The organism is Micromonospora sp. NPDC051300 (genome assembly GCF_044455315.1).
In the GTDB taxonomy this organism is placed as follows: domain Bacteria; phylum Actinomycetota; class Actinomycetes; order Mycobacteriales; family Micromonosporaceae; genus Micromonospora; species Micromonospora robiginosa.
In genome coordinates this window covers 228,843-286,513 of record NZ_JBITEP010000005.1, presented here as the reverse complement: position 1 = coordinate 286,513, position 57,671 = coordinate 228,843, and the positions used below count along the sequence as shown (strand labels likewise).

General features: G+C 73.9%; 49 protein-coding genes and 1 pseudogene (2 of these 50 cut by a window edge). 27 read left to right on the top strand and 23 right to left on the bottom strand.

All coding sequences use genetic code 11. From position 1 onward, the window contains the following. The 4 genes from ACIA5A_RS08510 to ACIA5A_RS08495 all read right to left on the bottom strand — a co-directional run. On the bottom strand, window positions 1–218 hold the beginning of the coding sequence (locus tag ACIA5A_RS08510; protein ID WP_396758124.1) for a LuxR C-terminal-related transcriptional regulator. The gene continues 379 nt to the left of window position 1, outside the view; only the first 218 of its 597 coding nucleotides appear in the window; it begins with the start codon at window positions 216–218; its stop codon lies beyond the left edge, outside the window. Window positions 219–259: 41 nt separating this feature from the next. After that, window positions 260–1,501 carry a sensor histidine kinase gene (locus ACIA5A_RS08505; RefSeq protein WP_396758106.1) on the bottom strand — a complete coding sequence of 414 codons (1,242 nt, stop codon included), beginning with the start codon at window positions 1,499–1,501 and terminating at the stop codon, window positions 260–262. Window positions 1,502–1,589: 88 nt separating this feature from the next. Beyond that, window positions 1,590–2,099: an NUDIX hydrolase gene (locus tag ACIA5A_RS08500; protein ID WP_396758099.1), complete on the bottom strand. Its 510-nt coding sequence runs from the start codon at window positions 2,097–2,099 to the stop codon at window positions 1,590–1,592. A gap of 73 nt (window positions 2,100–2,172) precedes the next feature. Further along, window positions 2,173–3,351 (bottom strand): MFS transporter, encoded by a 1,179-nt coding sequence (locus tag ACIA5A_RS08495; protein ID WP_396758096.1) that lies wholly within the window; start codon window positions 3,349–3,351, stop codon window positions 2,173–2,175. A gap of 275 nt (window positions 3,352–3,626) precedes the next feature. Between ACIA5A_RS08495 and ACIA5A_RS08490 the strand changes: the two genes are divergently transcribed. Together ACIA5A_RS08490 and ACIA5A_RS08485 are read left to right on the top strand one after the other, a co-directional pair. Then, entirely contained in the window at window positions 3,627–4,799 is a 1,173-nt protein-coding gene (locus ACIA5A_RS08490; protein ID WP_396758093.1) for a hypothetical protein, read from the top strand. Between the two features lie 320 nt (window positions 4,800–5,119). Then, window positions 5,120–5,707 carry a pyridoxamine 5'-phosphate oxidase family protein gene (locus tag ACIA5A_RS08485; protein ID WP_396758090.1) on the top strand — a complete coding sequence of 196 codons (588 nt, stop codon included), beginning with the start codon at window positions 5,120–5,122 and terminating at the stop codon, window positions 5,705–5,707. Between the two features lie 8 nt (window positions 5,708–5,715). Here the strand turns inward: ACIA5A_RS08485 and ACIA5A_RS08480 are convergent, their stop codons facing one another. Beyond that, on the bottom strand, window positions 5,716–7,197 hold the full coding sequence (locus ACIA5A_RS08480; RefSeq protein WP_396758087.1) for a peptide MFS transporter: 1,482 nt from the start codon (window positions 7,195–7,197) through the stop codon (window positions 5,716–5,718). 197 nt (window positions 7,198–7,394) lie between these two features. Here ACIA5A_RS08480 and ACIA5A_RS08475 point away from each other — a divergent pair, with 197 nt between their 5' ends. Continuing rightward, window positions 7,395–7,736 carry an RNA polymerase-binding protein RbpA gene (locus ACIA5A_RS08475; protein WP_007070998.1) on the top strand — a complete coding sequence of 114 codons (342 nt, stop codon included), beginning with the start codon at window positions 7,395–7,397 and terminating at the stop codon, window positions 7,734–7,736. A 70-nt stretch (window positions 7,737–7,806) separates the two neighbouring features. Here the strand turns inward: ACIA5A_RS08475 and ACIA5A_RS08470 are convergent, their stop codons facing one another. The 9 genes from ACIA5A_RS08470 to ACIA5A_RS08430 all read right to left on the bottom strand — a co-directional run bounded on the left by ACIA5A_RS08470 (window position 7,807) and on the right by ACIA5A_RS08430 (window position 17,990). Further along, complete coding sequence (locus ACIA5A_RS08470) at window positions 7,807–8,331, bottom strand: FxsA family protein (protein WP_396758084.1); 525 nt, start codon at window positions 8,329–8,331, stop codon at window positions 7,807–7,809. A 55-nt stretch (window positions 8,332–8,386) separates the two neighbouring features. Next, a complete protein-coding gene (locus ACIA5A_RS08465) occupies window positions 8,387–9,163 on the bottom strand; it encodes a polyprenol monophosphomannose synthase (RefSeq protein ID WP_396758081.1) in 777 nt (258 codons plus the stop codon). Window positions 9,164–9,185: 22 nt separating this feature from the next. Further along, window positions 9,186–10,793 carry an apolipoprotein N-acyltransferase gene (gene lnt / locus ACIA5A_RS08460; RefSeq protein ID WP_396758078.1) on the bottom strand — a complete coding sequence of 536 codons (1,608 nt, stop codon included), beginning with the start codon at window positions 10,791–10,793 and terminating at the stop codon, window positions 9,186–9,188. 472 nt (window positions 10,794–11,265) lie between these two features. Further along, window positions 11,266–12,600, bottom strand: coding sequence for a glutamate mutase L (locus ACIA5A_RS08455; protein WP_396758075.1), 1,335 nt, complete (start codon window positions 12,598–12,600; stop codon window positions 11,266–11,268). 58 nt (window positions 12,601–12,658) lie between these two features. Beyond that, window positions 12,659–13,057, bottom strand: a complete 399-nt coding sequence (locus tag ACIA5A_RS08450) for a hotdog domain-containing protein (protein WP_396758072.1) — start codon at window positions 13,055–13,057, stop codon at window positions 12,659–12,661. Further along, complete coding sequence (locus ACIA5A_RS08445) at window positions 13,054–13,809, bottom strand: OAM dimerization domain-containing protein (RefSeq protein WP_396758070.1); 756 nt, start codon at window positions 13,807–13,809, stop codon at window positions 13,054–13,056. The genes ACIA5A_RS08450 and ACIA5A_RS08445 overlap by 4 nt, the downstream gene beginning before the upstream one ends. After that, on the bottom strand, window positions 13,809–15,368 hold the full coding sequence (locus ACIA5A_RS08440) for a lysine 5,6-aminomutase subunit alpha (protein WP_396758067.1): 1,560 nt from the start codon (window positions 15,366–15,368) through the stop codon (window positions 13,809–13,811). Before ACIA5A_RS08440 ends, ACIA5A_RS08445 begins: the two co-directional genes overlap by 1 nt. Continuing rightward, complete coding sequence (locus ACIA5A_RS08435; protein ID WP_396758064.1) at window positions 15,365–16,936, bottom strand: amidohydrolase; 1,572 nt, start codon at window positions 16,934–16,936, stop codon at window positions 15,365–15,367. The genes ACIA5A_RS08440 and ACIA5A_RS08435 overlap by 4 nt, the downstream gene beginning before the upstream one ends. 4 nt (window positions 16,937–16,940) lie before the next feature. Then, the gene (locus ACIA5A_RS08430; protein ID WP_396758121.1) at window positions 16,941–17,990 is read right to left on the bottom strand and encodes a zinc-binding alcohol dehydrogenase; all 1,050 of its coding nucleotides are present in this window, start codon (window positions 17,988–17,990) and stop codon (window positions 16,941–16,943) included. A gap of 154 nt (window positions 17,991–18,144) precedes the next feature. Between ACIA5A_RS08430 and ACIA5A_RS08425 the strand changes: the two genes are divergently transcribed. Next, window positions 18,145–19,551, top strand: coding sequence for a KamA family radical SAM protein (locus tag ACIA5A_RS08425; protein ID WP_396758061.1), 1,407 nt, complete (start codon window positions 18,145–18,147; stop codon window positions 19,549–19,551). 60 nt (window positions 19,552–19,611) lie between these two features. Here ACIA5A_RS08425 and ACIA5A_RS08420 read toward each other — a convergent pair whose 3' ends face one another. Continuing rightward, window positions 19,612–19,806: a CsbD family protein gene (locus ACIA5A_RS08420; protein WP_396758058.1), complete on the bottom strand. Its 195-nt coding sequence runs from the start codon at window positions 19,804–19,806 to the stop codon at window positions 19,612–19,614. Window positions 19,807–19,984: 178 nt separating this feature from the next. Between ACIA5A_RS08420 and ACIA5A_RS08415 the strand changes: the two genes are divergently transcribed. Continuing rightward, complete coding sequence (locus tag ACIA5A_RS08415; protein WP_396758055.1) at window positions 19,985–20,596, top strand: histidine phosphatase family protein; 612 nt, start codon at window positions 19,985–19,987, stop codon at window positions 20,594–20,596. Here ACIA5A_RS08415 and ACIA5A_RS08410 read toward each other — a convergent pair. Genes ACIA5A_RS08410 through ACIA5A_RS08400 form a run of 3 tightly spaced genes read right to left on the bottom strand, consistent with a single transcriptional unit; the run spans window position 20,526 to window position 22,459 of the window. Then, window positions 20,526–21,032 (bottom strand): Lrp/AsnC family transcriptional regulator, encoded by a 507-nt coding sequence (locus ACIA5A_RS08410; RefSeq protein ID WP_396758052.1) that lies wholly within the window; start codon window positions 21,030–21,032, stop codon window positions 20,526–20,528. The two genes, ACIA5A_RS08415 and ACIA5A_RS08410, sit on opposite strands and share 71 nt — an antisense overlap. Before the next feature lie 59 nt (window positions 21,033–21,091). After that, window positions 21,092–21,307: a DUF433 domain-containing protein gene (locus tag ACIA5A_RS08405; RefSeq protein WP_354869524.1), complete on the bottom strand. Its 216-nt coding sequence runs from the start codon at window positions 21,305–21,307 to the stop codon at window positions 21,092–21,094. A 9-nt stretch (window positions 21,308–21,316) separates the two neighbouring features. Continuing rightward, the gene (locus ACIA5A_RS08400; protein ID WP_396758048.1) at window positions 21,317–22,459 is read right to left on the bottom strand and encodes an acyl-CoA dehydrogenase family protein; all 1,143 of its coding nucleotides are present in this window, start codon (window positions 22,457–22,459) and stop codon (window positions 21,317–21,319) included. A gap of 317 nt (window positions 22,460–22,776) precedes the next feature. Here ACIA5A_RS08400 and ACIA5A_RS08395 point away from each other — a divergent pair, with 317 nt between their 5' ends. The 4 genes and pseudogenes from ACIA5A_RS08395 (at window position 22,777) to fxsT (ending at window position 29,224) form a co-directional block, all read left to right on the top strand. Then, window positions 22,777–24,261: a hypothetical protein gene (locus tag ACIA5A_RS08395; RefSeq protein ID WP_396758045.1), complete on the top strand. Its 1,485-nt coding sequence runs from the start codon at window positions 22,777–22,779 to the stop codon at window positions 24,259–24,261. Next, window positions 24,258–25,274, top strand: coding sequence for a MoxR family ATPase (locus ACIA5A_RS08390; RefSeq protein ID WP_396758042.1), 1,017 nt, complete (start codon window positions 24,258–24,260; stop codon window positions 25,272–25,274). Before ACIA5A_RS08395 ends, ACIA5A_RS08390 begins: the two co-directional genes overlap by 4 nt. Beyond that, a pseudogene (locus tag ACIA5A_RS08385) lies at window positions 25,172–26,350 on the top strand (SAV_2336 N-terminal domain-related protein); the annotation flags it as partial. The gene ACIA5A_RS08390 and the pseudogene ACIA5A_RS08385, both read left to right, overlap by 103 nt. A 162-nt stretch (window positions 26,351–26,512) precedes the next feature. Continuing rightward, window positions 26,513–29,224 carry an FxSxx-COOH system tetratricopeptide repeat protein gene (gene fxsT / locus ACIA5A_RS08380; RefSeq protein WP_396758118.1) on the top strand — a complete coding sequence of 904 codons (2,712 nt, stop codon included), beginning with the start codon at window positions 26,513–26,515 and terminating at the stop codon, window positions 29,222–29,224. Between the two features lie 48 nt (window positions 29,225–29,272). Here fxsT and ACIA5A_RS08375 read toward each other — a convergent pair whose 3' ends face one another. Beyond that, window positions 29,273–31,117 carry an HEXXH motif domain-containing protein gene (locus ACIA5A_RS08375; RefSeq protein WP_396758039.1) on the bottom strand — a complete coding sequence of 615 codons (1,845 nt, stop codon included), beginning with the start codon at window positions 31,115–31,117 and terminating at the stop codon, window positions 29,273–29,275. Window positions 31,118–31,142: 25 nt separating this feature from the next. Beyond that, the gene (locus ACIA5A_RS08370) at window positions 31,143–31,322 is read right to left on the bottom strand and encodes a hypothetical protein (protein ID WP_393513671.1); all 180 of its coding nucleotides are present in this window, start codon (window positions 31,320–31,322) and stop codon (window positions 31,143–31,145) included. A gap of 119 nt (window positions 31,323–31,441) precedes the next feature. Between ACIA5A_RS08370 and ACIA5A_RS08365 the strand changes: the two genes are divergently transcribed. From ACIA5A_RS08365 to ACIA5A_RS08340, 6 genes are all read left to right on the top strand, one after another. Further along, the gene (locus ACIA5A_RS08365) at window positions 31,442–32,467 is read left to right on the top strand and encodes an esterase/lipase family protein (protein ID WP_396758036.1); all 1,026 of its coding nucleotides are present in this window, start codon (window positions 31,442–31,444) and stop codon (window positions 32,465–32,467) included. A gap of 161 nt (window positions 32,468–32,628) precedes the next feature. After that, entirely contained in the window at window positions 32,629–33,099 is a 471-nt protein-coding gene (locus ACIA5A_RS08360; RefSeq protein WP_396758115.1) for a hypothetical protein, read from the top strand. Next, window positions 33,099–34,649 (top strand): hypothetical protein, encoded by a 1,551-nt coding sequence (locus ACIA5A_RS08355; RefSeq protein WP_396758033.1) that lies wholly within the window; start codon window positions 33,099–33,101, stop codon window positions 34,647–34,649. The genes ACIA5A_RS08360 and ACIA5A_RS08355 overlap by 1 nt, the downstream gene beginning before the upstream one ends. Next, complete coding sequence (locus ACIA5A_RS08350) at window positions 34,646–35,971, top strand: VWA domain-containing protein (RefSeq protein WP_396758030.1); 1,326 nt, start codon at window positions 34,646–34,648, stop codon at window positions 35,969–35,971. Before ACIA5A_RS08355 ends, ACIA5A_RS08350 begins: the two co-directional genes overlap by 4 nt. A 13-nt stretch (window positions 35,972–35,984) precedes the next feature. After that, window positions 35,985–37,097, top strand: coding sequence for an AAA family ATPase (locus tag ACIA5A_RS08345; protein ID WP_396758028.1), 1,113 nt, complete (start codon window positions 35,985–35,987; stop codon window positions 37,095–37,097). Further along, window positions 37,094–39,919 carry a hypothetical protein gene (locus ACIA5A_RS08340; RefSeq protein WP_396758025.1) on the top strand — a complete coding sequence of 942 codons (2,826 nt, stop codon included), beginning with the start codon at window positions 37,094–37,096 and terminating at the stop codon, window positions 39,917–39,919. The genes ACIA5A_RS08345 and ACIA5A_RS08340 overlap by 4 nt, the downstream gene beginning before the upstream one ends. On the opposite strand, the gene ACIA5A_RS08335 is transcribed toward ACIA5A_RS08340, so the two are convergent. Beyond that, complete coding sequence (locus ACIA5A_RS08335; RefSeq protein WP_396758022.1) at window positions 39,906–40,238, bottom strand: cupin domain-containing protein; 333 nt, start codon at window positions 40,236–40,238, stop codon at window positions 39,906–39,908. The genes ACIA5A_RS08340 and ACIA5A_RS08335 overlap by 14 nt on opposite strands. Before the next feature lie 102 nt (window positions 40,239–40,340). Here ACIA5A_RS08335 and ACIA5A_RS08330 point away from each other — a divergent pair, with 102 nt between their 5' ends. The 10 genes from ACIA5A_RS08330 (at window position 40,341) to ACIA5A_RS08285 (ending at window position 52,644) form a co-directional block, all read left to right on the top strand. Next, entirely contained in the window at window positions 40,341–40,721 is a 381-nt protein-coding gene (locus ACIA5A_RS08330; RefSeq protein ID WP_396758019.1) for a YccF domain-containing protein, read from the top strand. Between the two features lie 411 nt (window positions 40,722–41,132). Beyond that, window positions 41,133–41,921, top strand: coding sequence for an FkbM family methyltransferase (locus ACIA5A_RS08325; RefSeq protein ID WP_396758016.1), 789 nt, complete (start codon window positions 41,133–41,135; stop codon window positions 41,919–41,921). Window positions 41,922–42,146: 225 nt separating this feature from the next. Continuing rightward, a complete protein-coding gene (locus ACIA5A_RS08320) occupies window positions 42,147–43,148 on the top strand; it encodes a LacI family DNA-binding transcriptional regulator (protein ID WP_396758014.1) in 1,002 nt (333 codons plus the stop codon). Window positions 43,149–43,270: 122 nt separating this feature from the next. Continuing rightward, the gene (locus ACIA5A_RS08315; RefSeq protein ID WP_396758011.1) at window positions 43,271–44,950 is read left to right on the top strand and encodes an ABC transporter substrate-binding protein; all 1,680 of its coding nucleotides are present in this window, start codon (window positions 43,271–43,273) and stop codon (window positions 44,948–44,950) included. 88 nt (window positions 44,951–45,038) lie between these two features. Next, window positions 45,039–46,166: an ABC transporter ATP-binding protein gene (locus ACIA5A_RS08310; protein WP_396758008.1), complete on the top strand. Its 1,128-nt coding sequence runs from the start codon at window positions 45,039–45,041 to the stop codon at window positions 46,164–46,166. Then, a complete protein-coding gene (locus ACIA5A_RS08305) occupies window positions 46,163–47,140 on the top strand; it encodes an ABC transporter permease (protein WP_181568320.1) in 978 nt (325 codons plus the stop codon). Before ACIA5A_RS08310 ends, ACIA5A_RS08305 begins: the two co-directional genes overlap by 4 nt. 3 nt (window positions 47,141–47,143) lie before the next feature. Next, the gene (locus tag ACIA5A_RS08300) at window positions 47,144–48,184 is read left to right on the top strand and encodes an ABC transporter permease (RefSeq protein WP_396758004.1); all 1,041 of its coding nucleotides are present in this window, start codon (window positions 47,144–47,146) and stop codon (window positions 48,182–48,184) included. Continuing rightward, a complete protein-coding gene (locus tag ACIA5A_RS08295) occupies window positions 48,181–49,188 on the top strand; it encodes an ABC transporter ATP-binding protein (protein ID WP_396758001.1) in 1,008 nt (335 codons plus the stop codon). The genes ACIA5A_RS08300 and ACIA5A_RS08295 overlap by 4 nt, the downstream gene beginning before the upstream one ends. A 34-nt stretch (window positions 49,189–49,222) precedes the next feature. Then, on the top strand, window positions 49,223–50,632 hold the full coding sequence (locus ACIA5A_RS08290) for a GH1 family beta-glucosidase (RefSeq protein WP_396757998.1): 1,410 nt from the start codon (window positions 49,223–49,225) through the stop codon (window positions 50,630–50,632). 128 nt (window positions 50,633–50,760) lie between these two features. After that, window positions 50,761–52,644 (top strand): lectin, encoded by a 1,884-nt coding sequence (locus tag ACIA5A_RS08285; RefSeq protein ID WP_396757995.1) that lies wholly within the window; start codon window positions 50,761–50,763, stop codon window positions 52,642–52,644. A gap of 21 nt (window positions 52,645–52,665) precedes the next feature. Here the strand turns inward: ACIA5A_RS08285 and ACIA5A_RS08280 are convergent, their stop codons facing one another. After that, window positions 52,666–53,907: an ROK family protein gene (locus ACIA5A_RS08280; RefSeq protein WP_396757992.1), complete on the bottom strand. Its 1,242-nt coding sequence runs from the start codon at window positions 53,905–53,907 to the stop codon at window positions 52,666–52,668. Window positions 53,908–54,025: 118 nt separating this feature from the next. Between ACIA5A_RS08280 and ACIA5A_RS08275 the strand changes: the two genes are divergently transcribed. Further along, on the top strand, window positions 54,026–55,384 hold the full coding sequence (locus tag ACIA5A_RS08275) for a glycosyl hydrolase family 18 protein (RefSeq protein WP_396757989.1): 1,359 nt from the start codon (window positions 54,026–54,028) through the stop codon (window positions 55,382–55,384). Window positions 55,385–55,437: 53 nt separating this feature from the next. Here ACIA5A_RS08275 and ACIA5A_RS08270 read toward each other — a convergent pair whose 3' ends face one another. Continuing rightward, window positions 55,438–56,541, bottom strand: a complete 1,104-nt coding sequence (locus ACIA5A_RS08270; protein WP_396757987.1) for an NADAR family protein — start codon at window positions 56,539–56,541, stop codon at window positions 55,438–55,440. Window positions 56,542–56,621: 80 nt separating this feature from the next. On the opposite strand from ACIA5A_RS08270, the gene sthA reads away from it, so the two are divergent. After that, on the top strand, window positions 56,622–57,671 hold the 5' portion of the coding sequence (gene sthA, locus ACIA5A_RS08265) for a Si-specific NAD(P)(+) transhydrogenase (protein ID WP_396757984.1). The gene runs 354 nt beyond the window's last position; the window shows 1,050 of its 1,404 coding nt (coding positions 1–1,050); it begins with the start codon at window positions 56,622–56,624; the stop codon falls past the right edge of the window.

Sequence of the window (57,671 nt, the reverse complement as noted above, 5' to 3'; positions counted from 1 at the left end):
GCGTAGCTGTGCTGCACGTACTGGCTCAGGGCGACCACCGCGAGCCGCGGGTCCTCGGCGCGCAGCGCGACGGCGGCCCGCAGCCCCTCGTCGGTGTGCTCCGGCGGCATCCGCACGTCGGTGATCACCAGGTCCGGGCGGTGGTCGCGGACGGCGGCCAGCAGCGCCGGCGCGTCCCCGACGGCGGCGACGACCTCGATGCCGAAGCGGGGCAGCATCGCGCTCAACCCCTCCCGCAGCAGCACCGAGTCCTCGGCGATCACGACGCGCACGGCAGCTCCACCCGCAGGACCGTGGGGCCGCCGGCCGGGCTGGACATCAGCAGCCGTCCCCCGGCCGCGGCGACGCGGTCGGCGAGCCCGGTCAGCCCGGATCCGCGTGCCGGGTCGGCGCCGCCGGCACCGCCGTCGCGCACCTCGACCAGGAGCCCGTCGGCCGCGCGACGGGCGGTGACGGTGACCTCGGCGGCGCGGGCGTGCTTCGCCGCGTTGGCCAGCCCCTCGGAGATCGCCGCGTAGGCGACGGACTCCACCTCGGCCGGGAACCGCGACCCGGTGACGTCGACGCGGACGTCGAGGCCGCTCGCCGCGGCCACCTCCTCCACCGCCGCGCGCAGGCCCAGCTCCCGCAGGGTACGCGGGCTGATGCCGCGGATCAGGTCCCGCAGCTCGGCCATCAGCGTCCGGGCCTGCTCGTGCGCGGCGGCCATCGCGGGGGCGGCCGGCGAGGCGGCCGGCAGGTCGAGCCGGGCCAGCCCGATCTGCATGGTCAGGGCCACCAGGCGCTGCTGGGCGATGTCGTGCAGGTCCCGTTCGATGCGCACCCGTTCGGCGTCGAACGCGTTCATCAGCCGGGTCCGGGACCGGGCCACCTCGATCAGGTCATCGGACGGCTCTGGGCGCAGCAGCATCCGGGCCAGTGCGGCGTGCGCCCCGCCGCACAGCGCGGTCAGGTAGAGCAGCACCGGGATCAGCAGCAGCCCGCCGGCGGCCCTCCCGACGACGCCGGCCAGCGGGTCCGCCACCGAGATCCGGTGCTGCACCGCGACCGGCGTGGAGACGACGAGCAGCCCGACCACCGCGAGCACCCCGAGCCACAGCGGGCCGACCACGCCGAGCAGCACGCTGTAGGCCACCGCCCGCCAGGTGGCCGGGTCGGTGTAGAGGTCACCGCGGCGCTCGGGCGACGGCGGGGCGGCACCGACCAGCCGCAGCCGCCACCGTTCGGCCCGGGCCGTCGAGAGCGCCACCTGCGGGCCGAGCAGCGCCAGCAGGCCCACCCCGACCAGTCCGAGGCCGGCCGCCACGACCAGGTGGCCACCGGTACGGCCGGCGCGCAGCACCACGACTGCCGACAGCAGCGGCGTCAGCGGCACCGCCAGCGCGAGCCACAGCAGGCCGGCGGCCACCGCGGTCGTGGCGGAGTAGGCGAACCCACGCCACGGCCAGGTCGAGACCAGGAACTGTCGCCCGGTCACCGCCCGGAGCAGCGCTTCTGCCATGTGCCCAGGTTAGGTGGGCGCCGACCGGCGCGGACAGGACGCTGGTACGACACCTGGGGTAGACCTGGCACTACCCGGCACGGGACGCTCAGAGGCTGTCCGGGCGGCGCAGCGCGTCGTGGCGCTCGCCGGGGGCCGCGTACCAGGGCGCGGCGTCGTCGACCAGCGCGGTGGCGATCCGCAGCCGCGCCCAGTCGTCGAGGTCGGGCAACGCGTCCGGGGCGAACCAGGCCACCGCGAGGGACTCGTCGCCGTCGGGAGTGGGCGCGCCGCCGACCGCCCGGCAGCGGAACCAGATGTTGAGGTACTCGCAGGCGTCGCCGTTGGGGTAGACCACCGGGTGGGTGGCGACGCCGGCCAGCCGGTCGATCGTCACCTCGACACCGGTCTCCTCGCGGACCTCGCGCACCAGCGCGTCGGCGGGCTGCTCGCCCGGGTCGACGGTGCCGGCCGGCACCGACCAGCGGCCGTTGTCGCCCCGGCGGGCCAGCAGCACCCGCCCCGCCTCGTCGGTCACCACGGCGCTGATGCCGTAGAGCATGAGCAGGTCCTGGCCGACGTGCTGGCGCAGCCGGGCGATGTACGGCGACACGGGCATGGCGAGCAGGCTACCGCCGGCCGTCGCGGTGCCGCCGCGCCATCCCGGCGGCCAGCGCGCCAGTGCTCCGAGTTCACCCGCGAGACGATCGTCGAGAGTCGGCGAGCGCCTGGGCGCGCCGACCGGCCGCGGCGGCCGTCGTGGCCAGGACACCGGCGCCGGCGGCGGCCCACAGCGCGTTCGGCGCACCACCGTGGTCGATGAGAGCACCACCGACAGTGGCGCCGACGGCGATGCCGGCGAACACGGTCACGCTCAACCAGGTGTACGCCTCGGTGATCGCCTCGGCGGGTGCCACGACGGCGACCAGGGTGTTACCGGTGATCAGCGTAGGCGCGTTCGCCGTGCCGGCGATCACCAGCGCCACGGCTGCGGCGACCACCGACTGCGTAGCCACCGCGATGAGCACCCCGCCCACGGTCATCGCGGCAGCGCTGAGCATGAGCCGGCGGGCCGGGTCACCAGGCCAGGTGCGGCTGCCGTAGATGGTGCCGGAGACCAGGCTCGCGCCGGCCCATGCGGCGAGCAGCACACCGGAGATGCCCGGATGTCCGAGGTCGCGGGTCAGGGCGACAACACCGACCTCCGTCAGACCGAACAACACGCCGATGGCCAGAAACATCACGATGAGCACCCGCACACCGCGCGACGCGGTCGCCCGCACCCGGCGCTGGTCTCCCCCCGCGGGTCGCGGCGGTGGTTCGGTGGACCGGTGCGCCAGGAACAGGGCACACCCGACGGCGACCAGAGCCGCGGCGACGAGCAGTCCCGCGCCGGGTGCCACGCCTGTCGCGGCTGCCACGACCAGCACCGGGCCGACAACGAAGACGGCTTCCTCGATCAGCGACTCGGTCGCCAGCGCCGTGTCCAGGCGCGGGTCGCCGGCCAACAGCCCGGTCCAGCGGGCGCGGGCAGCCGCGCCGATCTGCGGCAAGGTGACGCCCACCGCGGCGCCGAGCCCGACCAGCGCTGCCGGGGGTGCGTGCAGGTAGGCGGCCACGACCAGGGCCACCATCGCGGCGACGTTCAGGGCGGCTTGCGGCCCCAGCACCCGGGTCTGGCCCAGCCGGTCGGTCAGTCGACTCACCCGCGGCGCCAACAGCGCCTGTGACAGCGAGACCGCGCCGGCCACCGCGCCGGCCACCGAGTAGGAACCACCCAGTTCGGTGACCATGACCAGCGCGCCAAGACCGGCCATCGCCTGCGGCAACCGGGCAAGCGCGCCGGCGGCGCTGAACGTCGCACCGGGCACCGACCACACCCGGCGGTACGACGCCCACCACCGGTGCGCTCCCGACCCCTCGGTCACCACCGGTCAACCCGTCGCAGGATCATCGCCCGACCGTACGGCGAAAACCCTTCCGCAAGCCACCCTGCCTCGACGCGTGCGCGGTCCGCCCGGCCGCCGGCGGTGTCGTCCGCCGTCACCCGGTCTCCCGACGCCCTCGCAGTGCTGCGCCCGGGCTTCGGCCTGCTGCCCGCCGCCGTGATGGTGCTCGCGCGGCAGCGCACTAGACTTCGCCTGCGATGGACGCCGAGCCCGCCACCGAGACCCGCCCCTGCGCCCACTGTGGACGTGAGGTGCCGCAGCGCGCCGGCGCCGGCCGCCCGTTCCGCTACTGCCGGGACAACGACGGCTCCTGCCAGCGGGCCGCCCGCAACTCCCGGATGCGCCACCGCAACTCCCCCGGCCTGCCCGGGCAGGTGGCGCGCACCTGGGAGGCGGTGGACCGGCTCGACCAGGTGGTGGAGACGCTCACCGAGGCGCTGCACGCCGAGCTGTCCCCGGCCGGCGTGGAGCGGCAGCTCGCCGAGCTGCGTGCCGAGACGTCCGCGCAGGTCGCCGCCGCGCACGCCGAACGCGACGAGGCCCGCCGCGACGCCGAGGACGCCGCCGCCGCGGCCACCCGCGACCGGCAGCAGGCCCACACCGCGTCCACCGAACGCGACGCCGCCGCCCGGCACGCCGACCGGGCGCGGGTGGAGGCGGCGGAGGCCGCCGAGCGGGCCGCCGCCGCCGAGTCCGCCCGGGACGCCGCGCGGGCCGAGGCGGGCGCGGCGCAGGCGCTGCGGGTGCAGGCCGAACGCGACCGCGACGCCGCGCGCGTCGAGCTGCGGAGCGTGCGGGCCGAACGGGACGCCGAGCGGCAGCGCGTCGCCGAGCTGACCGCCGAGCGTGACGCGGCGCGCGGCGACGCCGAACGGGCCACCCGCTCCGCCGGTGAGGCCCTGGACCGGGCGCAACGCCTGCGCGTCGAGGCCGACGCGGCGCGCGCCGACGCGCAGGCCGCCCGGGCGCAGGCCGACGAGGAACGCCGCACGGCGCAGGCGATGACCGACCGGGCCGACGCCGAGGCCGGCGCCGCGCGGGCGGCCCGCGCCGAGCGGGACCGGGCGGATGCGGCTCGCGCCGAGGCCATGGCGGCGGCGGATGCGGCTCGCGCCGAGGCTTTGGCCGCGGCGGATGCGGCTCGGGTGGAGGTGGCGGCGCGGACCGCCGATCGGGAGGCGCTCCTGGCCGAGCTGGCCGAGGCCCGGCGGGCGGTGACCGCCGCCGAGGCCCGATCGAGCGGTTCGGCGGCGAGGCTGGCCGCGGCCGAGGCCGACCGGGACGCCGCCGAACGTCGCGCCGGACAGCTCGCCGACCAGGTCAGCGACCTGGCCGGGGCGCTGGCCGCGCTGGGTTCGCGAACCGGCTGACCCGACCGCCGGCGCGAAGGCCGCGGGCATCCCGGGCACCTATCGACAGCAGCTCGGCCAGGTGGCGGTATCCCGGTGCGCCCGACCCCGCCACGTCGGGGCCCTGGAGTCGATCACGCGACTCCTCCCACCGTCCGAGAGAAAACATCCACTGTTCGAGATGAGTGGAGATCGTGGTGCAAGATCGCCCCTCCGGGGGCCGTCCCGTACCAGGATTCACCACATGGCCCCGACCCGCCGACCGGCAACCGGCGCGTGGAGCCCGCCACGGACCGGGACGGGGCAGCGCGACGCCGGCGTGCCGGGTGAGGATCGACGGCATGGGAAAGACGCACGAGCGCATCGACGGCCGGTTGCGGGAGTTCATCGAGGCACAGCCGATGTTCTTCGTGGCCACCGCGCCGCTGTCCGGCGACGGCACGGTCAACCTGTCCCCGAAGGGGCTGCGCGGCACGCTTGCGGTGCTCGACGAGCGCACCGTGGCCTACCTCGACTTCGCCGGCAGCAACGCCGAGACCGTCGCGCACCTGCGGGAGAACGGCCGGATCACGCTGATGTGGTGCGCGTTCGACGGCCCGCCGAACATCGTGCGGGTGCACGGGCGCGGCGAGCCGGTGTTCCGCGACGACAGGCGCTGGCCGGACCTGCTGCGGCACTTCGACGTCGACCCGACGCCGCACGGGCTGCGGGCGGTGATCGTGGTGCGTGCCGAGCTGGTCCGCGACACCTGCGGCTACGCGGTGCCGCTGATGAGCTACGACGCCGACCGTGACCTGCACGCGCGGCGTTTCGCCCGGGAGGACGACGCGTCACTGTCGGCCTACTTCGCCGGCAAGGAGCACGTGGCGAGCAGCATCGACGGGCTGCCCGGCCTGCCGTTGCCGTTGCCGCCCACCCCGCCGCGCTGAGCGCGGGGTCAGTGGATGCCGGCCATCAGCCCCCGGATCTGCCGGGTGAACATCACCGCGGCCAGACCCAGCACCACCGAGGCCAGGCCGAAGGTGAGGAAGTAGGTCGACTGCGACCAGGTCTCCGCCAGCCGGGCCACCTGCCCGCCGATGGCGTCGCCGACGGCGGTGGCGAGGAACCACAGGCCGAGCATCTGGCTGGCGTACTTCACCGGGGCCAGTTTCGTGGTGGCGGACAGGCCCACCGGGCTCAGCGACAGCTCACCGGCGACCTGGATGGCGTAGACGGCGACGAGCCACCACGGTGAGACCAGGTCCCCGCCGACGGCGGCGCGCGCGGCGGCGGCCATCAGCACGAACGACAGGCCGTTGAGCACCAGGCCGACGGCGAACTTCGTCGGCGTGGACACCCGGTGGCCCAGCCTGAGCCACAGCCACGCGGCCAGCGGCGCGCCGATGATGATCAGGATCGGGTTGACCGACTGCAGCCAGGACGCCGGGAAGGTGAACCCGCCCACGTTCCGGTCGGTGCGGTCGGCGGCGAAGATGTTCAGCACCGACCCGGCCTGGTCGTAGATCAGCCAGAACGCGGCGGCGAAGACGAACAGCCACACGTACGCCTTCATCCGGCTGCGCTCGGTGTCGCTGATCTCCCGGTCGGTGAGGATCCGGGCGAAGTAGCCGACGGTCACCAGCACGGTGACCACGGCGAGCAGGTTGACCACCGTGTCGACGGTGAACCAGCCGGCCAGCAGCAGCACCAGCAGCGCCACCAGCAGCACGCCGACGGCGATGCCGGCGCGGGTCAGCGCTCGCCGGCGGTCGGCGCCGAGCAGCGGGTCGGCGGGGCGGGCGCCGGCGTCGCCGAGGTTGCGCCGACCGGCGACGTACTGCAGCACGCCGAAGGTCATGCCGATCGCCGCCGCCCCGAACCCCAGATGCCAGTTGATCTTTTCGCCGAGGAAGCCGGTGATCAGCGGGGCGATGAACGCGCCCAGGTTGATGCCCATGTAGAAGATGGAGAACCCGGCGTCGCGGCGCGGCGAGTCCCGCTCGTACAGGTCACCGACCATGGTGGAGATGTTGGGTTTGAGCAGCCCGGTGCCGAGCACGATGAGCGTCATGCCGGCGAACACGCTCCACCCGGTCGGGATCGCCATCACGTAGTGCCCGGCGGCGATCACCACGCCGCCCCACAGCACGCTGCGCCGCGCCCCGATCAGCCGGTCGGCGACCCACCCGCCGGGCAGCGCCATCAGGTAGACCATGGCGTTGTAGGTGCCGTACACGGCGTTGGCGGTGGACTCGCCGATGCCCAGCCCGCCGTCGGCGACCGCGGCGGTCAGGTACAGCACCAGGATGGCCCGCATGCCGTAGAAGCTGAACCGCTCCCACATCTCGGTGAGGAAGAGGGTCGACAGCGCCCTCGGGTGGCCGAAGAACGTCTTCCCGGCTGGCGGTCGGGCCCCGACCGACGCGTCGCTGCTCATCGTCACCTCCGGCACATGTGGTGGGTAACATCCCCGGTGAGGGGCGAAACACTCCACCGATTCGGCCGGCTGTCGCGGCCGGTTACCCTTGAGCTTCCCGACCCGCGTCCGGCCCGTCCGGCGCGGGTGGGGAATGGGCGGACGGTGACCGGCCGTTACACCTGAGGACCAGCACCACGAACGAGGGGAAGTCGATCATGGGCGAGCGTATGCTGCGCGGTAGCCGGCTGGGCGCGGTCAGCTACGAATCCGACCGCAACACGGAGCTCGCGCCGCGTCAGACCCGCGAGTACCTGTGCGCCAAGGGCCACCAGTTCGAGGTGCCGTTCGCCGTCGACGCCGAGGTCCCCACGACCTGGGAGTGCAAGTTCGACGGCAGCGTCGCCCGGCTGGTCGACGGCACCGAGCCGGAGCAGAAGAAGGCCAAGCCGCCGCGTACCCACTGGGACATGCTGCTGGAGCGGCGCTCGATCGCCGAGCTGGAGGACATCCTGGCCGAGCGGCTGCAGGAGGTCCGCACCCGCCGCGGTCGCGCCTGAGCACCCGAACACGCCGAAGCGCCCCCGGGATCACCCCGGGGGCGCTTCGTCACGTCTGACCGGTTTCCGCTCAGCGGTCCACGATCTCACCCTCGATGGCCGGACCCGGCTGCGGCGGCTGCTCCGCCGGCCGCTGCGCGGCGGCGGGGGTGGGCGCCGGTTGCGGCGCGCCCGGGTAGACCCGCACCCGACGCGGACCGAACAGGTCACCGGCGACCATCGACGACACCCGCCGCTCGGTGGACCGCCGCACCCCGCCGCCGGCGAGGCGGCGCAGCGGCGGCACCAGCAGCAGCAGACCCACCGCGCCGCTGACCAGGCCCGGCAACGCCAGCAGCAGCGCGCCGGCCAACCCGACCAGCCCGTCGGTGACCTGCGGCCCCGGCGGCTGCCCGGCCTGCGCGGCCGCCCGGAACCGCCGCCACGCCCGCATGCCCTCGCGGCGCAGCAGCACCAGACCCAGCAGCGACGCGGCGAACACCAGCAGCACCGCCGCGCCGAACCCGACGGCCCGCCCGACCAGCACGAAAACGGCCAGCTCCAGCAGCGTCAGCAGCAGCAGAGCCGGTGGTACGAATCTGAGTCCTCGGCGCATCTCACCCCATCCGCCCGGTGTGTCCTCACGCCCCTCCAGCATGACACGCCCGCGCTCACGGCCACCGGGCCAACGCCCGCGGCCGGCCCCGCACCGCCGCGCGCCGGTCCCGCACCCCCCACCGGGTGACCCGCCACAGCGCCTCGGCCACGATCAACGGGCTCATCTTGCTGTCGCCGTGCTCCCGCTCCGCGAACGTGATCGGCACCTCGACGATCCGCACCCCGGCCCGGTGCGCCAGCCGCGACAGCTCCACCTGGAACGCGTACCCCTGCGAACGCACCGAGCCCAGGTCGATGGCGTCCAACGCGGCCGCCCGGTACACCCGGTAACCGCCGGTGGCGTCGCTGACCGGCATGCCCAACGCCACCCGCGCGTACAGGTTGCCCACCCGCGACAGCAGCAGCCGCCGCCACGGCCAGTTCAGCACCCGCGCGCCGCGCGCCCACCGCGAACCGATCACCACGTCGGCGTCGCGGGCGGCGTGCAGCAGCGCCGGCAGGTCCTCCGGGGCGTGCGAGCCGTCGGCGTCCATCTCCACCACCGCGTCGTAGCCACGCTCGCGCGCCCACCCGAACCCGGCCAGGTAGGCCGCGCCGAGACCGTCCTTGCCGGGCCGGTGCAGCACGTGCACCTGCCCGTCCACGCCGGCCAGCGCGTCGGCGATGCCGCCGGTGCCGTCGGGGCTGTTGTCGTCGGCGACAAGCACGTCCACCGCGGGCGCCGCCGCGCGGACCCGCGCGACGATCCGGCGCACGTTGTCCGCCTCGTTGTAGGTGGGGATGACCACGAGGACCCGCCCCACCCCGGGATGGCCGGCTGCCGCACCCACCGTCGCACCGCCTTCCGTCGCCTCAGCCGGGCGTGACCTCCCGGCGGCGCCGCGCCACGGCCGCGCCGGCCAGGGCCGCGACCGCGAGGGCCGCCAACGCCACCTCCGGCCACACCCCGACCGTGGTGGCCGGGGTACGCCCGTCCCCGAGCCGCATCTGCCGCACCACCACCTCGGCGGTGTTGAACCCGGTGGCACCGTCTACCCGCCCGTCGGGGGTCACGAACCCGGACACCCCGACCGTGGACGACATCAACGCGGCACGGCCGTGCTCCACGGCGCGCAGCCGCACCATCGCCAACTGCTGGCGGGCCTCCGCCACGTCGAACGTGGCGTTGTTGGTCTGCACCACGAGCAGTTGCGCGCCGCCGGTGACGGTGTCCCGCACGATGCCGTCGTAGGCGACCTCGAAGCAGATCACGTCGCCGAGGGTCGCCACACCGGCGTCCAGCACGCCGGGGCGCTGCCCGGGGACGAAGTCGGAGCGGACCCGGTCGACCTCGGCGCTGACCTTGCGGGCGATGGAGCGCAGCGGCACGTACTCGGCGAACGGCACCGGGTGCCGCTTGGTGTAGACCTGCCCCAGGTCGGCGCCGCTGCCCGGACGCCACAGCAGGCCGGCGTTGCGGACCTCCCCCGGGCCGGGGCCGAGCAGCACCGCGCCGACCAGGATCGGCGCGCCTATCGCGTCGGCGGCCTGCGAGATGCGGTACCCGGCGGCGGGGTTGCGCAGCGGGTCGATGTCGCTGGAGTTCTCCGGCCACACCACCAGGTCGGGACGCCGCTGCGCGCCCGCGGTGACCCGCTCGGCCAGCTTCAGGGTCGCGTCGACGTGGTTGTTGAGCACCGCCTGCCGCTGCGCGTTGAAGTCCAGGCCCAGGCGGGGCACGTTGCCCTGCACGATCGCCACGGTGACGGTGTCGCCGGCGCCGCGTACCCCCGCCGGCACGGCCGGTCCGGCGGCGAGCACCAGCGCCCCGGCGGCGGCCAGCCCGGCAATCGGCCGCCACTGCCCGGCCGGGCGGCGCCAGTCCCGCCAGGCGAGGGTGAGCAGGATCCCCCCGGCGAGCGCGACAGCGAACGTGACGAGCGGGGCGCCGCCGAGCGCGGCCAGTCGCAGCAGCGGCGAGGTGTCCTGGCTGAACGCCAGCCGCCCCCACGGGAACCCGCCGAACGGGGTGCGGTCGCGCAGCGCCTCCTGCCCCACCCACAGCACCCCGGTCAGCGGCGCCCACAGCACCCGCCACCGGTCGGCCAGCGGCGACACCCAGGCGGTGGCGGCGCCGAGCAGCGCCAGGTAGCCGGCCTGCAGCAGCGACAGCAGCGCCCACGGCAGCCACCCGGTGTGCAGGTTCGTCCACTCCAGCAGCGGCGCGAACAGCGCCACCCCGGCCAGGAAACCCAGCCCGGCGCCGGCGCGCAGCCGCCGCCGGTGCGCCGCGGCGGCCAGCAACGCCACCCCGACCGGCGCGAGCGGCCACAGCCCGTACGGCGGGAACGCCGCCAGCAGCGCCAACCCGGCCAGCACGGCGGCCGGCACGGCCAACGTCAACGGCAGCGGCCGACGCGCGCCGGGCTGCGGGCGTGCCCCGTCGGTGGCACGCGGCTGGTCCTGCTCGAGCGTCGTCACCGGCACCTCACCACGATCACGGGGCGAAGGCTACCCGGCGCGCACGGCAGCCGGCCCGTGGGCGGGCCGGTGACGGAAATCGGGGCGCGGCCGAAGCCGCGCCCCGATGCTCCCAGGCCCTTCCCGGCCGGTGGGGCGAGATGATCGGCGCCGACCTTCGGACCGACCGGACGTGGACTGGCTGCCCCCGCCTGGCCGTTGTCTACTGGCCGTTCCTCACACCCTGCCCGTACACCGGTAACCGCGACCGGTTCGCGCCGCCCCGCCGACCCCCGCCCGCTGGACCTGGCCGCCGCAACCTTCCGGTCGCTCGGCCAGCGGACGAGAGGACGAAGCGAACAACAGCCGCTTCCCGTGGTAGGACTCAAAGACGGTACGGCGTGCACCCCCGCCGCTGTCAACCCACCCGGGCCTGTCGTGTGTTGCGACACGGCGTGTCGCGTCGGCGCGTCTCGATGGGTGGACGATCGGCTCAGCCGCCGAGGTGCCGGCGCAGCACCGCCGCCGCCGCGCCCGGATGCTCGGCGGCGAGCAGCCCGGCGGCGGCCAGCACGTAGTCCACGTCCACGACCGGGTGGGCGGCGCGCGGCAACGGCCACCCACCGGCGTGGTCGGTGAGCACCGCGTCGAGCACCACCCGCGCGTCCGCCGGGTCGCCGTGGCGCAGCACCCCACCGGAGCCGACCAGCAGCCGCACCTCCCGCAGGTCCCGCCCGGCGCGTTCCCCGGTGGCCGCGCCCCGGGCGTGCCGGCGCACCGCCACCGTCGCGGCCAGCGCCGCGATCCGCCGGTCCACCGCCCGATCGGCGTCGTCGACCGGCAGGAACCCCGGATCGGCCGCCCGCACCGCCGCCGCGGCCGCCAGGGAATCCTGCTCCCCCGCCGCCAGCAGCCGCTCCTCCGCCGCGGCGCGCACCACACCCGGCGCGGACCACCGCATCCCCAGGTCCCCCTCCACGGTGCGGGCCCGCCACAGCGTGCCGGTGACCTCCCGGCCCGGACCCTCGGCCCGCTCGTCCGGGGTGAGCACCGAGTACACGTCCGTGGTCGCCCCACCCACGTCCACCACCGCCAGGTCCCCACCGACGGTGTCGGCGAGGACCTCCACGCCGGTGAGCACCGCGTCCGGGGTGGCGGCGCGCACCAACCGCGCGAACCTGGACCCCCGGGACAGTTTCTTGCCGCCGATCACGTGCCGCAGGAACACCTCCCGGATCGCCGCGCGCGCCGGCCCCGGCGCCAGCACCCCGATGCGCGGCAGCACGTTGTCCGCCGCGGTCACCGGCACCCCCGCGTCCGCCAGCAACGCGCACAGCCCGGCGCGGGCGTCGACGTTGCCGGCGAGGACCACCGGCACCCGCCAGCGGGCCCTCGCCAGCCGCGTCGCGTTGTGCGTCAACGTGTCGGCGTCACCACCGTCGGTGCCGCCGACCAGCAGCACCACGTCCGGGCGGGCCGCCCGCAACGCCGCCAGCTCCGCCGCACCCAGGCGCCCGGCGGCCACGTGCACCACGTTCGCCCCCGCCGACAGGCCCACCCGCCGGCCCGCCTGCGCGGTGACCAACGGCTCGTAGCCGACCACCGCCAGGCGCAGCCCACCGCCGGCCGACGAGCACACGTACCACGGCACGTCGGCGACGCCGGCCGCCGCGGTGGCCGCGCCGACCGCGGCGTCCAGGCCGTGCAGCACGTCCGAGCCCACCGTGGTCGGCGCGGACGCCGCACCGACCAGCCGGCCGCCGTCGAGGTCGACCACCGCCGCCTTCGTGTACGTCGACCCGACGTCCGCGCAGACCGCGACGCTCACGCCGAACAGCCCTTCGTGCGCGACTGCGGGGCGCGCAGGACCGGCTCGCTCCTCGCGCTCACGCGGGAGCGGGCACGACCACGGTGCCGGTCGCGGTCACCGCCACGATCGGCGGGTCCAGCACCTCCGCCGCCGAATCACCCCTGTCCGGGCGGCCCCGGCACACCACCGCGCAGCTCAACTCCAACGTCCGGCTGCGCGAGCCCACCCGCACCACCCGCGCCGTCACCTCCACCACGTCACCGGCACGCACCGGCGCGGTGAACCGCACGTCCGCGTAACCGGCGAACAGGCCCTCGTCGCCGTCGGTACGGATGCACACCTCCGTGGCCACGTCACCGAACAACCCCAACGCGTACGCCCCGTCGACCAGGTTGCCCGCGTAGTGCGCGTGCGCGTACGGCACGTACCGGCGGTGCGTCACGGTCAACCCCAGCCGGGGATCCTGCTCGCTCAACTGCTCGCCTTCCTGGAGGTGATCAACGCGTGGACGAGGTAGCTGGCCACCTCGCCCGGAGTGGTGCCGCGACCGAAGATCCGGTCCACGCCCAACTCCCCGGTCATCGTCTCGTCGAAGCGCGGCCCGCCCACGATCAGCAGCGGACGCCTCCCCGCCGGCATCGCCTCCCGGAACGCCGCCGACATCTCCCGCGTGTTGTGCAGGTGCGCGTCGCGCTGCGTCACCACCTGCGACACCAGCACCGCGTCGGCCTTCTCCTGCCGGGCCGCCTCGACCAGCTCCGGCACGCTCACCTGCGCGCCCAGGTTGCTGACCTTCAACTCCCGGTAGTACTCCAGGCCCTTCTCCCCGGCGATGCCCTTGACGTTGAGGATCGCGTCGATGCCCACGGTGTGCGCGTCGGTGCCGATGCACGCCCCCACCACCGACAACTTGCGGCGCAACCGCTGCTTCACCACCGCGTTGACCTCCTTGGCCGACAGCAGCGGGAAGTCCCGCTCCACCACCTGCACCTTGTCCAGGTCCACCAGGTGGTTCACCCGCCCGTACACCACGAAGAAGGTGAACCCGTCGCCGATCGGCTTGGCGTGCACCAGCATCGCCGGGTCCATGCCCATCTTGTTGGCCAACTGCACCGCCGCGCCCTCGGCCCGCTTGTCGTGCGGCACCGGCAACGTGAACGACACCTGCACCATGCCGTCACCTGTGGTGTCCCCGTACGGCCGCACGACCGTCTTCCGCTCGCTCATCAGGGCTGCCGCTCCAGGATCTCCGTCGCCGGGTTGAAGTAGTCGTCGGCGTGCCGCGCCACCCCGTCCAGGCCCTTGCCCCGGTCCGCCGGCCGCTTCATGATCCCGAACGTGCCCTCGGCGATCGCCGTCAACAACGACTGCTCCCCGATCCGCTCCAGCAACTCCACCGCCTCACCGAGCACCCGGTGCGCCCGCTGCTGGATGAACCCGCCCGGCGCCGGCACGAAGTCCTCGTGCAACCCGCCCGCCGCGCCCAACACGTACCGCACGTTCTGCAACGCGATGTCCCGGTCCGACAACCACGGCGTCACCACCGCCTCGGTCATCATCCCCACCAGCAGGATGCCCTGCCCGGTCATGGTCCCCACCAGGTTGAAGAACCCGTCGAGCAGATTGCCCCGGAACACGTCCCCGGTCATGTGCTTCGTCGGCGGCATCCACTTCAACGGCGCGTCCGGGAACAACTCCCGCGCCAACAACGCGTGCGCCAACTCCAACCGGAACGACTCCGGCACATCCGGGTTGATCTCGAACGCGTGCCCCAACCCCAACAACGGGTCGGTCAACCCCGCCTCGTGCGCGAAGAACTCGTTCAACAACTGCGACACCGTCACCGTGTGCGCCTCGTCCACCGCGTCCGCGGTGGTCAGGTAGTTGTCCTCACCGGTGTTGATGATGATCCCCGCCCGCGCGTGCACCTGCCGCGAGAACCGCTGGTCCACGAACGTACGGATCGGGTTGATGTCCCGGAACAGAATCCCGTACATCGAGTCGTTGAGCATCATGTCCAGCCGCTCCAGGCCGGCCAACGTCGCCATCTCCGGCATGCACAACCCCGACGCGTAGTTCGTCAGCCGCACGTACCGGCCCAACTCCTTCGACGACGAGTCCAACGCCGCCCGCATCAACCGGAAGTTCTCCTGCGTCGCGTACGTGCCCGCGAAACCTTCCCGGGTCGCCCCCTCCGGCACGTAGTCCAGCAACGACTGCCCCGTCGACCGGATCACCGCGATCACGTCCGCGCCGGCCCGCGCCGCCGCCTGCGCCTGCGGAATGTCCTCGTAGATGTCCCCGGTCGCCACGATCAGATAGATCCACGGCCGCTGCTTCGGATCCCCGAACCGCTTCACCAGCCGATCCCGCTCCGCGCGCCGCCTGTCGATCTGCCGGACCCCCGCCGCCACCGCCCGCCGCGACGCCCGCCGCGCCGCCGTCGCCGCCTTACCGGACGGCAGCGCGAACCGCACCGACCCGGCCGCCGCCTTCTGCGCCAGCAACGTCACGTCCGCGATGCCCTCACGCGCCAACGCGTCGAACACCGGCACCGCCACCCCGTGACCCAACCCCACGTCGGCGACCACCGCGTCCACCAGCCGGTTCACCCACGGAATCCCGTCCGGATCCGCGCCGGACACCCCGGCCAGCCGCAACACCGCCCGCTCCACCGACACCGTCGTGTGGCTACGCGCCAGATCCACCACCGGCTGCCCCGCCCGACGCGCCAACTCCCGCGCCCGCGCCACCAGCGCCGGATCCAACCCAAGCTTGCCCGTCACGAAGAACCTTCCTGATAGATCACGTCACCGCGCAACACCGTGGCCCGACACACCGGAAGCGGAGTCGGATCATCCGCCCCCCGCAACTCCGGATCCCCGGCCTGAAGCACCGGCAGACCCCGCTCCACCCCCGCCGGCGAGTCCCACACCGCGAACGTCGCCGGCGCACCCAACGCCAGGACCCCCTCGTTGTCCAGGTGCACCGCCCGCCACCCACCACGCGTGTGCGCCGCGAACGCCGCCCGCACACTCATCCGCTGCGACGGGTTGTGATGCGCCGCCGCCGCCCGCACCGAACCCCACGGGTCCAACGGCGTCACCGGCGAATCCGACCCGAACGCCAACGCCACCCCCACCCCGTGCATCGCACCCATCGGATTCGACTCCAACGACCGCGCCAACCCCAACCGCGACTCGTACATCCGCCCCGAACCACCCCAGAGGCGGTCGAACGCCGGCTGCATCGACGCCACGATCCCGAACTCCACGAACCCCGCGATCAACCGCTTGGTCATGATCTCCGCGTGCTCCACCCGGTGCCGCGCCGCCCGCAACCGCTCCGTGCCCAGCTTCGCCGCCGCCTCCGCGAACCCCGCCAGCACCGTCGCGATCGCCGCGTCACCGATCGCGTGGAACCCGCCCTGCATCCCGTGCGCCGCGCAGTCCAACAGGTGATCACGCACCTGCTCCGCCGACACGTACCCGTGCCCGCACGCCCCCGCCTCACCGTCCAGGTACGCCGCCGACACGTGCGCCGTCCGCGACCCCAACGCCCCGTCCGCGAACAGGTCACCACCCGCGCCCACCGCACCCAGCTCCCGGGCCCGCGCCGCACCCAGCAGCTCACCCCAGTACCCGTACACCTCCGGCACCCCGTCCCCGGACACCGCCAACAGGCCGGTGAAGTCCTCCTCGTCCGAGATGTCCGGACCACCGCACTCGTGCACCGCCGCGATGCCCAACGACGCCGCATGCCCCAACGCCCGCCGCTGCGCCGCCACCCGCTGCGCCCGCGTCACCGACGCGAACGCCGCCGCCCGCACCACGTGATGCGCGTCCCGACGCAACCACCCCGACCCGTCGAACCCCGCCGCACCCGCCGCGTCCGGACACGCCGCCAACAACGACGCCGACACCAACGCCGAATGGATCGACGCCTGCGACAGATACACCTTGCGACCCCCCGCCGCCCGGTCCACCGCCGCCGCGTCCGGCAACGCCGGATCCGCCCAGAACGACTCGTCCCACCCGTGCCCCAACACCACCGCGTCACCCGGCAACCCGCCCGCGAACGCCGACACCGCCGCCAACAGCTCCCCGGCCGAACGCACCGCCGACAGGTCCAGCCCCGACAACGCCAGACCGGTGTCCGTCGCGTGCACGTGCGCGTCCACGAACGCCGGCGTCACCAGCGCGCCGCCCAGCTCCACCACCCGGTCGGCGCCCGGCGCGTCCGCGTCCGCACCCAACCAGGCGATCCGCCCGTCCCGCACCAACAGCGCCGTCGCGCTCGGCTCGGCCGGACAGTGCAGCACTCCACCGCGATACAGCGTCGAGGGGTTCGTCATGGCCTCAGTCTGCCGCCAGCCGCGCCTCGAACAGGCCGCGCACCCCCGGCTCGGAGCGCAACAACTCCAACGCCAGCTCCGCGTGCCCCGGCACGAACCCGTTCCCCACCAGCATCGTCACGTCCGCCGCCAGGCCCTCCGCGCCCAACGCCGCCGCCGCGAAACTCGTCGCCATCGAGAAGAAGATCACCGTACCGCCGTCCGCCGTGGCCAGCACCGCGCCGTGCTCACACCCCGGCACGTCCACGCACACCACTGTCACGTCCGCCGGCACGCCCAACGCCGTGGTCACCGCCGTCGACAACCCCACCGGATCCCGCGCGTCCGCCAACGCCACCGCGTCGGCCAACCCGGCCGCCACCAGCGCGTCGCGCTCCGCCGCCACCGGCACCACCCCGACGGTACGACCCGCGCCCGCCCGCCGCGCCGCGGCCAGCGACAGCGACCCGCTCTTGCCGGCCCCACCGATCACCGCCACCGACACCGGACGCGGATCACCCTCGCGGCCCCGCCGCGCCACCTGCTCGGCCACCACCCGCGCGGTCAACGCCGGCGCGCCGCACACGTCCAGCACGGCGAGGGACAGTTCCGGGTGCAGATCGGCCGGCAGCACCGCGGCGATCGACCGGGCGAACAGGATCGCGTGCCCGTCGCACGGCACCTGCTCGCTGCGCCCGTCCCAGCGGGCCAGCCCGTCGAGGACGGTCAGCGGCGTCAGCGTCAACGACACGAGCGTGGCCACCCGGTCACCCGCCCGCAGCCCCAGCGGCGAGCGGCGCCCCGCCTCCTCCACCGTGCCGATCAGCATGCCGCCGGAGCCGGTCACCGGGTTCTGCATCTTTCCCCGGGTCGAGATGATGTCCAGCACCTCGGCGCGGACCTTCTCGCCGTCACCGCCGTGCTTCTCGGCCAACTGCCGGAAACTCGCCGCGTCCAGGTTCAGCCGCTCCACCCGGATCCGCACCTCGTTCGCCGCGATCCGCGGGTCGGCGTCCAGGCGCCAGGCCGCCTGCGGCAGCACCCCCGCCGGTTCCACGACTCGGTGCAGACCCACCGGTGACGTCACGCCGACCCCCTATGTCAAGCCGCCCGAACCCCTGGCCAGGGTTCGCGTCGCGGGAAAACTTACGGCAGACTAATTTCTTCACCGCAGATTTTCCAGTAGCCTTCGCAAGGTTGATCAACCCGCACCACGACGAGGAGGGGCCGTGACCCAGACCCAACCGGTGGAGACCATCCCGACGCCCCGCTCCACGCCGGTCGCCGCTCCCACCGCCGGACAGCCCTACGAATACCGACGCACCCCCCTGGTCGAACCCGACTGGACCCGCTTCCCCGGCTGGCGCCACGTCACCCGCGAACAGTGGGAGAGCGCCCAGTGGCAGCGGGTCAACTGCGTCAAGAACATCAAGCAGCTCCGCACCGTGCTCGGTGACCTCGTCGACGAGACCTTCTACGCCGACCTGGAGGCCGACCAGAAGGCCCTGGCCACCATGTCCATGCTGGTGCCGCCCCAGATGATCAACACGATGGTGCCGTTCGCGCCGATGACCACCGAGGCGCTGCTCGCCGACCCGGTCCGCCGCTACATGATCCCGGTCGCCTCCGACCGGCGCACCGACTGGCCGTCGCACCCCTACGCCAGCCGCGACAGCCTCCACGAACACGACATGTGGGTCGCCGAGGGACTCACCCACCGCTACCCCACCAAGGTCCTCGCCGAGCTGCTCTCCACCTGCCCGCAGTACTGCGGCCACTGCACCCGGATGGACCTCGTCGGCAACTCCACCCCCGCCGTCGACAAGCTCAAGCTCACCCTCAAGCCGGTCGACCGCTACGACGCCCACATCAGCTACCTCAAGGCCCACCCGGGGGTCCGCGACGTCGTCGTCTCCGGCGGCGACGTGGCAAACGTGCCGTGGAAGAACCTCGAGTCCTACCTCATGCGGCTGCTCGAGATCGAGACCATCCGCGACATCCGCCTCGCCACCAAGGCCCTCATGGGCCTGCCCCAGCACTGGCTCCAGCCGGACGTGGTCGAGGGCCTGGAGCGGGTCGCCCGCACCGCCGCCCGCCGTGGCGTCAACCTGGCCATCCACACCCACGTCAACCACGCCCAGTCGCTGACCCCGCTGGTCGCCCGGGCCGCCCAGACCGCCCTCGACGTCGGCGTCCGCGACGTCCGCAACCAGGGCGTGCTGATGCGCGGCGTCAACGCCACCAGCGCCGACCTGCTCGACCTCTGCTTCGCGCTGCAGGGCGAGACGGGCATCCTGCCGTACTACTTCTACATGTGCGACATGATCCCCAACGCCGAGCACTGGCGGGTCCCGGTCTGGCACGCCCAGCAGCTCCAGCACGACATCATGGGCTACCTGCCCGGCTACGCCACCCCGCGCATCGTCTGCGACGTCCCGTTCGTCGGCAAGCGCTGGGTGCACATGCTCACGGACTACGACCGGGAGCGCGGCATCTCCTACTGGACGAAGAACTACCGCACCTCGATCGAATCGGCCGACCTGGAGGCGCTCAACAAGCGCTACGCCTACTACGACCCGATCGACACCCTCCCCGAGGCCGGCCAGGCCTGGTGGCGCGCCCACCGCGACGACTGACCCCCAGGAACACCCGACTGCGGGCCACCGGTACTCCGGTGGCCCGCAGTCGTTCGTGGGTCACTTCTCGAACGCGTCCTTGACGTCGCGGCCGGCCTGCTTGACGTTCTCCCCGGCCTGCCTGGCCCGGGCCGTGCTCTGCTCGCTGGCGCCCTCGGCCCGCAACCGTTCGTTGTCGGTCACGTCCCCGATGCGCTCCTTGGCCATGCCGCTCATCTCCTGGGCCTTGTTCTTCGCCTTGTCGGTGAAGCTCATGTCGCCCTCCTCGTTCGGCGGAGCGTTGCTTCGGTTGCGTCCCCGGTGCCTCGCTGGTCAAACGTGGTGGGGCGTCGCACTATGCGTAAGGCATCCTAGGATAATAGGTCGAAGGGTGGACGGGTCGTCCCTCGGCGGGGAACCGGCGGTCCCGACGAGGGCGTGGTTGACTGGGCCGGTGAACGAGATCCTGCTGGTGCGGCACGGCGAGACCACCTGGAGCGCCAGCGGGCGGCACACCTCGTACACCGACCTGGAGCTGACCGCCGACGGCGAGCGGCAGGCCCGCGCGCTCGCTCCCCTGCTCGCCGGCCGGCGGTTCGTGCGGGTGCTGTCCAGCCCCCGGCAGCGCGCCACCCGCACCGCGCACCTCGCCGGGCTGACCGTCGACGCCACCGACCCCGACCTGGCCGAGTGGAACTACGGCGAGTACGAGGGACGCACCACCGCGGCCATCACCGAGGAACGGCCGGACTGGACGATCTGGACCGACGGCGGACCCGGCGGCGAGTCACCGGACGAGGTGGCCGCCCGCCTGGACCGGGTCCTGGACCGGGTCGCCCCGCTGCTGGAGCGCGGCAGCGTCGCGCTGGTCGGGCACGGGCACAGCCTGCGGGTGCTCGGGGCGCGCTGGATCGGGCTGCCGCCGTCGGCCGGCGGGCTGCTGCGGCTGGACACCGCCACGCTCAGCGTGCTCGGCCACGAGCACGGCCGGCGGGTCATCCAGCGGTGGAACCTGCCGGCTCCGACGCCGAGCGCGACCGCGGACGACCGGACAGCTCGGCACTGATCTTCGGCGGGCGGTTCTCGTAGGGCGTGGAGAGCACCACGGTGGTGCGGGTGGTGACGTTGGCGGAGGTGCGGATCTCCTGCAGCAGCCGCTCCAGGTCGGCCGGTCCGGCCACCCGCACCAGCAGGAGATAGAAGTCCTCCCCCGCCACCGAGTAGCAGGAGTCGATCTCCGGCAGGTGGGCCAGCCGCTCCGGGGCGTCGTCGGGCTGCGACGGGTCGAACGGGCGGATCGCCACGAACGCGGTGAGCGGCAGCTCCAACGCCTCGAACGACACGCGGGCGGCGTACCCCCGGATCACGCCGCGTTGCTCCAGCCGGCGGACCCGCTGGTGCACGGCGGACACCGACAGCCCCACCCGCTCGGCCAGGTCCGTGTACGACAGCCGACCGTCGCCGGTCAGGGCGGCGACGATGGCACGGTCGATGTCCTCCACGCGGTGCAACCTACCGGAGATAGCGCTCCCACGGCGCACCCGCCCCGCCGTCGTGACGCTCAGCGGGCCGTCCGGTCGCGGACCGCGTCGGCGGCGTAGTTGAGCACCTCCGCCATGTCCTCCTCGTCGAGGAACGGCAGGTCGGTGAGGATGTCCGTGACGGACATGCCGTCGGCCATCATGGCCAGCAGCGTGGCCACGGGGACGCGCGACTGCCGCACGCAGGGCGCGCCGCCCATGACGTCGGGGTCGACGGTGATCCGGGGGAAGGTCACCGCGACAGGTTAGCCCTTGGCCAGGGCGCGGGAGATGACCAGTCGCTGGATCTGGTTGGTGCCCTCGACGATCTGCAGCACCTTCGCCTCGCGCATGTAGCGCTCGACCGGGTGGTCGGCGACGTAGCCGGCGCCGCCGAGCACCTGCACCGCGTCGGTGGTCACCCGCATCGCCAGGTCGGTGGCGAACAGCTTCGCCTTCGCCGCCTCGATCGAGTACGGCCGGCCGGCGTCGCGCAGCCGCGCGGCGGCCAGCATGAGCGCGCGGGCCGCGGAGATGCCGGTGGCGTGGTCGGCCAGGTTGAACCCGAGCCCCTGGAAGTCGATGATCGCCCGGCCGAACTGCCGGCGCTCGCGGGCGTAGCCGACCGCGTAGTCCAAGGCCGCCTGCGCCAGCCCCACCGCGCAGGCGGCGATGCCGAGGCGGCCGGAGTCCAGCGCGGACATGGCGATGGCGAAGCCGGCGCCCTCGCCGCCGACCAGCCGCTCGGCCGGCACCCGGGCGTCGTCGAAGGCGATCTGCGCCACCGGCGAGGCGTGCAGGCCCATGGTGCGCTCCGCGGCCTGCGGGTGGAGACCTGGCGTGCCCCGGTCGGCCAGCAGGCAGGAGATGCCCTTCGGGCCGGGCCCGCCGGTGCGGCAGAAGATGTTGTAGAAGTCGGCGACCCGGGCGTGGGTGATCCACGCCTTGGTGCCGGTCACCACGTAGTCGTCGCCGTCGCGCACCGCCCGGGTGGTCAGCGACGCCGCGTCCGAGCCACCCTGCGGCTCGGAGAGGCAGTATGCCCCGAGCAGCTCTCCGCCGATCATGTCGGGCAGCAGCTTGCGCTGCTCGTCGGTGCCGAACTGTGCGAGGGGGTAGCAGGAGAGCGTGTGCACGCTCACCGCCTCGGCCACGGCCAGCCACCGGCTGGCGAGGATCTCCAGCACCTGGAGGTAGACCTCGTACGGCTGGGCGGCGCCACCGTGCTCCTCGGCGTACGGCAGGCCGAGCAGGCCGGCCCGGCCCAGGGTGCGCAGCACGTCACGGGGGAACTCGGCGCGCTCCTCGAAGCCGGCGGCCCGCGGGGCCAACTCCCGGTCGGCGAGCTCGGTGGCGAGGTCCAGCAGGTCGTGGGCCTCGTCGGTGGGGAGGATCCGGTCGACGTCCATAGCGCGATGAGCTCCGTGGGGTGGGTGAGCCGGGGCGGCGTCCGGGTGCGGACCCCGTCAGCTTAACGGTCGTTTGGGCATCGGCGGCAGTCCGGCCGCGCGCACGGTCCGTGGTCGGCGCTTGACCGCGCCGTCAGAATGGTGCGTGCTCACGATGAATCGGAGGATGCCGATGCGAACGGTGTCGGGGACCGGACAGTCGACGTGAGACCGCCGAGCCCGCTGCGATCATGGACGTCCGCCGCCGCCCGCCGCCGTGCCGGCGTGGCCGCGCCGGCCCACCTCCGACACCCGCCGTGCGACGAACCGGATGGCCCATGACGCAGCTTCCGTCCCCCGGCGCCGCCCAGCGACGCCGCATCGAGGAAGAACTGGTCGACCTGCTCTCCGGCATGCGCCTGCTCCAGGAGCCCGACAGCCGCCGGCTGATGGTGGGCAAGCTCCGCGAACGGCTCGCCCAGCACGGCGTCAACGACTACGCCAACCCCCGCGACCAGAGCATCGAGGTGGTCCGCGTCTGCCTCGGCGACCTGCCCGCCCTGATCGACGTGGTCGCGCTGTTCGAGCCGGCCGCCGCCCAGCTCGGCCCGCTGCACCGGCTGCGGTACGAGGTCGACGCGTTCGAGCTGCTGGCCGCCGAGGACTGGACCGACCTGCGACCGGCGTTGACCGCGCACCGCCCGGACTCGCTGGGCTGGCTCTACCAGCGGGCCACCGACCACAAGACCGCCACACCCCCGTCCTGGTGCGTCACCGCCTGGGACGTCTTCGTCTACCTCTCCGGACAGAACGACCCGCCGCGCGGGCTGCCCCCCAACATGCTCTTCCTGGTGCTGCTGGAGCACGAGGTGGACACCGAGACCGCCCGGGTGATCCGGCACCGCAACCGGCGCCGGGCCAGCCTGCTGGAGCTGACCGCCAACCTGGACCGCCGGCGGGCACAGGTCAACGCCGGCGACCAGACCCCCGAGCCGTACGTCTACCTGGTCGTCCAGGTCGAGCCGGACCTCGCCCCCGGCAGCGCCGGCTACACCGTCTCGCACTACCGGCAGTGGCAGGGCGCGCAGGGGTGGCACTCCCGGCGGCACGGCCAGCTCACCGACGTCGCGTACGCCGAGTTGGAGGCGACCGTCGAGCGGATCGTCCACCAGATGGAGATCGAGTGGTCCGACCGGCGCGCCGACGTCGCGGTGGAACTGGTCCTGCCGGTGGAGCTGCTCAACGAGGACGTCGCCTGGTGGCGCAAGGAGCCGGCCAGCGTCCACCTGGAACAGAAGGTGCTGGCGATGGACTACCCGGTGGTGGTGCGCAGCCTCAACCGGCTGCGGCAACCGGAGTGGCACCGGGCGTGGCGTCGACGCTGGGAGCACCTGCAGGCCGAGCCGGCGCACAGCCGGCTGTTCCGCAGCCGGCCGGACGGCACGGCGTACCTGACCCGGCTGGAGGCCGAGCTGACCGCCGACCCGCGCTGGTCGACGCTACTGCTCAGCGCCGCGCCGACGCCGGCGAACCCGCTCGGGTTCAAGGAAGTGATGACCGCCCTGCGGGCCGGGCTGCCGGTGATCGTCTGGCACCGCACCCGCCCGTCCGACACGGAGTTCTGGGAGGAGATCCGGGACATGACCGCCGACGGACGCATCGCGCGCCTCCCGGTGCACGCCCGGCGGGCGCGGCTGGACGCGCTCGCGCTGGAGCCGCACGCCGACCGGCACAGCGGCCGGCACCTGGTGGTGCTCTGGGACGACCCGGAACGCACCCCGGAGCTGCACCGGCCCGACGACCGCCCGGGACGGCCGGCGTGAGCGCCCCGCGGGCCGCCGGGTGGCGGGTCTACCGGGGCACCGGGGAGCCGCTCGACCCGGCCGAGCGGGACCGGCGCTGGCCGGCGCCGCCGCGCTGGCGGGCCTTCGACGGCGGGCCGGACGAGCCGCCGGCGCCCGCCGAGGACCCGGACCTGGAGCGCCGGCTCGGCGCGCCCACGGTGGCCCGGCGTCCCGACCCCCGCGAGGTGGACGTGGTCAACGCCGCGCTGCTGCTGCGCCGCCCGCTCCTGGTCACCGGCCGCGCCGGGTCCGGCCGGTCCAGCCTGGCCTACCGGATCGCCCGGGAACTCGGCCTGGGCCGGGTGCTGCACTGGCCGGTGTCCACCCACGACACCGTCCGCGCCGGCCTCTACCAGCACGACCCGCTCGGGCGGGTACGCGCCGGCCGCGACCCGGACCGCACGATCGGCGACGAGCTGGGCGAGCACCTCAGCCTCGGGCCGCTGGGCACCGCGCTGCTGCCCCGTCGCACGCCCCGGGTGCTGCTTGTCGACGAGCTGGACCAGAGCGACATCGACCTGCCGCAGCAACTGCGCACCGTCTTCGACGACGGCGGGTTCGAGATCCCCGAGCTGGTCCGGGCGGCGGAGCGCAGCCCGGAGGTCACCGTGCACACCGCCGACCCGGGTGGCCGGGCCACGGTGCGCGCCGGGCGGGTGCGCTGCCACGAGTTCCCGCTGGTGGTCATGACCTGCACCGAGGACCGGGTGTTCCCGCCGGCGTTCCTGCGGCACTGCCTGCGGCTGCGGATGGCCGACCCGGACGAGGCCACCCTGCTGGAGATGGTGGACGCGCACTTCGCCGAGCGGCCGGCGGGCGCGGCCGGACTGGTGCGGGCGTTCCTGGAGCGCCGGCACGGCCCCGAGGCGCCCACCCTGGACCAGTTGCTCGACGCGGTCCAGCTCGCCGCCGCCGACGCCGACGACGCTGCGGACTGGGACCGGCTCGCCGAGGTGCTGTGGCGGGGCGGGCCGACGGCGGACCCGGAATGACCCGGCCGGCCCGGCTCTCCGCCGGCCCGGCCGACCCCGGCGCCGCGAACGCCGGCGAGGAGTCGCTCGCCGACGTGCTGCGTCCGTTCCGGCGGCTGGTCCCGCCGCGGGAGCTGTTCGTGTACGACCAGGAGGCCACCGCCGCCCAGGCCGAGGCGGGACTGGCCCGGCCGGTGCTGCGGCGGGCGGCGCGGGCCCGCTGGGACGTGGTGCTGGTGGTGGACGAGCACCCCTCGATGACGGTCTGGTCCGCGCGGGTGCGTACCTTCACCACCCTGCTGCGCCGGCACGCGGCCTTCCACGACGTGCAGGTGTGCCACCTCGCCACCGGCGGGACCCGGCCCGAGGACGTCCTGCTGCGCCGGGGCCGGCGCGCTCCGGCCGTACCGGCCGCGGCGGGGCTGCCGGCGGTGCGGCGGCACCGGATCGTCCTGGTGCTCTCCGACGGCGCCGCCCCGGCCTGGCGCAGCGGCGCGGCCCTGCCGCACCTGCACGCGTGGGCGCGGCGCCAGCCGGTGGCGGTGGTGCACCTGCTGCCGCAGCAGATGTGGCACCGGGGCGGGCTCGCCGCGCAGCGGCTCGGCCTGCGCGCGCCGAGGGCCGGCGCGCCGAACTCCCGGCTGTGGTGGCGGCAACCGGACCCGCTGCGGGCGTGGACCGACGCCGGCCACCCGGCCGACCCCGACGCGGTGCCGGTGCCCGTGGTGGAGTTGCGCCCCCGCTGGCTGGCCGCCTGGGTGGACCTGGTCGCCGGCCGCCATCCACGCTGGGTCGACCTGCCGGCCGTCCTGGCGTACGCCCGGCCGCCGCGGCCTCCCGACCGGCGTCCCCCGCCGCGGTGGGACCCGGCGGCGGCGGTACGCGAGTTCGTCTCCTGGGCGTCGCCGACGGCGTTGCGGCTGGCCACCGGACTGGCGGCGGCCCCACTGGACCCGGCGGCCGTCGCGACGGTCCGCGACGAGCTGGTGCCCGAGGCCGGCGACGTGCACCTCGCCGAGGTGCTCACCGGCCCGCTGGTCGGGCCGGGGCCGACCCGGCTCGGCGTCGACTTCCGGCCCGGCGTCCGGGAGGAGCTGCTGGCGATCGGCAGGCGGGCGGAGACGGTACGGATCCTGCGGGCCCTCGCGGCGCGCCTGGGCCCGGACCGGCCGGAGCTGGCGGCGTGGGGGCCGGTGTTGTCCGACCCGGACGGCGTCCCGCTCGACCTGCCCGGCCCGGCCGCCGACCCGGGGGTGGAGATGGCGGTGCTGCGCGCGCTCTCCGGCCGCTACCTGGGGCGGGCACGGCGGCTGCGCAGCGCGCTGGAGCGGGACACGCCGGACGAACGCGACGTCCGCGACACTCCCGCATCGCGGGGCACGAATGTCATCATGGACGGAGGCGATGAAGCCGACGTCCCCCATCGCGTCCCCGCTGAAGGAGCCGGATTGTCGACGACCCCCGTGGACGCCAGCACCCCCGGCCGGACCCCCGCCGTCTGGGGCAACGTCCCGCCGCGCAACCCGAACTTCACCGGCCGCGCCGACCTGCTGGCCCTGCTGCACCGGCAGATCCAGGGCGGCACCACTGCGGTGCTGCCGCACGCCCTGCACGGGATGGGCGGCGTGGGCAAGTCCCACCTCGCCGTGGAATACGTCTACCAGCACCAGGGCGAGTACGACCTGATCTGGTGGATCCCGGCCGAGCGGGCCACCCAGATCGGCGCCTCGCTGGTCGAGCTGGCCCACCGGATGAACCTGACCGCCGGGCCGGACGTGGGCAGCGCCCGGCTCGCGGTGCAGGAGGCGCTGCGGATGGGCCGTCCCTACCCCCGCTGGCTGCTGATCTTCGACAACGCGGAGAGCCCGGAGGTGCTGCTGCCCTACCTGCCCACCGGCGGCTCCGGCAGCATCATGATCACCTCGCGCAACCCGCAGTGGGCCACCATGGCCCGCACCCTCGAGGTGAACGTCTTCACCCGCGCCGAGAGCGTCGAGCTGCTGCGCCGGCGCGGCCCGGAGCTCACCGACGAGCAGGCCGACCGCCTGGCCGACGCGCTCGGCGACCTGCCGCTGGCCCTGGAACAGGCGGCCGCCTGGCGCGCCGAGACCGGCATGCCGGCCGAGGAATACCTGCGGCTGTTCGAGGAGAAGCGCGTCGAGCTGCTCGAACAGGCGCCGCCGATGGACTACCAACTCCCCGTGGCGGCCGCCTGGAACGTCTCGCTGGACCGGCTGGTGGTCGCCAACCCGGCCGCGTTCCGGCTGCTGCAGGTGTGCTCCTTCCTGGCCCCCGAGCCCATCCCCCGCACGCTGTTCAGCGGCGCGCAGAACGCCGACATCCATCCGGAGCTCAACGGCGCGCTGCGCGACCCGATGCGGCTCGGCCGGGCCATCCGCGACATCAACCGCTACGCGCTGGCCCGGGTGATCCACCGCACCAACTCGATCCAGATGCACCGGCTGATCCAGGCGGTGCTGCTGGACCGGATGAACACCGCCGAGCGCGACGCCATGCGGGCCAGCGCCCACCGGCTGCTCGCCACCGGCGACCGCAACGACCCGGACACGCCGGCCAACTGGCCGAGCTACTCCGACCTCTACCCGCACGTGCTGGTCTCCGGCGCGGTCGAGTCCGCCCAGGGCTGGGTGCACCAGCTCATCTACAACGAGGCCCGCTACCTCTACTGGTGGGGCGACATGGAGGCGTCGCTGGAGCTGTCCCGGCACGCCTACGACACCTGGCGGCAGCGGCTCGGCGAGACCGATCCGACCACGCTGCGGATCGGTCAGTGGCTCGGCTTCATGCTCTACCGCCTGGGTCGGCACTCCGAGGCCCGGGAGCTGAACAGCCGCATCCTGCGGGCCCACGAGAGCGCCAGCGCCGAGGACACCGAGGAGCTGCTCAGCGCCCGCGGCGCGGTCGCCGCGGACCTGCGCGTCGCCGGTGACTTCGCGCAGGCCCTGGAGATCGACGAGGACGTCTACCGCCGGCACGTGGCGCTGCTCGGCGAGGACGACCCGAGCACCCTCAACGCGGCCCACAACCTCGCGGTGAGCCTGCGCCTGACCGGCGACATGCGGCGGGCCTTCGCGGTCGACAGGTCCACCTACGCGCACCGGGTGCTGCTGTTCGGCGAGGACCACGCGCAGACGCTGGAGTCCCACCTCAACCTCATCATCGACCGGCGCGAGCTGGGCGAATACCTGCCCGCCCGGGCGGAGATGCAGAACGTGGTGGACCGGCTGCCGCTGGTCTGGGGCAGCGCGCAGACCCAGACGCTGCTGGCCCGCCGCCGGTTGGCCTCCGCGGTGCGCAAGGCCGGCGACCACGTCACCGCCCGCACCCTCTCCCAGGAGGTACGCGACGGCTTCGCCGCCCGCTACGGCGACGGCCACCCGGACACCCTGCTCGCCGCGTTCGGTCTCGCCGTCGACATGCGCGCCACCGGCGACCTGGACACCGCGGCCCGGCTCAGCGAAGAGATCGCCGAGAGCTACCAGCGGCTCTTCGGCGACGAACACCCGTACACGGTGGCGGCCCGGGCGAACGCGGCGATCGTGCACCGGCTGCGCGGCGACGCGGCGCTCGCCCGGTCGGTCAACGAGGCCGGCCTGGGCGTGCTCGGCCGCCGCCTCGGGCCGGACCACCCGCTGGTGCTGGCCGCCTCGATCAACCTCGGCAACGACCTCTACGTGCTCGGCGAGCACCGGGCCGCGTACGAGCTGGACCGGGCCACCGTGGACCGGGCGCGGGAGGTGTTCGGGCCGGAGCACCCGACCACGCTGATCGCGCTGGGCAACCTGGCGATGGACCTGATCGCGCTGGAGCGGGTGGCGGAGGGGCGGGCGCTGCTCGACGAGATCGTGCCGGCGTTCCACCGGACGCTCGGCGACACGCACCCGGCGACCCGCGCGGGCCTGGACCCGGCCGTGCGGGGCGACTGCGACCTCGACCCGATGCCGCTGTAGCCGGCCCGCCCCGGCGGCGGCTCGCGTACCGCCGCCGGGCCGGGCGGCTCAGCCGGCGGTCGGCGCCGGACCGATCCAGGCCGCCAGTTCCACCGGGTCGGCCGGCGTGCCGGCGGCGAGCAGGGCGGCGTGCATGGCGCGGACCAGCTCGGGTCGGCTGCGCAGCGCCGCCGCCGCCTCGTCGAGGCCCAGGGCGGCGCTGGTCAACGCCAGCCCGGCCCACGCCGACGGGCTGCCCGGCCCGGCGGCCAGCTCCGCGCGGCGCAGGTGGTGCGCCTGCGCGGTGTCGCCGGCGGCGTAGGCCAGGTCGGCCGGCCCGGCCCCGGTGACCCGCTCGCCGACCGTGGACGGGTCCTTGCACAGCGAGTCGAAGCCCTCCGGGTCGGTGAGCCGCCACAGCAGCAGCACCGCGCGGGTGTCCAGCCGGCGCGCGGCGGCGTCCACCACCACCGGCGGGTCCGCGCCGTCGGTGTCGGGGCGGGCCGTGCCGGCGCGCCGAGCCTCGGCGAACGCCCGCACCACCGCCGGGTCGGGCCGCCGGTGGTGCAGCCGCCACTGGGCCCGGTGGTCGTCGACCGCCGCGTCGGCCGCGGCGAGCACCTCCGCCGGCACCGGCTCCGAGCGCCAGGTCTCGGCCGTGGCCGCCAGGCCGTCGAGCAGGCGCCGCCCCACGTCGGTCAGCTCGGGCCGGGCCCGCAGCATCGCCACCGTCGCGGTGACCTGCCGCCGCCACCGGGCGAACTCGAAGTGCGCCACCGGGCCGCCGGCGCCGGTGGCCACCGGACGGTACGCCCGCCAGAACTCGGTGATCCCGACGAACGCGTACACGCCCTGCAGCAGGCCGCCCAGCGGGCGCGGGTCGTCCCGCCACGGCGCGTAGAGCCGGTGCGGCGGCTCCGCGGTCAGCAGCGGCGTCAGGTGCAGCAGGCCGCCGAGCTTGATGTGCTGGAACTCGTGGACCAGCGTCACCGCCAGCTCCGGCGCGTCCTCCGGCTCCGAGATGAGCATGCTGCCGAAGGCGTCCCCGGCCGACGCGCTCATGGTGCGGAACCGCTCGGCCGGGCGCTGCGGCACCACCGAGAACAGGCCGCGGGCGATGGGGGCGGCGCGCTCCGGGCAGACCCGCACCAGCAGCTCCCACGCCTGGGTCAGCAGCGTCCGCCAGCGGTCGACGGCCGCGACCGTGTCCAGGTCCGGCGGGGTCGGGCTGCGCAAATTACGGTACGGGTCGAGGAAGTCCAGGCCCACGGTCAGCGTCTGGCCGCCGGCCTCGGCCCGCACGGTGGGCAGCGCGAACCAGCCGTCGGCGCCACCGCCGGCGCGGTCGAAGGCGACCCGGTGACCGTCCAGGGCGACGCTCGCCGCGCCGTCCGCGCCGGCCACCTCGGCCACCGCCCACCGCTGCGTGGCGGGCAGCACGGCGCCGCCCAGCGTGGGCAGCGCGACGAACCCGTCGCGGACCGGCACCCGCGACGCGAACGACAGGCCCGCGCGGACACCGGCCACGGCCGCGAGGGCGTGCAGGTAGCCGAGGTCGGCCCAGAGCGGGCCGTCGGCGGTGACGGTGGAGCCGCGCAACCGGCGTAGCACGTATCCGGCCCAGGTGCCGACGTGCGGGTGCGCGATCAGCCGGTCGACAGCGGCCGGGGCGCGGCGTTGCGCGGCGACCAGCAGGGCCCACGCCTCGGCCACCGGCGGCAGCGGGCCCGCCACCTCCGGCGTGCCGGCCACCGCGTCGAGCACGGCGCGCAACTGCAGCAGCCGCCAACTGTGCTCGGCGGCGAGCAACTCCTCGACGGTCCCGGCGTCGCCGCCGCCCGCCGCCAGGTCCCCGAAGTGGTGCCGGGCGAGCCGGTGCCGGTCCAGCTCGTCCGGCGGCTGCGTGACGGTCATGCGTCCTCCACCCGGGTGGGCGAGATCAGTCGAGTCGTTGCGGATTGTAACCACTGGTGATGCTCTCGGGATCGTCGACACGACGCAGCAGCCGGCCCATGACCGGACCGAGAATCTCCTGGTCAAGCTCGGGAAGCCGAGCGAGATCGACCGGCTTCAGATCGATCAGCTCCGAGTCGACGTCGACAGCGTACGGTTGATTCACGGGGAGTCATTATCCATAGTGGCGGGCCTCCCGGACGCTCGGCGGGCCGAAGAATCGCGGCGTGGCGTGGCGGTTTCCGCCGCGCCCCGCCGCGTGCGGCGCGGTGCTACCGTGACGCCGTGGTGAGAACCACTGTGGTGTTCGTCCACGGCTTCCTGTCCTCGGACCAGGTGTGGGCGAGCTTCCGTGACCTGATCCGCGCCGACCCCGCGCTCGGCGACGTCGACACCCACGCCTTCCGCTACGCCACCTCGCTGCTGTCCTGGCACCCGCTGCGGCAGGTGCCGACGTTCGACGACGTCGCCGACGGGCTGCGCACGTTCCTGCGGCACGACCTGGCCGACCGGCCCCGGCTGGCGCTCGTCACGCACAGCCAGGGCGGCCTGGTGGCGCAGCGGGCGCTGGCCCGGATGCTCACCGACGACGACCCCGACCTGGCCCGGATCCGCCTGCTGCTGATGTACGCCTGCCCGACCGCCGGGTCCGACCTCGGGCTCACCGCGCGGCGGGCGTTGCTGCGCGCCAACCCGCAGGAGCGGCAGCTCCGGCCGTTGAACGCCGCCGTGCTCGACGCCCAGCGCGCCGTGCTGCACCGGATCGTGCACCCGCCGGGGTCGCCGACCCGGGTGGTGGCGTTCGCGGGCGAGAGCGACGCCGTGGTGTCGCCGGCCTCCGCCCGCAGCGTCTTCCCCGACGCCGGCGTGCTGCCCGGCGACCACTTCACGATCGTCCGGCCCGACTCCCCGGAGCACCGGTCCTACCGGGTGCTGCGCCAGGAGTTGCTGCGGCTGTCCCACGACGACGACCGCCCGCCGGCCGGCCCGGTCCCCTGCCCGCGCGGGGGCGACGACACACCGCCGGCCGGCGCCGACGGCGAACTGGTGGACCTGCTGCTCGCCGTACCGGGCATGACCGACCCGGCGTTCCGCGCGCAGGCCTACGCGCGGCTGCCGCTGCGGGTCCGCGAACAGTTGACCCGGCCCGGCCCGGTCCGGCTGGAGCTGCTCGCGACGCTCGACACGCTGCGCGCCTACCGGCACCTCGCGCCGGGCCGGGCGCTGGCCGACGCGTTGGCGCTGCTGGCCCCGGAGCACCCGGTGGTGGTCGAGCTGCGGCCCCGGCTGGTGGCGCTCGACGCCGGGTGAGCCCGGCGCGCTCCTGTCGTACCCGTGGTCCATGATCCTTGTCGTCACAACGGCACGGATCACGGGCCGGCGACGGCGTTCCGGCGTGCCCGGAGCCGGCCGCCGGCGGGGAGGTCGAGACGATGACGGAGCCCACCGACGCCTCCTGGCGACGGCGGAGCGTGCTGCGGGTCGCGCCCCCGGCGCGGGCCCGCAAGCTGGCCAAGGTGCCCTTCGTGGAGCTGGCCGACGGGCGGCTGCAGGGGGTGGTGTCCAGCGGGTCCGACGTGGAGCGGGTCTACGTCTCCTCGGTGACCGCCGGCAGCCACGCGGTCAACTGCAGCACCAACAACAACCGGCCCTGCGGCGGCCTGCGCGGCACGCTGCTCTGCAAGCACCTGAACGCGCTGGCCGACGAGGCGGTCCTGCAGTACGGCGTCGAGCAGGTCGCCCGCTACCTGCGCGTCGACGTCGGCGACGGCGTCGACACCGGCGGCGAGCTGCTGGCCCGCACCGAGGCACGGCACGAGCCCGGCCCGGCCGCGGTGGTGTTCAGCCGCTTCCTGCGCCACCTGGCCTACCTGGAGGTGCCGCCCACCACCACGCCGGTGCCCGAGCTGCACTGGTTCCCGGCCACGGCGGGGGTGCGCTGATGCTCGCCGCGCAGCTCACCCAGCTCGACGCCGACGCACCGGCCGGGCTGGACGAGGCGCTCGCCGTCGTCGACGCGGTCGACGACACGCTCGTGCGCGGCCTGGCCCGCGTCGCCGAGCCGGACGCCGCCGCCTGGGCCGCCCTGGCCGGCGCGGTCGCCGGCACCCCGCTGGCCGACCGCGCCGCCGAGGCGGTGCGCGCCGCGGCCACCGGCGCGCTGACCGAGGAGCACCTGGCCGTGCTCGCCGGCGCGCGTGCCGCGCTGCTCGGCGCGGTCCACGACGCGCTGCTGGACCGGCTCGACACCGCCCTGCACCGGTCGCGTTCCCGGTGGGCCGCCGCGACCGGCACGCCTGCCGTCACCTCCGCAGGCACGCCGCCGAACACCGCCGGGGGCACACCGGCGGAGGCCGTGCTCGCGGGCACACCGGCGGACGCCGGCCTCGGAGACACACCGCCGGAGGCCGCCCTCGCCGGCACACCGGCGCAGGCCGCCCCCGAGCGCATGCCGGCGGAGGGCGGCCCGGCCCGGGCCGGCGCCCGGGCGTGGCTGCACGAGCTGGCGCTGGCGGGCTGGCGCGGCGCCGACCACGAGTTGCTCTCCGGCGCCGCCGCGCCGGTGGAGGCAGCGCTCGCCGAGCCGGCGCTGCGCCGCCTCGCGGTGCTGCTCGACGGTCTCGCCGCAGAGCTGCGCGCCGAGCTGCCGGTGACCGACCCGGCCCGGGTGCCCGTCCGCCGCTGGGCCGACCTGTGGGGCCGGGCCGTGCTCCTCGCCGAGGGCGCCGCCGCCGAGGCCACGCCACCGGAGCCGGTGTCCGGCCGGCTGCTGCCGCTCGGCGTCGACGTGCACGAGCACGACACCGCGTTCCAGGCGCAGGTGCACGCCCTGCTCGAGCCCGCCGGCGGCGGCGCGCCCCGGCTGGTCCGGGTCACCGTCGCCGCCGCGAAGGTCGCCACCATCGTCGGCCCGGCCGGCTGGCGCCTGCTGGAGGCCTACCCGGTGCTGCTCAAGGCGCTGGCCGAGCGACGCGCGCTGACCGTCACCGACCTGTCCGCGCACGGCGGCGACCTGCACTGGGTCGACGCCCGCGCGGAGCTCGCCGAGCCGGCCGACCCGTTCGCCACCGCCCGGGTGCTGCTCGCCGGCGCGACCGCCGCCGCCAGCCCGCCGCTGCACCGCCATCCCGCCGCGATCGCCGAACCGGTGCTGGTGGAGGGCCGGGTCGTCCGCGACGGCGACGGCGCCCTGACGGTCGACCTCGACGGCGCGGTGGTCCCGCTGGCCGCCGACCGGCTGCCGGCGGCCGGGCCGCTCACCCCGGCGCTGCTCGCGTCCGCCACCACCTGCCTCGGCCTGCTGCGCTGGGACGGCCGCTGGTTGCTGCAACCGCTCGCGGTGCGGGCCGTCGTCAAGCGGCAGACCGTCGAGGCGCACAACGGCGACTGGGCGTGCGGCGTCACCGACGCGAAGGCCGCCAAGGCCGAGGCCAGGGCCGGCGACGCCGTGGCCGTGCTGCGCGAGCGCGCGGGACGGTTGCTGCGCCGATGACCGACGACCGCGCCCACGCCAACCGCCGTCAGGTGCTCTACTGGCGGCTGCTCGCCCGCCTGTTCAGCCCCGACGAACAGCCCACGTTGGAGTCCGCGAGCGTCGCCGTGGTCGACGACCTCGGCCTGCCCGCCGCGCTGCTCGACCCGACCGTCTCCGTCGACACCGTCGTCCAGCGCTTCCCGGCGCTCGCCGACGAGCTGCGCGACCTGCTCGCCGCCGACCGGGAGACCCCGGCCGACGACGGGCCGTTCCACCCGGCCGAGGCCGAGGTCCGCCGCGCCGCGCTGGCGTCCAAGCTGCTGCTCAACGTGTTCGCCACCGGCGCCGGCGAGGTCAGCGCCGGGCAACTGGCCCGCTGGCAGGCCGACGCCGGCTGGTTCGAGCAGGCGTGCGGCGTCGCCCCCGGCGAGCTGCGCCGCGACGGCGCCGGCCTGGGCGCCACGCTCGCCGGGCTGGAGGGCGACCTGGTCCGCCGGATGCGGCTGCGGGAGGTGCTCGCCGACCCGGCGCTCGCCGCCCGGCTCACCCCGAGCATGTCCCTGATCGAACAGCTCCTGCGGGACAAGGCGAACCTGTCCGGGGTGGCGCTGGCCAACGCCAAGTCGCTGATCCGCCGCTACGTCGACCAGGTCGCCGAGGTGCTGCGCACCCAGGTCGCCCAGGCCACCGTCGGCGCCGTCGACAGGTCGGTGCCGCCCAAGCGGGTCTTCCGCAACCTCGACCTGGACCGCACCATCTGGCAGAACCTGACCAACTGGAGCCCGGACGACGAGCGCCTCTACGTCGACCGGCTCTACTACCGGCAGACCGCCCGCCGCACCACCCCGGCCCGGCTCATCGTGGTGGTCGACCAGTCCGGCTCGATGGTCGACTCGATGGTCAACTGCACCATCCTGGCGTCCATCTTCGCCGGGCTGCCCAAGGTCGACGTGCACCTGATCGCGTACGACACCCGGGCGCTGGACCTCACCCCCTGGGTGCACGACCCGTTCGAGGTGCTGCTGCGCACCAACCTCGGCGGCGGCAACGACGGCCCGGTCGCGATGGCCCTCGCCCGCCCCAAGATCGCCGAGCCGCGCAACACCGTGCTGGTCTGGATCTCCGACTTCTACGAGTTCGACCGCTCCCAGCCGCTGTTCGACGGCATCGAGGCCGTGCACCGCTCCGGGGTGAAGTTCATCCCGGTCGGCTCGGTCAACAGCTCCGGCCACCAGAGCGTCAACCCCTGGTTCCGGCAGCGGTTCAAGGACCTCGGCACGCCCGTCATCTCCGGCCACATCCGCAAGCTCGTCGCCGAGCTGAAGAACTTCCTCACCTAGGAGAGCACCCCTGATGTCCGACATGCTCCGCGCCCCCGCCGAGGTCAAGTACGCCGACGAGCTGGCCTACCTCGAGTCGGTCGACACCGGGCCGAAGCCGTTCTCCTGGCGCCTGAGCCCGCGCATGGTCCGGCTGTTCGTGCTCGGCTCCGAGCGCGCCGACGGCCTCGACCGGGAGATCCCGCAGAAGTGGTTCGGCGACCGCAGCTTCGTCGAACGCAGCATCGTCACCCTCGCCTCCGACCGGGGCCTGCTGCTCATCGGCGACCCCGGCACCGGCAAGAGCTGGCTCGCCGAGCTGCTCTCCGCCGCGATCTGCGGCAACTCCACCCTCGTCGTGCAGGGCACCGCCGGCACCACCGAGGACCACATCAAATACTCCTGGAACGTCTCCATGGTCATCGCCCGCGGCCAGTCCCGCGAGTCGATGATCCCCTCGCCGATCATGACCGCGATGGAACAGGGCGTCATCGGCCGCTTCGAGGAGCTGACCCGCTCCACCAGCGACGTGCAGGACGCGCTCATCTCGATCCTGTCCGAGAAGTACGTCTCCATCCCGGAGCTGAACGACGACAACATCGTCTTCGCCCAGCCCGGCTTCTCGATCATCGCCACCGCCAACAGCCGCGACCGCGGTGTCAACGACCTGTCCTCGGCGCTCAAGCGGCGGTTCAACTTCGTCCGCATCCCGGTCGTCACCAACAAGCGCAGCGAGGCCGAGATCGTCCGCTTCCGCACCGAGGAGCTGCTGCGCCGGCACCGTATCGAGCTGGAGGTGCCCCCCACCCTGCTCGACATCCTGCTGCAGAGCTTCGCCGACCTGCGCGCCGCCGCGTCCGCCGCCACCAGTGACGACGAGAAGCTGGAGTCGGCGCTGTCCACCGCCGAGCAGATCGGCGTGCTGGAGGACGCGGTCCTGCACAGCCAGTTCTTCGGCGACCGCACCCTGCGCGCGCAGACCCTCGCCGGCTCGCTGGTCGGCTCGCTGGCCCGACGCAGCCCGGAGGACCTGGCCATCCTCAACAAATACCTGCACGGCGTGGTGGAGCCGCGCGCCAAGGCCGACGGCGGCGACTGGGACGGCTTCCTCGACGGCGGCCGCCAGGCGATCGCGTCCCTGTCGTGACCGCCCCCGCACCGACCGGCCTCTTCGGCGCGCTGCGCGAACAGCTCACCGACGCCGCCGCCACGTTCGCCGACTCCCCCGACGCGCTCGCCGGGATCCTCGCCGGCATGGTCGACGACGTCGACCGGGCACTCGGCGAACGGCTGGAGATCTTCCCGGTCTGCCACCACTCCCCCGCGTCCGCGCTGGCCATGGTGCGGCGGCTGCGCGCCCGCCCACCCAAGGTCATCTACCTGGAACTCTGCGAGGACCTGCGCCCCCTCCTCGACGAACTGCGCAACTGCCGCCTGCCGGTGGCCGTGCAGGCGTTCGCCACCGAACTCGACGGTTTCCCCGCCGAGTGGAGCCCGCTGAGCGTCGTCGCACCGGTCACCGAGGCCTCCGCGGAATACCAGGCCATCGCGTACGCGCTGGACACCCCGGGCGTCGAGCTGGTGTTGGTGGACCGCTCCACCGACCACGTCTACCAGTGGACCCCGCGCGACGACCGGCCGACCGGTCCCGACCCGACGCCGGCCACCGACGAGGACGGCGCCCTGCACGGCGACGCCATCGGGGTGGAGATCGGCGACCTGCGCCCCCGGTTCGCCGAACTGGAGTCGTACCTGCTGCACCACGGCAAGGTGCGGCACTGGTCGGAGTGGTGGGAGCAGTACGTGGAACGCCCCCTCGCCGAGGCCGACTACGACACCTACCGGCAGGTCATGGTGCTGATCGGCAGCCTGTTCCGCCGGCTGCGGCCGGCCCGGGACGCGGCCGACGACCGCGACGCCGACCGCGAACGCCACATGTGGACGCGGATGCGCCAGCACCTCGCCGCCACCGGCGTCGACCCGGCCGACTGCCTCCACGTCTGCGGCGCGTTCCACGCCGCCAGCCACGTCGAACAGTTCGGCCTCGACTCCACCGCACCGGACTTCCCGATCAGCCCCCGCACCGGCACCCGCTGGCGCTACGGCCTCATCCCGTCCAGCCACTCCGCCATCGAGGCCCAGTTCGGCCTCGCCCCCGGCGCCGTCTCCATCGCCGCCGCCAACTGGACCGCCGCGCTCGGCCGCACCCGGCTCACCCCGTACCGGCTGGCCGGGCAGCAGACCGGCAAGAAGGGCCGGCGCGCCCGCGCCACGCCGGCGAGCGCCGCTCCGGACGCGAGCACCGACCGACTCACCGGTTTCCTGGCCGCACCGCCCCCGCTCGACGGGCTCGACGAGGCGGAGCTGCGCGGCTGGTGCGTCGACATCGTCCGGCTCGCCCGCCGCAACGGCTACCTGGCCAGCACCGCCGACGCGATCGCCGTCTTCGAGACCTCGATCCTGCTGGCCAACCTTCGCAACCGCGCCCGGCCCACGCCGTACGACTTCGCCGACGCCGCGGTCACCTGCATCGAGAAGGACGTGGTGCCCGGCCGCCGCGACGTGCGCCGGCTCTGCGAGATCCTGCTCGGCGGCGACCGGATCGGCCAGGTCGGCTACGACTCCCTGCCGCCCCTGGCCCGCGACGTCCTCGACCGGCTCGCCCCGCTCGGCCTCGACCTGGAACGGCGTACCGTGCAGCGCGCGCTGCTCGACCTGCGCGCCGAGCCGGCGCTGGCGCCCTGCTCCGACCTGCTCTGGATGCTGCGCCACCTGCTGCCCGCCGACGCGGTCCGCCCGATCATGGGCGAGCGCCGCCTCGGCCACCGCTCCACCCAGGAGAGCTGGGACCTCGCCCTCGGCCGCAACCAGCGCGCCCTGATCGAGCTGGGCTACGAGGGCGTCACCGTCGAACAGGTGCTGGAGCAGCGGCTACGCCGCGCGGTCCGCGGCCCGGACGCGACCGCCGCCCGCGCGCTCGCCGCCGTCGAGGACGCCGTCCGGCTGCTCGACAGTCCCCGCCTGGTCGACGAACTCGGCGCGCGGGCGGTGGAACTGCTCGCCGCCGAACGCACCGTCGACGACGCGCCGGAGGTGCTGCGCCGCATCCGCCGGCTGCTCGCCCACCACCGCACCACCGCGCCGGCGCTGCCCGCGTGGTGCCAGGCGTTCGTGACCACCGGCTACGCCCACTACTGCACGCTGCTGCCCACCGCGTTCGTCGACGAGGCGACAGGTGTACGCCAGGTCGGCGCGATGCTCGGCTTCCTGTTCAGCATGGAGAGCCTCGCGCTGTCGCTGGGCTGCGACCGGTCACAGCTCGAACTGGCCGTCGCCCAGGCCCATCCCGAGGCGCCGGCAAAGCTGGCGCTGCTCTGGGCCGCCCGCCACCAGCTCGGCCTGCTGCCACTGGCGCTGCTGCGCGAACGCTGCGCCGAACTGCTGGCCAACCCGCTCGTGGTGCCGGCGTTCCCGCACTACCTCTCCGGGTTCGTGCACGCCCTCGACCCGGTGCCGGGCCTGGCGCCGTTCGTGGTCGAGACCATGTCCGCCGCGTTCGCCGGGCTGCCCGACCCGGTGCTGCTGCCCTGGCTGCCCACCCTGATCACCACGCTGCGCGAGCACGGCCCGGAGCTGGTGCCACTGCTGGTCCGCGAGGCGGAACGCACCTTCCCGGCCACGCTGGCCGCCCTGGACGACTGGACACCGCCGTGGGCCGCCGCACCCGACACGTCGACGCTCACGCCGACACTGGTCGGGACGGGCCCGCTGGCCGACATGCTGGCCGCCCACCCGGACGCGCTGGACGCGGTGGCCGCGCTGCTCGGCTGCGACGCGTCGTGGCGCTCCCCCGCCGGGCCCGGCCTGCCGGCCGGCGGCGGCTCGCCGCTGCTCGCTGCGCATCCGGACACCGCCGACGCCGTGGCGGCCCTGCTGACGCCGGACCGGCCGGGGGTCAGTGTGGGGTAACCAGGGGCCGGCTGTCATCCACGAAGTACGACGAGAGCATCCGGGTCTCGACGTCGCCGACGTTGCGCGCGTTGTGCACGACGCCCGGCGGGATCAGGAACGGCTCCCCGCCCGCCACGGCGAGCGCGGGCCGGTCGTCGAACTCCATCACGATGTCGCCCTGGATCAGGTAGCCGACCTCCTCGCCGGGGTGGCTGTGCCGTCCCGACTCGTGGCCGACCGGAATCCGGAACAGGGTCTGCACGATCAGGCGGCCGGGCACCTCGGCGTGGGCGCGTTGCAACTCGGTGCGGGTGACGCCCTCGGTCGAGGGTTCCATGACGGCGTGCTCCTCTCCGCGCGGCCGACCGGGCCGCAGCCCGACGGTAACCCGATCCGTCGAAGGTTCGGGCCGGTTGCCGGCGGCGGGCACCATGGAGTGGTGATCCGCTTCCTGCTGAACCTGCTGTGGCTCGTCTTCGGCGGTGGCCTCGTCCTGGCCCTGGGCTACGGCGTGGCCGCCCTGATCTGCTTCGTCCTCGTCGTCACCGTCCCGTTCGGCGTGGCCTCGCTGCGCCTCGCCTCGTACGCGCTCTGGCCGTTCGGCCGCACGCTGGTGCCGAAGCCGGGCGCCGGGGTGCCGTCGGGTCTGGCGAACGTGCTCTGGGTGCTGGTGGCCGGCTGGTGGCTGGCCCTGTCGCACATCCTCGCCGGGCTCGCGCTCTGCGTGACGATCATCGGCATCCCGTTCGGGGTGGCCAACTTCAAGCTGGTCCCGGCCGCGCTCTGGCCGCTCGGCCAGGAGGTCGTCGAGACCCCCTGACCCGGCGGGCCATCCGGCGAGACCGCTGTCCGGCGCCTGTCGAGCTGAGCGCAAGGACGACTCGGCTCCGCCGCCCGGCGCGGCATGGGCCACGAGGCGATTCGGACGATCAACGCCGGCCGGACGGGCCGGGGCCGAGTCGCTTCCGCTCTCAGCTCGACAGGCCACGCGGACGCCGGCCGACCGCTGGCCAGCCGGGCCGCGGGTCCGGCTGGTCTCAGCGTTACAGGCGACAGCCGCCGGCTCCCTGAGCTGCCGCTCGGCCGGAGTGAGCGGCGCCCGGCGGGCGATGTCGATGATCCACGCAGTCTTCCTTGGGCCGGCGCGCGGCGCCTGGCCACACCGCGTAAAGCATCCTAGGAGGATAGTGGGGTGGCGGAAAGTCGGAACGCCGCTCACATCGGGTGACTGATGACTACCGTCGGTGAGGTGGGCGGTCGGGAGGGTGTGATCGAGGCGCTCAAGGCGGACCCCGCGATGGCCGGCCTGCGCCGGTCGCTGGACTTCTACCACGGCGACCCGGCGCGCGGGGCGGCTCTCGACGCGTTCTACGCGCCGCTGGTGCGCGCCGGCGACCTGGTCCTCGACGTCGGCGCGCACGTCGGTGACCGGCTGGCCAGCTTCCGCCGACTCGGCGCCCGGGTGGTCGCGGTGGAGCCGCAGCCGCTCTGCGCGCGGGTGCTGCGCGCCCTGCACGCCGGCGACGACATGGTGACGGTGGTGGAGGCGGCCTGCGGCCGGTCTCCCGCGCCGGTGCGGCTGCACGTGAACTCCGCCAACCCGACCGTCTCCACCGCCTCCCCCGGCTTCGTCCGGGCCGCCGACCGGGCCGCCGGCTGGGAGGGCGAGACCTGGGACGACGAGATCGAGGTGGCGGGCACCACGCTGGACGCGCTCGTCGAGGCGTACGGCCCGCCGGCGTTCGTGAAGATCGACGTGGAGGGCTACGAGGACGCCGTGCTGGCCGGATTGAGCCGCCCGGTGCCGGCGCTGTCGTTCGAGTTCACCACGATCGCCCGGGACCTGGCCGGGCACTGCCTGCGGCGGCTGACCACGCTCGGTTTCACCGCGTTCACCGTGGCGCTCGGCGACGAGACGACGTTCGCGCTGCCCGACTGGGGGCCGGCGGGCGCGGTGGCGGCATGTCTGGACGCGCTGCCGCACGAGGCGAACGCCGGAGACGTGTACGCGCGGACCTGACGGCCGTCCACATCGGAAGGCCCGGATCGCGCCGCATCGACGCTGCTCACCGGCTTGATGGCCACTTCCGCTGCCCGGCCGCTTTTTTCAAGGGTCGAACTTAGGCATGTTTTGTTACCGGCCCGTTATTGACGTGACCGGCGCCACTTCGGTTGACTGCCACGGAACCGCTACCGCAACCGGTTCCGAAACGTCCCCCTCATCCCTGCGACCCGGGAGCGTCACGTGCCGATCACCATCGCCGACGTCGCCACCCGGGCCGGGGTGAGCAAGACGACCGTCTCGCGCGTGCTCAACGGCAAGGGCGAGGTGCACATCCGCACCGCCGACCGGGTCCGCGCCGTGATCAGCGACCTGGGCTACGTGCCGAGCGCCCGCGCGGTCGGGCTGGCCCGCGGGCGGACCCGGGTGGTCGGCATGCTGGTGCCGGCGCTGACCTGGCCCTGGATGGGTGAGGTGTTGCAGGGCGCGGCCGACGCGGTCGAGGCCGAGGGCTACGGCATGCTGCTGTTCACCTGCACCCACGGCGACGAGTCGATGCGGCGGTTCGCCTCCCAGGTCTCCGCCAAGTCCTTCGACGGCCTGCTCGTGGTCGAGCCCGAGGGCACCCTGGACTACATCACCGGGCTGCACCGGCGCGGCCTGCCGGTGATCCTCATCGACGACCGCGGCCACCAGCCGGGCTTCCCGTCGGTGCGGACCACGAACGAGGACGGCGCCCGGGCCGCCGCCGCGCACCTGCTCTCCCTCGGCCGCCGCCGGCCGCTGGTCATCACCGGGCTGCGCCGGTTCGGCTGCACCCGGGAGCGGCTCGCCGGATTCGCCGGCGGGTACGCCGACGCGGGCGTACCCATCCCGCCGGAGCGGGTGGTGGAGGGCGACTTCACGTTCGAGTGCGGGCGCGCGGCGGTCCGCCGGCTGCTCGCCGACGGCGTGCCGTTCGACGCGGTCTTCGCGCACAACGACCTCTCCGCCGCCGGGGCGCTCCAGGCGCTGCGCGACGCCGGCCGACGCGTCCCGCAGGACGTGGCGGTGGTCGGCTTCGACGACCTGCCGCTGGCCGGGCACACCCATCCACCGCTCAGCTCGGTGCGCCAACCGCTGCGGGAGATGGGCGCGGCCGCCGCCCGGCTGCTCATCGCCCACCTGACCGGAACACCGCTGCCCGACACCCCGACCGTCATCCCGACCGGATTCGCCGCCCGCGCCTCCACCCACGTCACCTGAGCCCTCTCCCGCCGCACCGGCGACCACGCCGGCGGGCAGCCCGCCCGTCGGTGGCACCACCGCACACCCTCCATCCACCACATCCCGCCCGAGGACACGCGGGACCACCGAGGGAGACCTCCATGAGAAGAAGGCAACTCCTCGCCGTCGCGCTGGCCGGCGCGATGGTCACCACCACGGTCGCCGCCTGCGGCGACAGCCCGAACGCGAACAAGAAGAGCGGCCAGGCCGCGACCGTGCTGAACGTCGGCATGCCCAACGGCCCGCAGGCGGAGAACAACAACCCGTTCCTCACCACCTCGGCCGCCGCGTCGCTGGGCTACCGGTGGCAGATCTACGAGCCGCTGATGATGTGGAACCCGGTCAAGCCGGCCGAGCCGTTCAAGCCGTGGCTGGCCACCAAGGCCGAGTGGTCGGCGGACTACAAGTCGGTCAAGGTGACCATCCGCGACAACGCCACCTGGTCCGACGGGCAGAAGGTGACCGCCGAGGACGTCGCGTTCACCTACAACCTGGTCAAGAAGTTCCCCGCGCTCAACGACCAGGGCGTGCCGTACACCGACGCGACCGCGAGCGGCAACGACGTCACCATCACCATGTCCAGCCCGCAGTTCGTCAACCAGCAGAAGGTGCTGTGGCGGGTGCCGATCGTGCCGAAGCACCTGTGGGAGAAGATCGCCGACCCGACCACCGACCCGGTGAAGCAGCCGGTCGGCAGCGGCCCCTACACGCTCAAGTCGTTCACCCCGGCGACCACCACGCTGACCGTGCGCGACGGCGGCTACTGGCAGGACGCGCCGAAGGTGAAGGAGCTGCGCTTCACCTCGTACACCGACAACAGCGCGCAGACGACGGCGCTGGCCAACGGCGAGTCGGAGTGGAGCTTCGTCTTCATCCCCAACTACCAGACCGTGTTCGTGGCCAAGGACCAGAAGAACCACAAGGTGTGGGCGCCGCCGGTGCTGGGCATCCACGGCCTCTACCTGAACACCACGAAGAAGCCGTTCGACGACCCGACGCTGCGCAAGGCGATGAACATGGTCGTCGACAGGTCGGACATCTTCACCACCGCCGAGGCGGCCTACTTCCACCCCGAGGTCAAGAGCGTGACCGGCCTGCCCAGCCCGGCCGGTGACTCGTTCATCGCGGCGGAGTACAAGGGGCAGGAGCACAAGGTCGACGTCGAGGGCGCCAAGGCGCTGCTCACCGGCGCGGGCTACAAGCTCGACGGCACCACGCTCAAGGACAAGACCGGCAAGCCGGTGACGATCAAGCTGACCGACCCGGCCGGCTGGTCCGACTACCAGACCAGCCTGGAGATCGTGAAGGACAACCTGTCGAAGATCGGCATCGCGGCGACCATCGACAAGGCCAACCAGGACGCCTGGTTCCGCAACGTGGAGCAGGGCAACTTCGACGCCACCTTCCGGTGGACCGAGAGCGGCGCCACGCCGTACGACATCTACCGGACGATCATGGACGGTCGGGTGCTCAAGCCGATCGGCACCGCGTCGCCGGCCGGCAACTTCGGCCGGTTCGACGACAAGGCGGCGACCGACGCGCTGGTCTCGTACGCCAACGCGACCGACGACGCCACCCGCACCACCGCGCTCGCCACGCTGCAGAAGATCTTCGTCGAGCAGACGCCGATGATCCCGGTCGGCGCGGACAACATCGGCGGCGCGTACAGCGCGAAGAACTGGACCGGCTGGCCGGACGACTCGAACCCGTACGGCGCGCTGCAGCCCACCCAGCCCAACGCGGTGGACGTGGTGCTGCACCTCAAGCCGACCGCCGGCTGACCCGGCGTCGCCGCCCCGGCCGGCACGACCGCCGGCCGGGGCGGCGGACCCCGCCCTCACCCCCGGCAACCCCAGACAGGAATTCGGCATGACGACGACCGAGAGCGCCCCGGCGCCGGCCGACGAGGTGGTGCTGGAGGCCGTCGGCCTGACCAAGCACTTCCCGGTCCGCCGGCGGCTGCGCGACCTCCTCTCCCGCACCCCGGCGGTGGTGCACGCCGTCGACGACGTCTCGATCGCGCTGCGCCGCGGCCGGGTGACCGCGCTCGTCGGCGAGTCCGGCTCCGGCAAGTCCACGGTGGCCCGGCTGCTGGCCCAGCTCTACCCGCGCACCGGCGGCGACATCCGGCTGCACGGCGCCTCGACCCGGGTGCGCGGCGGCCGCCGCTTCCGGGCGTACGTGCGCCGGGTGCAGTTGATCCTCCAGGACCCGTTCGCCTCGCTGAACCCGGTGCACACGGTCCGCTACCACCTCACCCGGTCGCTGCGCATCCACGGCAACGCCGGATCCGGCCCGGACGGGCTGGAGCGGGCGCTGGCCGACCTGCTCACCCGGGTCAGCCTCACCCCGCCGGAGCGCTACCTCGACGCGTTCCCGCACGAGCTGTCCGGCGGCCAGCGCCAGCGCGTCGCCATCGCGCGGGCGCTCGGCGCCGACCCGGAGGTGCTGCTCGCCGACGAGCCGGTGTCGATGCTCGACGTCTCGATCCGCCTCGGCGTGCTCAACCTGCTCCAGGACCTCAAGGACCGGCTGAACCTGGCGATCCTCTACATCACCCACGACATCGCCTCGGCCCGCTACTTCGCCGACGAGACGATCGTCATGTACGCCGGCCGGATGGTCGAGGGCGGCGACAGCGAGACGGTCACCCAGCGGCCGGCGCACCCGTACACCCGGTTGTTGACCGACTCGGCGCCGGACCCGGACCGCATCGCCGGCGCCGGCGCGGACGCCGGAGCGGCGACCGAGCGCGGGCAGGGCGAGCCGCCGAGCCTGATCCGCCCGCCGGCCGGCTGCCGGTTCCACCCGCGCTGCCCGCACGCCATGCCCCGGTGCACGACCGAGCTGCCGCCGCCGATCCCGGTCGAGGACCGGCCCGGGCACTGGGCGGCGTGCTGGCTGTTCGACCCGGACACCGTCGCGGCCGAGAAGACCGGAACCGCCACGGCGACCCCGACGGCCGGCGCCACCGCCGGACAGGAGGCGACCCGATGAGGTTCCTGCTGCAACGGGTGGCGTTCTACCTGTTCACCGCGTGGGCGGCGATCACGCTCAACTTCTTCATCCCGCGGATCGTGCCGGGCGACCCGGTGCAGTCGCTGATCTCGCGCAACCAGGGCCGGATCAGCGCCGACGCGATCGCGTCGCTGCGGGTGCTGTTCGGGCTGGACTCCGATCGCAACCTGTGGGAGCAGTACGTCGCCTACTGGGGTCAGCTCCTGCACGGCGACCTGGGGCTGTCGTTCACGTTCTTCCCGGCCCCGGTGTCCGAGGTGATCGGCAACAGCCTGCCGTGGACCGTCGGCCTGGTCGGCGTCACCACGATCGTCAGCTTCCTGCTCGGCACCGCGCTCGGTGTCGGCGCGGGCTGGCGGCGCGGGTCGTGGATCGACGGGCTGCTGCCGGCCACCACGTTCCTCTCCTCGATCCCCTACTTCTGGCTGGGTCTGGTGGCGATCGCGTTGTTCGCCGGGCCGGGCAGCTTCTTCCCGTCCTCGGGCGGCTACGAGCCGGGGCTGGTGCCGGCGTTCGACGCGTACTTCATCCCGAGCGCGTTGCAGCACAGCATCCTGCCGGCGGCGACCATCCTGGTGTCCTCGATGAGCGGCTGGATCCTCAGCATGCGCAACATGATGGTGACCGTCTCCAGCGAGGACTACATCACCGTCGCGCACGCCAAGGGGCTCTCCGAGCGCCGGGTGGCGCTCAGCTACGCCGCCCGCAACGCGTTGCTGCCCAACGTCTCGGGCTTCGCGCTGTCGCTGGGCTTCATCGTCGGCGGCACGCTGCTGGTGGAGATCGTCTTCTCCTATCCGGGCCTGGGGTTCCAGCTCTTCCAGGCGGTCGGCAGCAAGGACTACCCGCTGATGCAGGGCATCTTCCTGATCATCACGATCTCGGTGCTGGTGGCGAATCTGCTCGCCGACGTCGCCTACCTGCTCCTCGACCCGCGGACCCGAAAGAGCTGAGCGATGACACTCTCCCCGTCCAGCATCGAGCAGGTCATCCCCGGCCAGGGCGCGATGGCGCAGCCGTCGGCCAGGGCGCGCCGTCGCCGGTTCCGCTTCGTCGCCAACGCCAAGGCCGCGACCGGGCTGGTCGTCCTCGGCGTGTACGCGCTGCTGGCGGTGATCGGCCCGTGGATCGCGCCGTACGACCCCGACGCGCGTGGCGCCGACGTGCTCCAGGCGCCGTCGTCCCGGCACTGGTTCGGCACCACCCACCTCGGGCAGGACATCTTCAGCCAGATCCTGGTCGGCGCGCGCAGCGTGATGGTGGTGGGGCTGATCGCCGGCGTGCTGGCCACCGTCCTGTCCATCCTGATCGGCGTCACCGCCGGCTACCTGGGCGGCGCGGCCGACGAGAGCCTGTCCGCGCTGTCCAACGTGTTCCTGGTGATCCCCGCGCTGCCGCTGATCATCATCGTGGCGTCGCTCGTCGACCAGGCCGGCGACCTGCTGGTCGCGCTGATCATCGGGCTCACCTCGTGGGCCTGGGGCGCCCGGGTGCTGCGCGCGCAGACGCTGTCGTTGCGCCGCCGCGACTACGTGGAGGCGGCCCGGGCCACCGGCGAGCGGACCTGGCGGATCATCGGGTTCGAGATCCTGCCGAACCTCACCGCGATCATCGCGTCCGGTTTCGTCGGCACGGTCATCTTCGCGGTGATGTCGGAGATCACCCTGGCGTTCATCGGCATCTCGTCGGTCAGCTCGTGGAACTGGGGCACCATCCTGTTCTGGGCGCAGGGCCAGCAGGCGCTCGCGCAGGGCGCCTGGTGGTGGTTCGTGCCGGCCGGGCTGGCCATCGCGCTGCTCGGCACCGCGCTCGCGCTGATCAACTTCGGCATCGACGAGTTCGTCAGCCCCCGGCTGCGCACCGGCGGCCGGACCCGGATCCGCACCGCCGACGGCCGCACCGTGCGGATGCGCGTCGGCTTCACCCCGGTGCTGGCCCCGAACCCGGCCCCCGTGCCGATGCAGAAGGCGGAGATCCGAGAGGACGTCACACCATGAACGGCAAGGTCTTGGAGATCCGTGGGCTGTGCGTCGACTACGGCGTCGGCGCGGACGCGGTGCACGCGGTGCGCGACGTCGACCTGACGCTGCACCGCGGCGAGGTGCTCGGCCTGGCCGGGGAGAGCGGCAGCGGCAAGTCCACCCTGGCGTACGGGCTGACCCGGCTGCTGCCCCCGCCCGGCGTGGTCAGCGGCGGCCAGGTGATCTACCACCCGGCCGACGGGCCGCCGGTGGACGTGCTGACGCTCAGCCCGGCCCGGCTGCGCGCGTTCCGGTGGGCGGAGACGTCGATCGTCTTCCAGGGCGCGATGAACTCGCTCAACCCGGTGCACAAGGTCTCCACCCAGCTCCTCGACGTGATCAAGGCGCACGAGCCGAGGAGCACCGCGGCGGGCCGGCTGGCTCGCGCACGGGACCTGCTGCGCCTGGTGGGCATCGCCGCCGACCGGCTGGACAGCTATCCGCACCAGCTCTCCGGCGGCATGCGGCAACGCGTCATGATCGCCATGGCGCTGGCGCTGGAGCCGCAGCTCGTGATCATGGACGAGCCGACCACCGCGCTGGACGTGGTGATGCAGCGGCAGATCCTCGGCCAGCTCGCCGAGCTGCGGGAACGCCTCGGCTTCGCGGTGCTGTTCATCACCCACGACCTGTCGCTGCTGGTGGAGTTCTCCGACCGGATCGCCATCATGTACGGCGGTCGGATCGTGGAGGAGGCGCCGGCCGCCCGGCTGTACGCCGAGCCGCTGCACCCGTACACCGAGGGGTTGCTGCACTCCTTCCCGGCGCTGCGCGGCCCGCGCCGCGAGCTGACCGGCATCCCCGGCTCCCCGCCGGACCTGCGCGCCATGCCGGCCGGCTGCGCGTTCCACCCGCGCTGCCCGAAGGCGTTCGACCCGTGCGACGAACGGCTTCCGGTGCTGGGGCCGCCCGGCGTCGCCGATCCGACCCGGGCCGTCGCGTGCTGGCTGCACCCGGCCGTGGCCCCGCTGCCCCGCTGAGAAGTCCGAGCCCACCGCTACCGCGAGGAGAACCATGGACACCGACCTCAACCGCCCGAGCGTCGATCAGGCCGACCCGATCGACACGCTGCCGCCGACCTTCCGGTGGGGGGTGGCGACGTCGTCGTACCAGATCGAGGGCGCGGCGGCCGAGGACGGCCGCACCCCGTCGATCTGGGACACCTTCTGCCGGGTCCCCGGCGCGGTGGCGAACGGCGACCACGGCGACGTGGCCTGCGACCACTACCACCGGATGCCGCAGGACGTGGCACTCATCGCCGACCTGGGGCTGGACACCTACCGGTTCTCGGTGGCGTGGCCCCGGGTGCAGCCGGGCGGGCGCGGGCCGGCCAACGCCGCCGGGCTGGCCTTCTACGACCGGCTGGTGGACGAGCTGCTCGGCCGGGGCGTCGACCCGTGGGTGACGCTCTACCACTGGGACCTGCCGCAGGAGCTGGAGGACGCGGGGGGCTGGCCGAACCGGGACACCGCGTACCGCTTCGCCGACTACGCGGAGCTGGTCTTCGGCGCGCTCGGCGACCGGGTACGCACCTGGACCACGCTGAACGAGCCGTGGTGCTCGGCGATGCTCGGCTACGCGTACGGCGACCACGCCCCGGGCCGGCGGAACCTGGGCGACGGCATCGCCGCCGCGCACCACCTGCTGCTCGGGCACGGGCTGGCCACGCAGCGGCTGCGGGCGGCGGCGCAGTCGCCGATCGAGCTGGGCCTGACGGTGAACCTGTCCACCGCCGACCCGGCCACCGACAGCGCGGCGGACCGGGACGCGGCGCGGGCCGCGGACGGGCTGGGCAACCGGCTCTACCTGGACCCGGTGCTGCGCGGGTCGTACCCGCAGGACGTGATCGACGACCTGGCGGCCGAGGGGGTGCGCATCCCGGTCGAGGACGGGGATCTGGACGTCATCGCCACGCCCATCGACGTGCTGGGCGTGAACTACTACTTCGGGCAGGTGCACTCCGGGGTGGACGAGCAGGGCCGCGAGCGCGACGACGACGGCAGGCCGGTGCGCCGGGTGGTCCGCCGGGACCTGCCGCGCACCGCGATGGACTGGGAGATCGTGCCGGAGTCCTTCACCGACCTGCTGGTCCGGCTGCACCGGGACTACCCGGGCGTGCCGATGGTGATCACCGAGAACGGCGCGGCGTTCGACGACAAGCCCGACGCCGACGGGTTCGTGGCCGACGACGACCGGGTGTCCTACCTGACCGAGCACCTGCGGGCAGTGGCCCGGGCCCGGCAGGCGGGCGCGGACATCCGTGGTTACTTCGCCTGGTCGCTGCTGGACAACTTCGAGTGGGCGTACGGCTACGACAAGCGCTTCGGCATCGTGCGGGTGGACTACGACTCGCAGCGCCGCACCCCGAAGCGCAGCGCGTTGTGGTACCGCGACACCGTGCGACGGGTGCGCGGGCAGGGCTGAGGCCACCGTTCGGGGCGGCCGCGCGGGAGTCCCTCCCGGGCGGCCGCCCCTTTTTTTCATGTCTTGACACAAGGCCGGAACAACGGTTCGCTCATTCGCGGATGTCAATCCATCAGGAAGGAGCATCCGTGTCCCCCACCACCGCTGCCCGCCACGCCGGCCGCGTCGCCCTGACGCTCTGCCTCACCGCCGGCGCCCTCGTCCCCACCACCGCGGCCCACGCCGCAGGCGAGACCGTCGACGTCTGGCTCACCACCACCTCCGACGCCGGCGGCCGGACCGTCACCCGCGGGCTGCAACAGCAGAGCCCGCTGAGCTTCGCCGCCACCAGCCCCGGCGCCACCCGCACCATCACCGTCGACGAGAACACCCGCTACCAGCCGTTCGAGGGCGCCGGCGCGTCCATCACCGACACCACCGCGTACCTGCTGCGCGGCGGTCCGGTCAGCGCGGCCACCCGGGACGCGGTGATGCGCAAGCTGTTCAGCCCCACCGACGGGATCGGGCTGTCGTTCGTGCGCAACCCGATCGGCGCGTCCGACCTGTCCCGCCCCGGAAACGTCTCCCTCGACGACACCTGCTGCGACCTCACCGACTTCGGCGCGAACGGCTACGACACGAACGTCGAGCTGCTCACCGCGCAGGCCCGCCAGCTCAACCCGGCGCTGCGGGTGATGGTGGTGCCGTGGAGCGCGCCCGGCTGGATGAAGGACAACGGCCGGATGGACCAGATGGGCTGGCTGAAGTGGGAGCACTACGCCACCTACGCGCAGTATCTGGTGAAGACGATCCAGGCGTACGCGGCGCGTGGCGTCACTGTCGACTACCTGTCGGTGCAGAACGAGCCGAACTGCTGCCAGTCCGGCAACCCCACCGCGATGGACTACCCGGGCATGAGCTGGAACGCCTCCGGCCTCACCGAGCTGACCAAGAACTTCGTCTACCCGGCGTTGCGGGCCGCCGGCCTCAGCACCAGGGTGCTGGTGCACGACTGGAACTACGGCGACTACGGCACGATCGGCTCCGGCCTGCTGGCCGACAGCGCGGTACGCACCGACCCGCTGTTCGGCGGCATCGCCTGGCACGGCTACTTCGGCGACCCGGCCGTCGGCAGCCAGGTGCGGGCCCAGTATCCGGCGGTGCCGCAGTTCAGCACCGAGCACTCCGGCGGCACCTGGATCACCAACCAGCACAACGAGGACATGGCCGACATCGTCAGCTACGCCCGGAACTGGAGCCGCAGCGTGGTGAAGTGGAGCCTCGCGGTCAACCAGAACATGGGCCCGCACAACGGCGGCTGCGGCACCTGCACCGGCCTGATCACCGTGCAGGAGGGCGGCGCCCGGGCCGGCCAGGTCGACTACACCGTCGAGTACTACACCACCGGGCACCTCACCAAGTTCGTCCGGCCCGGCGCCACCCGGATCGACTCCACCGCCGACACGACCGTGCCGAACGTCGCCTACCGCAACCCGGACGGCTCCAAGGCGCTGCTCGCGCACAACGGCGGCACGTCGGCGCAGTCGATGAAGGTGGTGTGGGGCGGCCAGTCCTTCACCTACTCGCTGCCGGCCCGCACCACCGCCACGTTCACCTGGTCCGGCACCCCGTCCGGCGGCGGGGCCGCGCCCACCGGCCCGGTCACCGGCATCGGCGGCAAGTGCCTCGACGTCACCGACAACGCCACCGCCGACGGCACGCCGGCGCAGATCTGGACCTGCACCGGCGGGACCAACCAGCGCTGGACCCGGGCCGCCGACGGCACGCTGCGCGCGCTCGGCAAGTGCCTGGACGTGGCCGGCGGGGGCACCGCCGACGGCACCCGGGTGCAGTTGTGGACCTGCAACGGCAGCGCCGCCCAGCAGTGGACCTGGACCGCCGGGCGGGACCTGGTGAACCCGCAGGCGAACAAGTGTCTCGACGTCACCGGCAACACCGCCGCCGACGGGACGAAGACCCAGGTGTGGAGCTGCACCGGCGGCGCCAACCAGAAGTGGACGCTGCCGTCCTGAGCCGACCGGGCGGGTCGCCGCTCAGCGGCGACCCGGCCGTCGCGCGGGCGCGGGTCGGACCCCGGGTTCGCGGGGGACGCCGCCGTCGCGCAGCAGCCGGGTCATCGGCAGGGTGGCCGCGCCCATCGCGACCGCGTCCGGTCCGAGCCGGCACAGCTCGATCGAGGTCTGCGCGTACGGCTGGCGCAGCGCGTGCCGCGCGGTCGCCTCGCGGATCGCCGGCAGGTGCCGCTCGCCCAGGGCCAGCCCGGCCCAGCCGCCCAGCACCACCCGTTCCGGGTTGAACAGGTTGACCAGGTTGGCCACCCCGGCGCCCAGGTAGCCGACCGTCTCGTCGACCACCCGCACCGCGGTCCGGCCGGTGGCGCGCAGCAGCTCGCCGAAGGCGGTCTCCTCGTCCCCGCCGGCCGCCGGTCGACCCCGGTTGGCCTGCCGGAACCGGTCCAGCACCCCCTCCGCCCCGACGTACGCCTCCAGGCAGCCGAGATTGCCGCAGCGGCAGCGCCGGCCCCCGTACACGATCGTGGTGTGGCCCCACTCGCCGGCGCTGCTGTGCGCGCCGCGGTAGCCGACGCCGCCGGCGACCACGCAGGCGCCGACGCCGGAGCCGACCAGGGCGACCACCGCGTGCCGCGCGCCCCGGCCGGCGCCGAACCACATCTCGGCCTGCCCGAGCGTCTTGGCGCCGTTGTCGACGTGCACCGGGACGTCCGTGCCGGCGCGCAGCATCGCGCCGAGCGGGACGCCGTCCCAGCCGAGGGTCTGGGCGTGCACCACGGCGTCGGCGGTGTGCTCGACGGTGCCGGAGACGGCGACGCCGAAGCCGAGCACCGCCCCCGGGTCGACGCCGGCCTGCTCGGTCACCGCGGCGAGCCCGTGCAACAGGTGAGCGGCGACGCGCGTCGGATCGGGCTCGGCGGCGGCGATCGGGTACTCCGCCTTGGCCAGCGCGGTCATGCTCAGGTCGAACAGCTCGACCTGCACCCGGGTCTCGCCCACGTCGGCGCCGACGAGGTAGCCGCAGCCGGGCGCGACGCGCAGCAGCACCCGGGGGCGACCGCCGTCGGACTCGACCGAGCCGGCCTCCTCGACCAGCCCCTCGGCGATCATCTCGCCGACCAGGTTGCTCACGCTGGCCAGGCTCAGCGCGGTGGACTGGCCCAGCTCGTGCCGGCTGAGCGGCCCGTCCAGCCAGATCCGGGTGAGCAGGACCGACCGGTTGGCCCGGCGCATGTCGCGCACCGTGGTGCGTCTGGCGTCCACGTCCGCCGCCGTCCTTCCCGCATTTTCACGCCCTGAACGAAGTGCTGACAGACTACTGCGCATTTACATTTAACAAAGTTAACTGCTAGCCTCCGGCGCATCGACGAGGAGGTATGACATGCGACTCGGACGTCCGATGACCGCCCTGCTCGGTGGCGTCGCGCTGCTCGCCGCCACCGTGGCCCTGCCCGCGACCGGCGGCGCCACGCTCGCCGGCAGCGCGGTCGCCCTGGTCGCCTGCGACGCGCCGGCCTGGGCCGAGGGAGTCACCTGGACCGCCGGCAGCCGGGCCACGTTTGGCGGACGGCTCTACCAGGCGCTGGTGACGCACACCCCGCCGGTCGGCGCGGGCTGGACGCCGGCCGCCGTGCCGGCGCTCTGGACCGACCTCGGCGCCTGCTCCGGCGGCACGCCGTCGCCGAGCCCGACCACCCGACCGCCCTCCCCCACACCCAGCCCCACCCCCACCCGGACCCCGACCCCGACGCCGACCGTCACGCCCAGCCCTACCGCACCTGGCGGCGAGACCTGCGCGCTGCGCTCCCGGCCGACGGGCAAGGTGCTCCAGGGCTACTGGGAGAACTGGGACGGCGCGGCCAACGGCGTGCACCCCGGCCTCGGCTGGATCCCGATCACCGACTCCCGGATCACCGGGCACGGCTACAACGTGGTCACCGCCGCGTTCCCGGTCATCCGCGCCGACGGCACCGTGCTCTGGGAGGACGGCATGGACGCCGGCGTCAAGGTCCCCACCCCGGCGCAGGTGTGCCAGGCCAAGGCGGGCGGGCTCACCGTGCTGCTCTCCATCGGTGGCGCCGCCGCCGGCATCGACCTCAGCTCCGCCGCCGTCGCCGACCGGTTCGTCGCCACCGTGGTGCCGATCCTCAGGCGGTACAACTTCGACGGCATCGACATCGACATCGAGACCGGGCTGACCGGCAGCGGGAACATCAACCAGCTCTCCCCGTCGCAGGCCAACCTGATCCGGATCATCGACGGCGTGCTGGCCCAGATGCCCGCCGGCTTCGGGCTCACCATGGCGCCGGAGACCGCGTACGTCACCGGCGGCAGCGTCACCTACGGCTCGATCTGGGGCGCCTACCTGCCGATCGTCAAGAAGTACGCGGACAACGGCCGGCTCTGGTGGCTGAACATGCAGTACTACAACGGCTCGATGTACGGCTGCGCCGGCGACTCGTACCCGGCCGGCACGGTGCAGGGCTTCACGGTGCAGACGCAGTGTCTGAACAACGGGCTCACCGTCCAGGGCGTCACCATCCGTGTCCCCTACGACAAGCAGGTCCCCGGCCTGCCGGCGCAGCCCGGCGCGGGTGGCGGGTACATGGGCCCGTCGCTGGTCGGCCAGGCATGGAACTCGGTCCCCGGCATCAAGGGGCTGATGACCTGGTCGATCAACTGGGACGGGTCGAAGGGCTGGACGTTCGGCGACACCGTCCGGGGGCTCCAGGGCCGCTGAGCGCACGGATCCGCGTCACCGGCCCGGCACCTCGTCGGGCCGGTGACCGGAGTTCACCGGGCCGCCTGCTCCGATCGCACCAGTTCCATCAGCCGCCCCACCCAGTTGGCGCCCGCCGAGTTCCAGTACCGGGATCCCCAGTCGCCGTAGAGCAGCCGGGCGTCCCCGGTCTCCCGGAGCCGGTGCGCCATCGCCGGATGCCGCGCGAACTTGTCCCGAAGGAGCGCGGCCATCAGCCCGAGCCGGACGGCCGGCCAGCCGTCCCGCCGGGGCGCCTGCTCGGCGAGAGCCCGGGCGTCCAGGCCGCGCTCGACGCCGGCGATGCGGTCGTGCCAGGCGGCGTCGTCGGTGGACAGGGCCCAGTAGGCGTGCATGACGCTCGGATACTCCCGGCCGTCGTGCACGACCGGTGCCGGGTAGTCGAGTTGCAACACCTCGGGGCCTGGCGGCTGCGGCCAGCCGCCCGGGTAGACGTGGCCGCCGATCCGCAGCGGGACCCTTGTCGCGGCCTCCGGCCCGTCCAGCACGTCCCGCTCGCGCGACTCGGCGATGCCGCGTTCGCTGCGGCGGAAGTAGTCGACCGCCCACTCCCGCGTCTCGGTGGTCACGGTGAGGGTGTGGTCCGGACGCCGGGCCGGGATCGTCTCCCCCGTCTCCGCGAGCAGGATCCGCACCGGCACGTCGTCATGGTCCATGTCACCGAGCACGTATCGCCGCCGGTGCTCGGGCACCGCGAAGTACCGCTCGCGGACGATCTCCAGGTTGGCGCGGCTCGGCTCGGCGGCGTACGCGATCAGCGCGTCCCAGCAGCGCCCGGAGGAGTCCGGCCGGTCGTTGAGCCGGTCCACCTCGTCGGCGAGGTCGCCGATCACCAGGTCGGGTGTCAGCCAGGACGTCAGCCGCGCCGAGCCGCCGGCGGTGCCGATGACGGTGACCGTCGCGCCCTCGGGCGGGGCCAGGGTCAGCGTGCCGTCGTCGAACGCGGCCCGGAGGCCGTCGACGTCTGTCGACTCCCACCGCCAGGTGACGACGCCGTCGGCGTAGACGCAGAGCGGGGTCAACAGGTAGTGCTCCTGCTCGCGGACGAAGACGAGGCGCTGCCGCCCGCGCACCACCTCGTCCTCGACGGTGCGCCAGGTCGCGGTGGTGTCCGACATGCGGAGAGTCTAGCGATCTTGGTCGTTCCGTGGGTCTCCCCGACTGGCGCCCGGGCGCACACCCTGCCAGGCTGGCCCTCGTGTACGACTACGACCTGCTGGTGCTGGGATCCGGGCCGAGTGGACAGAAGGCGGCCGTCGCCGCCGCCAAGCTGGGGCGACGGGTGGCCATCGTGGACCGTCGCGACATGCTCGGCGGGGTGTGCATCAACACCGGCACCGTGCCGTCCAAGACGCTGCGCGAGGCCGTCCTCTACCTCACCGGGCTGAGCCAGCGCGACCTCTACGGCAGCAGCTACCGGGTCAAGGAGGACATCACCGTCGCCGACCTGGCCGCCCGCACCGAGCACGTCATCAGTCGGCAGACGGACGTCATCCGCAACCAGTTGGCCCGCAACCGGATCGCGATGATCACCGGCACCGGCCGGTTCGCCGACCCGCACGCGGTCTGGGTCGACGCCGGCTCCGGCCGGGAGGACCGGGTCACCTTCGACAAGGCGGTCATCGCCGCCGGGACCCGGCCGGCCCGCCCGGACAGCGTCGACTTCGACGACCGGACCATCGTCGACTCCGACGGCGTCATCAACCTGCAGGCCGTGCCGCGCAGCATGGTGGTGGTCGGCGCCGGCGTGATCGGCATGGAGTACGCGTCGATGTTCGCCGCGCTCGGCACCAAGGTGACGGTGGTCGAGCGCCGCGAGCGGATGCTCGACTTCTGCGACGAGGAGATCGTCGAGTCGCTCAAGTACCACCTGCGGGACCTGTCGGTCACCTTCCGCTTCGGCGAGGAGGTCGCCTCGGTGGAGAAGCACCGCACCGCCGCGCTCTGCGTGCTGCGCAGCGGTAAGAAGATCGTCGCCGACACGGTGATGTACTCCGCCGGCCGGCAGGGCCAGACCGACGACCTGGCGCTGGAGGCGGCCGGTCTCACCGCCGACCACCGCGGCCGGATCCAGGTCGACGCCCACTACCGCACCTCGGTCGAGAACATCTACGCCGTCGGCGACGTGATCGGCTTCCCGGCGCTCGCCTCCACCTCGATGGAACAGGGCCGCCTCGCCGCGCAGCACGCCTGCGGGGAGCCGGCCCGGGCCATGCCGGAGCTGCAACCGATCGGCATCTACACGATC

Excerpts from the sequence above, each read along its gene's own strand:
- ACIA5A_RS08505 (WP_396758106.1), bottom strand. The coding sequence starts at position 1,501 with ATGGCAGAAGCGCTGCTCCGGGCGGTGACCGGGCGACAGTTCCTGGTC.
- ACIA5A_RS08500 (WP_396758099.1), bottom strand. The coding sequence starts at position 2,099 with ATGCCCGTGTCGCCGTACATCGCCCGGCTGCGCCAGCACGTCGGCCAG.
- ACIA5A_RS08490 (WP_396758093.1), top strand. The coding sequence starts at position 3,627 with ATGGACGCCGAGCCCGCCACCGAGACCCGCCCCTGCGCCCACTGTGGA.
- ACIA5A_RS08485 (WP_396758090.1), top strand. The coding sequence starts at position 5,120 with ATGGGAAAGACGCACGAGCGCATCGACGGCCGGTTGCGGGAGTTCATC.
- ACIA5A_RS08480 (WP_396758087.1), bottom strand. The coding sequence starts at position 7,197 with ATGAGCAGCGACGCGTCGGTCGGGGCCCGACCGCCAGCCGGGAAGACG.
- ACIA5A_RS08475 (WP_007070998.1), top strand. The coding sequence starts at position 7,395 with ATGGGCGAGCGTATGCTGCGCGGTAGCCGGCTGGGCGCGGTCAGCTAC.
- ACIA5A_RS08470 (WP_396758084.1), bottom strand. The coding sequence starts at position 8,331 with ATGCGCCGAGGACTCAGATTCGTACCACCGGCTCTGCTGCTGCTGACG.
- ACIA5A_RS08445 (WP_396758070.1), bottom strand. The coding sequence starts at position 13,809 with ATGAGCGAGCGGAAGACGGTCGTGCGGCCGTACGGGGACACCACAGGT.
- ACIA5A_RS08435 (WP_396758064.1), bottom strand. The coding sequence starts at position 16,936 with ATGACGAACCCCTCGACGCTGTATCGCGGTGGAGTGCTGCACTGTCCG.
- ACIA5A_RS08420 (WP_396758058.1), bottom strand. The coding sequence starts at position 19,806 with ATGAGCTTCACCGACAAGGCGAAGAACAAGGCCCAGGAGATGAGCGGC.
- ACIA5A_RS08400 (WP_396758048.1), bottom strand. The coding sequence starts at position 22,459 with ATGGACGTCGACCGGATCCTCCCCACCGACGAGGCCCACGACCTGCTG.
- ACIA5A_RS08395 (WP_396758045.1), top strand. The coding sequence starts at position 22,777 with ATGACGCAGCTTCCGTCCCCCGGCGCCGCCCAGCGACGCCGCATCGAG.
- fxsT (WP_396758118.1), top strand. The coding sequence starts at position 26,513 with ATGGCGGTGCTGCGCGCGCTCTCCGGCCGCTACCTGGGGCGGGCACGG.
- ACIA5A_RS08375 (WP_396758039.1), bottom strand. The coding sequence starts at position 31,117 with ATGACCGTCACGCAGCCGCCGGACGAGCTGGACCGGCACCGGCTCGCC.
- ACIA5A_RS08355 (WP_396758033.1), top strand. The coding sequence starts at position 33,099 with ATGCTCGCCGCGCAGCTCACCCAGCTCGACGCCGACGCACCGGCCGGG.
- ACIA5A_RS08350 (WP_396758030.1), top strand. The coding sequence starts at position 34,646 with ATGACCGACGACCGCGCCCACGCCAACCGCCGTCAGGTGCTCTACTGG.
- ACIA5A_RS08345 (WP_396758028.1), top strand. The coding sequence starts at position 35,985 with ATGTCCGACATGCTCCGCGCCCCCGCCGAGGTCAAGTACGCCGACGAG.
- ACIA5A_RS08335 (WP_396758022.1), bottom strand. The coding sequence starts at position 40,238 with ATGGAACCCTCGACCGAGGGCGTCACCCGCACCGAGTTGCAACGCGCC.
- ACIA5A_RS08325 (WP_396758016.1), top strand. The coding sequence starts at position 41,133 with ATGACTACCGTCGGTGAGGTGGGCGGTCGGGAGGGTGTGATCGAGGCG.
- ACIA5A_RS08315 (WP_396758011.1), top strand. The coding sequence starts at position 43,271 with ATGAGAAGAAGGCAACTCCTCGCCGTCGCGCTGGCCGGCGCGATGGTC.
- ACIA5A_RS08310 (WP_396758008.1), top strand. The coding sequence starts at position 45,039 with ATGACGACGACCGAGAGCGCCCCGGCGCCGGCCGACGAGGTGGTGCTG.
- ACIA5A_RS08305 (WP_181568320.1), top strand. The coding sequence starts at position 46,163 with ATGAGGTTCCTGCTGCAACGGGTGGCGTTCTACCTGTTCACCGCGTGG.
- ACIA5A_RS08300 (WP_396758004.1), top strand. The coding sequence starts at position 47,144 with ATGACACTCTCCCCGTCCAGCATCGAGCAGGTCATCCCCGGCCAGGGC.
- ACIA5A_RS08295 (WP_396758001.1), top strand. The coding sequence starts at position 48,181 with ATGAACGGCAAGGTCTTGGAGATCCGTGGGCTGTGCGTCGACTACGGC.
- ACIA5A_RS08290 (WP_396757998.1), top strand. The coding sequence starts at position 49,223 with ATGGACACCGACCTCAACCGCCCGAGCGTCGATCAGGCCGACCCGATC.
- ACIA5A_RS08275 (WP_396757989.1), top strand. The coding sequence starts at position 54,026 with ATGCGACTCGGACGTCCGATGACCGCCCTGCTCGGTGGCGTCGCGCTG.
- ACIA5A_RS08270 (WP_396757987.1), bottom strand. The coding sequence starts at position 56,541 with ATGTCGGACACCACCGCGACCTGGCGCACCGTCGAGGACGAGGTGGTG.